General features: G+C 64.9%; 45 protein-coding genes (1 of these 45 cut by a window edge). 16 read left to right on the forward strand and 29 right to left on the reverse strand.

Translation table 11 applies throughout. The features are described from left to right. The 14 genes from dhaK to P9236_RS14285 all read right to left on the reverse strand — a co-directional run. Nucleotides 1–804, reverse strand: the 5' portion of a protein-coding gene (dhaK, locus tag P9236_RS14220) for a dihydroxyacetone kinase subunit DhaK (RefSeq protein WP_278075252.1). 183 nt of this gene lie to the left of the window's left edge; 804 of the gene's 987 nt are visible here — the first part of the coding sequence; it begins with the start codon at nt 802–804; the stop codon falls past the left edge of the window. A 79-nt stretch (nt 805–883) separates the two neighbouring features. After that, nucleotides 884–1,315 (reverse strand): hypothetical protein, encoded by a 432-nt coding sequence (locus P9236_RS14225; protein ID WP_278075253.1) that lies wholly within the window; start codon nt 1,313–1,315, stop codon nt 884–886. A gap of 7 nt (nt 1,316–1,322) precedes the next feature. Continuing rightward, a complete protein-coding gene (gene ptsP, locus P9236_RS14230; RefSeq protein WP_278075254.1) occupies nt 1,323–2,897 on the reverse strand; it encodes a phosphoenolpyruvate--protein phosphotransferase in 1,575 nt (524 codons plus the stop codon). A 41-nt stretch (nt 2,898–2,938) separates the two neighbouring features. Next, nucleotides 2,939–3,241: an HPr family phosphocarrier protein gene (locus tag P9236_RS14235; RefSeq protein ID WP_278075255.1), complete on the reverse strand. Its 303-nt coding sequence runs from the start codon at nt 3,239–3,241 to the stop codon at nt 2,939–2,941. Between the two features lie 19 nt (nt 3,242–3,260). Beyond that, the gene (gene dhaM, locus P9236_RS14240) at nt 3,261–3,650 is read right to left on the reverse strand and encodes a dihydroxyacetone kinase phosphoryl donor subunit DhaM (RefSeq protein WP_278075256.1); all 390 of its coding nucleotides are present in this window, start codon (nt 3,648–3,650) and stop codon (nt 3,261–3,263) included. Then, nucleotides 3,650–4,249 (reverse strand): dihydroxyacetone kinase subunit DhaL, encoded by a 600-nt coding sequence (dhaL, locus tag P9236_RS14245; RefSeq protein WP_278075257.1) that lies wholly within the window; start codon nt 4,247–4,249, stop codon nt 3,650–3,652. The genes dhaM and dhaL overlap by 1 nt, the downstream gene beginning before the upstream one ends. A gap of 10 nt (nt 4,250–4,259) precedes the next feature. Continuing rightward, nucleotides 4,260–5,900, reverse strand: coding sequence for a dihydroxyacetone kinase subunit DhaK (locus P9236_RS14250; RefSeq protein ID WP_278075258.1), 1,641 nt, complete (start codon nt 5,898–5,900; stop codon nt 4,260–4,262). A 50-nt stretch (nt 5,901–5,950) separates the two neighbouring features. After that, a complete protein-coding gene (locus P9236_RS14255) occupies nt 5,951–6,964 on the reverse strand; it encodes an ABC transporter ATP-binding protein (protein ID WP_278075259.1) in 1,014 nt (337 codons plus the stop codon). After that, nucleotides 6,957–8,063, reverse strand: coding sequence for an ABC transporter ATP-binding protein (locus P9236_RS14260; RefSeq protein ID WP_278075260.1), 1,107 nt, complete (start codon nt 8,061–8,063; stop codon nt 6,957–6,959). The genes P9236_RS14255 and P9236_RS14260 overlap by 8 nt, the downstream gene beginning before the upstream one ends. 2 nt (nt 8,064–8,065) lie before the next feature. Next, nucleotides 8,066–8,269 carry a hypothetical protein gene (locus P9236_RS14265; RefSeq protein ID WP_278075261.1) on the reverse strand — a complete coding sequence of 68 codons (204 nt, stop codon included), beginning with the start codon at nt 8,267–8,269 and terminating at the stop codon, nt 8,066–8,068. Between the two features lie 217 nt (nt 8,270–8,486). Beyond that, entirely contained in the window at nt 8,487–9,437 is a 951-nt protein-coding gene (locus P9236_RS14270; RefSeq protein ID WP_278075262.1) for a carbohydrate ABC transporter permease, read from the reverse strand. Beyond that, nucleotides 9,434–10,381, reverse strand: a complete 948-nt coding sequence (locus tag P9236_RS14275) for a sugar ABC transporter permease (RefSeq protein WP_278075263.1) — start codon at nt 10,379–10,381, stop codon at nt 9,434–9,436. Before P9236_RS14275 ends, P9236_RS14270 begins: the two co-directional genes overlap by 4 nt. Nucleotides 10,382–10,488: 107 nt before the next feature. Next, a complete protein-coding gene (locus tag P9236_RS14280) occupies nt 10,489–11,820 on the reverse strand; it encodes an ABC transporter substrate-binding protein (protein ID WP_278075264.1) in 1,332 nt (443 codons plus the stop codon). A gap of 241 nt (nt 11,821–12,061) precedes the next feature. Further along, nucleotides 12,062–12,751 carry a PIG-L deacetylase family protein gene (locus P9236_RS14285; protein WP_278075265.1) on the reverse strand — a complete coding sequence of 230 codons (690 nt, stop codon included), beginning with the start codon at nt 12,749–12,751 and terminating at the stop codon, nt 12,062–12,064. Nucleotides 12,752–12,774: 23 nt separating this feature from the next. Here P9236_RS14285 and P9236_RS14290 point away from each other — a divergent pair, with 23 nt between their 5' ends. The 5 genes from P9236_RS14290 (at nt 12,775) to nhaA (ending at nt 19,784) form a co-directional block, all read left to right on the forward strand. Further along, complete coding sequence (locus P9236_RS14290; protein WP_278075266.1) at nt 12,775–13,665, forward strand: DMT family transporter; 891 nt, start codon at nt 12,775–12,777, stop codon at nt 13,663–13,665. A 56-nt stretch (nt 13,666–13,721) separates the two neighbouring features. After that, nucleotides 13,722–16,184 (forward strand): ATP-dependent helicase HrpB, encoded by a 2,463-nt coding sequence (gene hrpB / locus P9236_RS14295; protein WP_278075267.1) that lies wholly within the window; start codon nt 13,722–13,724, stop codon nt 16,182–16,184. 50 nt (nt 16,185–16,234) lie between these two features. Continuing rightward, nucleotides 16,235–17,560, forward strand: coding sequence for an ActS/PrrB/RegB family redox-sensitive histidine kinase (locus P9236_RS14300; protein ID WP_278075307.1), 1,326 nt, complete (start codon nt 16,235–16,237; stop codon nt 17,558–17,560). Nucleotides 17,561–17,665: 105 nt separating this feature from the next. Beyond that, nucleotides 17,666–18,229, forward strand: a complete 564-nt coding sequence (locus P9236_RS14305) for an ActR/PrrA/RegA family redox response regulator transcription factor (protein WP_278075268.1) — start codon at nt 17,666–17,668, stop codon at nt 18,227–18,229. 358 nt (nt 18,230–18,587) lie between these two features. Continuing rightward, nucleotides 18,588–19,784 (forward strand): Na+/H+ antiporter NhaA, encoded by a 1,197-nt coding sequence (gene nhaA, locus P9236_RS14310; RefSeq protein ID WP_278075269.1) that lies wholly within the window; start codon nt 18,588–18,590, stop codon nt 19,782–19,784. A gap of 137 nt (nt 19,785–19,921) precedes the next feature. Here the strand turns inward: nhaA and P9236_RS14315 are convergent, their stop codons facing one another. Both P9236_RS14315 and P9236_RS14320 read right to left on the reverse strand, forming a co-directional pair. Then, entirely contained in the window at nt 19,922–20,422 is a 501-nt protein-coding gene (locus P9236_RS14315; RefSeq protein WP_278075270.1) for an MmcB family DNA repair protein, read from the reverse strand. Between the two features lie 64 nt (nt 20,423–20,486). Continuing rightward, nucleotides 20,487–21,242 carry an outer membrane beta-barrel protein gene (locus tag P9236_RS14320; protein WP_278075271.1) on the reverse strand — a complete coding sequence of 252 codons (756 nt, stop codon included), beginning with the start codon at nt 21,240–21,242 and terminating at the stop codon, nt 20,487–20,489. Between the two features lie 472 nt (nt 21,243–21,714). Between P9236_RS14320 and P9236_RS14325 the strand changes: the two genes are divergently transcribed. Continuing rightward, nucleotides 21,715–22,473, forward strand: coding sequence for a helix-turn-helix transcriptional regulator (locus P9236_RS14325; protein WP_347405189.1), 759 nt, complete (start codon nt 21,715–21,717; stop codon nt 22,471–22,473). Between the two features lie 18 nt (nt 22,474–22,491). Here P9236_RS14325 and cueR read toward each other — a convergent pair whose 3' ends face one another. Continuing rightward, complete coding sequence (gene cueR / locus P9236_RS14330) at nt 22,492–22,896, reverse strand: Cu(I)-responsive transcriptional regulator (RefSeq protein ID WP_278075272.1); 405 nt, start codon at nt 22,894–22,896, stop codon at nt 22,492–22,494. Between the two features lie 226 nt (nt 22,897–23,122). Here cueR and P9236_RS14335 point away from each other — a divergent pair, with 226 nt between their 5' ends. Continuing rightward, nucleotides 23,123–23,740: a L,D-transpeptidase gene (locus P9236_RS14335; protein WP_278075273.1), complete on the forward strand. Its 618-nt coding sequence runs from the start codon at nt 23,123–23,125 to the stop codon at nt 23,738–23,740. 137 nt (nt 23,741–23,877) lie between these two features. Here P9236_RS14335 and P9236_RS14340 read toward each other — a convergent pair whose 3' ends face one another. The 4 genes from P9236_RS14340 to trpS form a co-directional block, all read right to left on the reverse strand. Further along, nucleotides 23,878–24,447 carry a NifU family protein gene (locus P9236_RS14340; protein ID WP_278075274.1) on the reverse strand — a complete coding sequence of 190 codons (570 nt, stop codon included), beginning with the start codon at nt 24,445–24,447 and terminating at the stop codon, nt 23,878–23,880. 145 nt (nt 24,448–24,592) lie between these two features. After that, nucleotides 24,593–26,761 carry a glycogen debranching N-terminal domain-containing protein gene (locus P9236_RS14345; RefSeq protein ID WP_278075275.1) on the reverse strand — a complete coding sequence of 723 codons (2,169 nt, stop codon included), beginning with the start codon at nt 26,759–26,761 and terminating at the stop codon, nt 24,593–24,595. 309 nt (nt 26,762–27,070) lie between these two features. Further along, nucleotides 27,071–27,562 carry a universal stress protein gene (locus tag P9236_RS14350; RefSeq protein WP_126096486.1) on the reverse strand — a complete coding sequence of 164 codons (492 nt, stop codon included), beginning with the start codon at nt 27,560–27,562 and terminating at the stop codon, nt 27,071–27,073. 101 nt (nt 27,563–27,663) lie between these two features. Next, the gene (trpS, locus tag P9236_RS14355) at nt 27,664–28,731 is read right to left on the reverse strand and encodes a tryptophan--tRNA ligase (RefSeq protein WP_278075276.1); all 1,068 of its coding nucleotides are present in this window, start codon (nt 28,729–28,731) and stop codon (nt 27,664–27,666) included. 228 nt (nt 28,732–28,959) lie between these two features. On the opposite strand from trpS, the gene P9236_RS14360 reads away from it, so the two are divergent. From P9236_RS14360 to P9236_RS14370, 3 genes are all read left to right on the forward strand, one after another. Then, nucleotides 28,960–29,586, forward strand: coding sequence for a LysE family transporter (locus tag P9236_RS14360; protein ID WP_278075277.1), 627 nt, complete (start codon nt 28,960–28,962; stop codon nt 29,584–29,586). Nucleotides 29,587–29,672: 86 nt separating this feature from the next. Then, nucleotides 29,673–29,918 carry a type II toxin-antitoxin system VapB family antitoxin gene (locus tag P9236_RS14365; protein ID WP_278075278.1) on the forward strand — a complete coding sequence of 82 codons (246 nt, stop codon included), beginning with the start codon at nt 29,673–29,675 and terminating at the stop codon, nt 29,916–29,918. Continuing rightward, entirely contained in the window at nt 29,918–30,322 is a 405-nt protein-coding gene (locus tag P9236_RS14370; RefSeq protein ID WP_278075279.1) for a type II toxin-antitoxin system VapC family toxin, read from the forward strand. The genes P9236_RS14365 and P9236_RS14370 overlap by 1 nt, the downstream gene beginning before the upstream one ends. Here the strand turns inward: P9236_RS14370 and murJ are convergent. Next, nucleotides 30,297–31,901 (reverse strand): murein biosynthesis integral membrane protein MurJ, encoded by a 1,605-nt coding sequence (gene murJ, locus P9236_RS14375; protein WP_278075280.1) that lies wholly within the window; start codon nt 31,899–31,901, stop codon nt 30,297–30,299. The genes P9236_RS14370 and murJ overlap by 26 nt on opposite strands. Before the next feature lie 39 nt (nt 31,902–31,940). Continuing rightward, nucleotides 31,941–34,742 carry a [protein-PII] uridylyltransferase gene (locus tag P9236_RS14380; RefSeq protein ID WP_278075281.1) on the reverse strand — a complete coding sequence of 934 codons (2,802 nt, stop codon included), beginning with the start codon at nt 34,740–34,742 and terminating at the stop codon, nt 31,941–31,943. 189 nt (nt 34,743–34,931) lie between these two features. Between P9236_RS14380 and P9236_RS14385 the strand changes: the two genes are divergently transcribed. From P9236_RS14385 to P9236_RS14400, 4 genes are all read left to right on the forward strand, one after another. Continuing rightward, nucleotides 34,932–37,442 carry a heavy metal translocating P-type ATPase gene (locus P9236_RS14385; protein WP_278075282.1) on the forward strand — a complete coding sequence of 837 codons (2,511 nt, stop codon included), beginning with the start codon at nt 34,932–34,934 and terminating at the stop codon, nt 37,440–37,442. 44 nt (nt 37,443–37,486) lie between these two features. After that, nucleotides 37,487–37,876, forward strand: coding sequence for a DUF305 domain-containing protein (locus tag P9236_RS14390; RefSeq protein ID WP_278075283.1), 390 nt, complete (start codon nt 37,487–37,489; stop codon nt 37,874–37,876). A gap of 91 nt (nt 37,877–37,967) precedes the next feature. After that, on the forward strand, nt 37,968–38,813 hold the full coding sequence (locus tag P9236_RS14395; protein ID WP_278075284.1) for an aldo/keto reductase: 846 nt from the start codon (nt 37,968–37,970) through the stop codon (nt 38,811–38,813). A gap of 94 nt (nt 38,814–38,907) precedes the next feature. Next, a complete protein-coding gene (locus P9236_RS14400; RefSeq protein WP_278075285.1) occupies nt 38,908–39,666 on the forward strand; it encodes an MBL fold metallo-hydrolase in 759 nt (252 codons plus the stop codon). Between the two features lie 9 nt (nt 39,667–39,675). Here the strand turns inward: P9236_RS14400 and P9236_RS14405 are convergent, their stop codons facing one another. The 3 genes from P9236_RS14405 to mutS form a co-directional block, all read right to left on the reverse strand. Continuing rightward, nucleotides 39,676–40,245 carry a TetR/AcrR family transcriptional regulator gene (locus P9236_RS14405; protein ID WP_278075286.1) on the reverse strand — a complete coding sequence of 190 codons (570 nt, stop codon included), beginning with the start codon at nt 40,243–40,245 and terminating at the stop codon, nt 39,676–39,678. Between the two features lie 65 nt (nt 40,246–40,310). Next, nucleotides 40,311–40,775 (reverse strand): nuclear transport factor 2 family protein, encoded by a 465-nt coding sequence (locus tag P9236_RS14410; protein WP_278075287.1) that lies wholly within the window; start codon nt 40,773–40,775, stop codon nt 40,311–40,313. Nucleotides 40,776–40,847: 72 nt separating this feature from the next. Continuing rightward, nucleotides 40,848–43,571, reverse strand: a complete 2,724-nt coding sequence (mutS, locus tag P9236_RS14415; RefSeq protein WP_278075288.1) for a DNA mismatch repair protein MutS — start codon at nt 43,569–43,571, stop codon at nt 40,848–40,850. 253 nt (nt 43,572–43,824) lie between these two features. On the opposite strand from mutS, the gene P9236_RS14420 reads away from it, so the two are divergent. Further along, the gene (locus P9236_RS14420; protein ID WP_278075289.1) at nt 43,825–46,104 is read left to right on the forward strand and encodes an NADP-dependent malic enzyme; all 2,280 of its coding nucleotides are present in this window, start codon (nt 43,825–43,827) and stop codon (nt 46,102–46,104) included. 72 nt (nt 46,105–46,176) lie between these two features. Here the strand turns inward: P9236_RS14420 and P9236_RS14425 are convergent, their stop codons facing one another. The 3 genes from P9236_RS14425 to P9236_RS14435 form a co-directional block, all read right to left on the reverse strand. After that, entirely contained in the window at nt 46,177–47,337 is a 1,161-nt protein-coding gene (locus P9236_RS14425) for a porin (RefSeq protein ID WP_278075290.1), read from the reverse strand. Nucleotides 47,338–47,717: 380 nt separating this feature from the next. Beyond that, nucleotides 47,718–48,377: a hypothetical protein gene (locus tag P9236_RS14430; RefSeq protein ID WP_347405190.1), complete on the reverse strand. Its 660-nt coding sequence runs from the start codon at nt 48,375–48,377 to the stop codon at nt 47,718–47,720. Between the two features lie 297 nt (nt 48,378–48,674). Further along, nucleotides 48,675–49,667 carry an adenosine kinase gene (locus P9236_RS14435; protein ID WP_278075292.1) on the reverse strand — a complete coding sequence of 331 codons (993 nt, stop codon included), beginning with the start codon at nt 49,665–49,667 and terminating at the stop codon, nt 48,675–48,677. A 278-nt stretch (nt 49,668–49,945) separates the two neighbouring features. Between P9236_RS14435 and P9236_RS14440 the strand changes: the two genes are divergently transcribed. Beyond that, nucleotides 49,946–50,848 (forward strand): EamA family transporter, encoded by a 903-nt coding sequence (locus P9236_RS14440; protein WP_278075293.1) that lies wholly within the window; start codon nt 49,946–49,948, stop codon nt 50,846–50,848. Nucleotides 50,849–50,997 lie beyond the last annotated feature (149 nt).

Here is a 50,997-nt window from a genome sequence, read left to right on the forward strand (position 1 = left end):
CATCAGATAAAGCTCCATCGACGGCGTGGCGCCAAAGCCGTTGACGAACAGCAGCGCCGGTCCTTTGGCGCGGTCGCCGAGATCACCGACGATCGCCGCGCAAACCTCCTCGGCGATGGCGTCGGCGCTCTTCAGCGCATCGCGCCGCCTGCCGGGCTCGCCATGGATGCCGACGCCGAATTCCATTTCGTTGTCGCCGATCTCGAAGGTCGGCTTGCCCGCCGCAGGCACCGTGCAACTGGTGAGCGCCACGCCCATCGAGCGCGTCGCGCCATTGATGCGATGGCCCAGCGCCTTGAGCTCGGGCAGCGCTACGCCTTGCTCGGCCGCGGCGCCGACGATCTTCTCCACCACCAGCGTGCCGGCGACGCCGCGCCGTCCGGTGGTGTAGGACGAATTCTCGACCGCGACGTCGTCATTGGTCACCACCTGCAGCACGCCTTCCGACATTTCGGCGGCCATGTCGAAGTTCATAACGTCGCCTTCGTAGTTCTTGACGATGAACAGGCAGCCGGCGCCGGTGTCGACCGCCTGCACTGCCGCCAGCATCTGGTCCGGTGTCGGCGAGGTGAAGACCTGGCCAGGGCAGGCGGCGTCCAGCATGCCGTGGCCGACCAGCCCGCCATGCAGCGGCTCATGGCCGGAGCCGCCGCCGGAGATCAGCGCCACCTTGCCCGGTTTGAGCTCCTTGCGGCGGACGAATTTGTGGTCGTCGCCGAGCACGAGAATGTCCGAATGCGCGGCGACGAAGCCGTCCAGGCTTTCGGTGAGCACCGTGTCCACCGAATTGAGAAACTTCTTCATGGCCGTCCTCCCGAATAGCCTTGGACCCGATATACACAATCCCAGGAAACCGCCACGCACCGTTCCTGGAATTGCCTTCTCAGCCGCCACCTTTGCCGGCGATGCTGGTGATCTTCTGGATGAATTCGTTGATCGCCCGGTCGAGCGCGGCATTCTGTTTGTCGTCGCCGAAATCGGGCACGATGAGCGAGACGTGGCGTGTTTTGCGCGGGCCTGAGGCTGCCGGCACCTTGCCGGGATGCGCCTGGTGATAGGCGACCAGAAACTGGTCGCGCTCGGCCGGACTGAAATGGCAGACGGTGAAGATAGCCGGCAAATGCTTCGAGGGAATGGGGATCGAATAGGCCGGGCTCGAGATCTGCGTGACGAAGCTGCGGTGCTTGCCGAGCGCATCGGCAAGCCGCTGGCGCATGCCGGAAGGCCGCTGGTCGATGACCTGCGACAGGATCGTCTTGTAAGCGCGGATCGCGTCTTCCGAGCCGGCTTCCTGTATCTTGGCTGCCTTGGCCATGCCGCGCTTACACCGAAACCCCAGCGATCGCCGCCTTGGCCATCGCGAGTTGCGCCGGAACCACCGAAAGATCGCGCAGGCCGGCCTCGAGCAGGGCCGGGATGGCGGCGGGATCGCCGCCGACGTCGCCGCAGAGGCTGACCGGAATACCTTTCTCCCGTCCGAAATGGGTCACCGACTCGATCAGCCGCAGCACCGCCGGATGGCGGACCGAATTCAGATGCGCGACGGCGGCATTGTCGCGTGCCGCCGCCATCACATATTGCGTGAGATCATTGGAGCCGATCGAGAAGAAGGCGACATCGGCGAACGCCTCCGGCGCTATCGCGACCGACGGCACCTCGACCATGATGCCGAGCGGCGGCAGCTTATGTGCAACGCCGCGCGCGGCAAGCGCCGCCTGCTCTTCGGCGAACAGCGCCGCGGCTTGGGCATATTCTTCGGCGGTGGCGATCATCGGGAACATGACCTTCAGATTGCCGTGTATGGCGGCGCGCAGCAATGCCCGGATTTGCGCCCGGAAGATGTCGCGCCGCGCCAGCGACAGCCTGATGCCGCGCAAACCCAGAAACGGGTTGGTCTCCTCGACGGTGAAGTCGGGGATCGGCTTGTCGCCGCCGGCATCGACGGTGCGGATGGTCACCGGTTTTTCGCCCGCCCATTCCAGCACCTTGCGGTAGGCAAGGTATTGCGTTTCCTCGTCCGGCAGCGACTTGCCGAACAGGAATTCCGTCCGCATCAGGCCGACGCCGTCACATGTCTCGATACCGATGCTGTCGACATCGGAAGGATAGGCGATGTTCACCTGCACCCGCACGGGCGTGCCGGTTTTGGTCGCCGCCGGCTGGGCGAGAAAACTCTGCGCCTTGCCTTGTCGTGCCGCGAAGGAGGAGGATGACCGCCGGAACGCCTCGATCTCCGCCGGCGACGGCGAGATCACAATGCCGCCATGCTCGGCATCGAGCAGCGCGTTCCCGGCTGGCCTGTCCGCCAAAGCGCCAAGTCCTACCACCATCGGCACGCCGCGCGAGCGCGCCAGCATGGCGACATGGCTGGCCGTGCTGCCGCCCTCGAGCGCAATGCCGCCGCCGCGGCTCCAATCCGTTTCCAGGAAGCGCGTCGGCGCGATATCGGTGCCATAAAGGATCGCGCCTTGCGGTGCGACGGCTTCCCAATCCTCGCTCAGCGCCCGCAGCACCTGGTCGCGGATGTCGCGCAAATCGGCGGCACGCGCGCGGAAATAGTCCTGGTCGGACGCCTCGTAGCCGGCGATCTCGGCATCCAGCGCCTGTCGCCAGGCAAGATCGGCCGGCTCTCCGGACCCGATCTCAGCGAAAGCCGGACCGCTCAGCGCATCGTCCTCCAGCATTGCGATGTGAAATTCGAGAATGCCGGCGGCCTCGCCGTCGGCGGTTTCGATCAGCGCGGTCAGCCGGCTCACCGCCTTGCCGATCGCCTCCTTCAGCGCTGCCTTCTCTTCTGCGGCACTCGCCTTGGATTTGTAGCCGGCGGGCGGCCGGTCGAGGTCGAACAGCGGCCCTTCGGCATAACCTGGAGAGGCTGGAATGCCCTCAAGCCGCATGACCCTCGTTCCTTGCGGCCGGGGAACTGGGCTGGCTTGCGTCAAGCGGAGCGGGCATGGTCCGCATCCTCGTCGAAATCGCGCTGCACCAGCTCGACCAGCGCGCCGACCGCTTCCTGAGCGCCGTCACCTCTTGCCCGTATGTGCAGCACGGTTCCCTTCGGCGCCTTGGCCGCCATGACCTTGACGATGCTCTTGGCGTCGAACCACGGGCCGTTGGCGGCCACCGCCACTTCCACCTCGGCCGCGAACGACTTGGCGAGCTTGGTGAACTTCACCGAAGGACGCGCGTGCAGCCCCACTTCGTGGGTGATCAGGACCGTGGCTTCGGCGGATGCGGACATTCAGTCGGTTCCCGTTCACTCACGACGGCGACAATTCATGCGCCGTCGCCACCACTTCCTTGAGCGAGGCGCCGCCGGAGGATTCCGTCGCCGCCATCACCGCGCCCTCGACGATCGGCGCGTTGCAGACGACGATCTTGTGCGAGCGTGGCTCGCCGATCATCTCGACCGCCATCTCGCTGTTGGTCTCGGCCCCGCCGAGATCGACCAGGATGGCGACGCCGGCTTCCGACCAGGCCTTGTCGATCGCGCCCATGATCGCCTCGACGCTGGTGCCGAGCCCGCCATGGCCGTTTCCGCCGCACCATGCAAGCGGCACTTCGTCGCCTACCATCTGGCGCACCATGTCGGCCGTGCCCTCGGCGACCAGCGGCGAATGCGATACGATGACGATGCCGACCTTGCTCATCAAGAACCCTCGATCGCTTCCGCGACTGCGCGCACCAGCAGCGCGCTTGAGCGCGCGCCGGCGTCCATATGCCCGATCGAGCGCTCTCCCAGAAAAGAGGCGCGCCCGCGCAGGGCCTTCATCGGCACGGTGGCTTCGGCCGCCTGATCGGCGGCGTCGGCGATTTCGCTGGCCGTCTTGCCTTGCGCCAGCGCCTCATACACCGGTTGCAGCACGTCGAGCATGGTTTTTTGCCCCGGCTGCGATTTGCCGCGCGCCGAAACCGCCTCGATCGCCTTGCCGAGCGCCGCCGTTAGCGCGGCACGGTCCGGTGCCGGGGGCAACTCCTTTCCGAGCGCCATGAACAGCGTGCCGAACAGGGGCCCGGAGGCGCCGCCGACCGTCATCACCAGCTTGGTGCCGACCGCCTTCAGCGCGTCCGGCAGCGGTTTCGCCGTGATTGCTTGGGCCTCGGCGCGCACGGCTTCGAAGCCGCGCTTCATGTTCAGCCCATGGTCGCCGTCGCCGATCGCCTGGTCGAGCGCGGTCAACTCGTCGGCATGCGCCGCGATCGTATCCGCCGCCGCCGCGATCAATCGAGAGAATTCGGATGCGGGCATTCTCTGTCCTTCATGCCGGGGCGAACATGGCCGCCACGGCCGCGAACGCCTCGGCCACCGCAAAGGCGCCCGGATCCGCTGTGTCAAGCTGCCGGCCGATATAGGCGGAGCGGCCGGCCTTCGCCTTCTGCATCGCGGCGGTCGTCTCCGCGCCGTGCCGGGCGGCCTGGGCCGCAGCTTCCAGCCCGCTCGCGTCGAGCGCCTTCAACGCCGGCTCCAGCGCGTCGACCATGGTGCGGTCGCCGACCTTGGCGCTGCCGTAGAAGGTCATCCGGTCGAGGCCGGCGAGCAGCGCCTTGCTGAGCGACGCGCCGCCATTGAGCGCCTGCGCCGCGGCGGTGAAGAAGATCGACAAAAGCACGCCGCTCGAGCCGCCCATCGAGGTGCCCAGCGTGTCGCCGATTGCGGCAAGCGTTGCCGCCCGATCGGCAAGCGGCAGCGTGTCGAGGCGGTCGAGCACGCTGCGCGCGCCGGTCGCCACCGTCGATCCGGTGTCGCCGTCGCCGGCTTTGGCGTCGAGAGTGTTGAGAGGCTCTTCGAGCGCAATCAGCCTTCTGCAAATCGCGGCGATCAGCCGTTCGGAGCCGGCGTCGCGGCTGGCCGCCTTGGCGGCGCCACCAATGGCGGCCTTGGCCGCTGCGATAACGACCGGGCGGCGAACCGGTTTCGCCGGCAGCCACGCGTGCGGGCCGACCGGCGCCAGCAGCGCGGCTTCGCGTTCCGCGTCGAGCTTGATCAGCGACAGCGAAAACCCGTTCATGTTGAGCGCGGTCATCAGGTGCCCGGGGCCGACGGTCAGCGTCACCGCCTTTGCCAGCGGCGAGGACAATACGGCATTGGCGATGAGCGACATCTCCAGCGGCGGCACCGACCCCAGATTGTTGATCAGCATCGCATAATGGCTGCCGACGTCGAGCCGCGCGGCGAGGCGTTCGGCCATGACGGCGACCAGCTTGCCGGCGCTTTGCAGCGCGATGCGCTCGGCGCCCGGCTCGCCGTGGATGCCGAGGCCGAGTTCGCCATCATCCGCGCCGAAGCGGTCCTCATGCGCCTGGCCAGGGATCGAACAGGAGGAGAGCGAGATGCCCAGCGAAACGATGTCTTTCGCCGCCGCGCGCGCTGCGGCAGCGATCGTAGCCAGGTCATGGCCGCTTTCCGACAGATGCCCGGCGATCTTATGCACGAACAGCGTGCCGGCGACGCCGCGCGGCTGCGCGATGTCGGGCAGCGCGATATCGTCGGCGACGATCGCCATTTCGACCGCAAAACCCTCCGCACGCGCCTTTTCGGCGGCGAGACCGAAGTTGAGCCGGTCGCCGGTGTAGTTCTTGACGATCAGCAGGCAACCTGCCGGCCCGGTCGTCGCGCGGATCGCCGCCAGCACCGCCTCGACGCTCGGCGAAGCAAAGATCTCCCCGGAGACGGCCGCCGTCAGCATGCCGGCGCCGACGAAGCCGGCATGCGAGGGCTCATGCCCGGCGCCGCCGCCGGAGATGATGCTGACCTTCGTTTTCTCCCAGTCGGTGCGCAGCACGACCTTGATTTCGGGATAGCCGTCGAGGCGCGCCAGCGTGCCTGAGCCTGCCGTGGCCAAGAAGCCATCCAGCGCTTCGGTGACGATCGAGTCCTTGCGGTTGAAAAAGTGCTTCATGGATTTCGTCCAGTCCGTATCTGCTGTCGTCAAAGATGTGCATGAGCCCGCTACATCAGCCTTTGCCCGTTCGAGCCGAAATAAAGCGGCGAGCGGTAGCGGATCGTCACTCTGTCCCCCTTTTCGAGCGGCGTGTCGGGATCGGTCAGCGTCACCAGCTTCTTTGCGCCTACAGTGACATGCAGATGGTTCTGGTCGCCGAGATGCTCGACCCAGTCGACGACACCGTCGGCACGGCCGTTGGCCGCCTTCTCGATCGATAGATGCTCGGTGCGCGCGCCGATCGTCGTCGTGCCGTTCGGCGCACCGCCATCGGGCAGCAGCCCGGCCGGCAACAGGTTGATCGCCGGCTGGCCGAGCCGGGCGGCGACATGAAGGTTTGCCGGCTCCGAATAGATCGCGCGCGGCGTGCCGATCTGCACCAGCACGCCGTCGGCCAGTATGCCGATGCGGTCGGCCATGGTCATCGCCTCGATCTGGTCGTGCGTGACATAGAGCATGGTGGCGCCGAGCTCCGACTGGATGCGTTTCAGCTCGAGCCTGAGATCGGCGCGCAGCTTGGCGTCAAGCGACGACAGCGGCTCGTCCATCAGATAGATTGCGGGCTTCCGCACCAGAGCGCGGCCGATGGCGACGCGCTGCATCTCGCCGCCCGACAATCTGGTCGAGCGATTTTCGAGCTTATGGTCGATGCGCACCATCCGCGCCACTTCCTCGACACGGCGGCGGATCGCCTCTTCCGGAAAGCGCCGTGCCGGCGAGCGCAGCGGGAAGGCGAGGTTGTCGTAGACCGACAGATGCGGATAGAGCGAATATTGCTGGAACACGAAAGCGGTGTCGCGCTCGGCCGGCGAAAGTGCCGTGGCGTCGTGACCGCCAATGCGGATCGTGCCGCTGTCCGGCCGCTCCAGCCCGGCGATCAGCCTCAGCGTCGTCGTCTTGCCGGCGCCGGTCGGGCCGAGCAGCACGACGAATTCGCCGTCCTTGATCTGCAGGTCGAGATCGCTGACGGCGACGGTCTCGCCAAAGCTCTTGGTTACCCCATGAACATGGACGTCAGCCATGGCGCGCCTCCGCTGCCTGATCATGCATGGCGGTTCTGACCGCGCGTCCCGTGCCTTTCTCGAATAGCGAAAGCCTGGCGCTGCTCAGCATCAGCCCGACCCGTTCGCCCGGATTCAGATGGATGCCGGCCGGCACCCGCGCCTTGATGATGCCATCCGCCGTCTCCACCGCTACGATCTGCGTCGTGCCGAGATATTCGGTGCCGTAGATCGCGCCGCGCAGCTTCGAGGCGTCGTCGAAGCGGATGTGCTCGGGCCGGATGCCGAGCGCCATGTCAGCGGGCGCGATATCTTCGCGCACTTCCGGCACCGCCACCTGGGTGCCTTGCACGACGATCTCCTTCGCGCCTTTGGCAAGCCCGCCGCCGAAGCGCAGAAAGTTCATCGGCGGCGAGCCGATGAAGTCGGCGACGAACATCGTCGCCGGCCGGTCGTAGATCTCGCGCGGGCTGCCGAATTGCTCGATGACGCCGTGATTCATCACCGCGATCTTGTCGGCCATCGACATCGCTTCCATCTGGTCGTGCGTGACATAGACGGTGGTGGCGTGGATTCGGTTGTGCAGCTCGCGCAGCTCATGCACCATCAGATCGCGGAATTCGGTGTCGAGGGTCCCAAGCGGCTCGTCCATCAGGAAGCATTTCGGCCGCCGCACGATGGCGCGGCCGAGCGCGACGCGCTGGCGGTCGCCGCCGGCCAGGCCGGAGACGGACTTGTCGAGCAGGTGATCGATGCGGAGCAGCTTCGCCGTTTCCTCCACCCGCTGCCGGATCTCGGCCGAGGCCATGCCCTGCGCCAAAAGCGGAAAGCCGATGTTCTTGCGCACATTCATGTGCGGATAGAGCGCGAAGAGCTGGAAAACGAAGGCGATGTCGCGCTCACGCGCCCGGCGCATGGTGACGTCCTCGCCGCCGAGCAGGATCTTGCCGCCGGTGGGCAGCTCGAGGCCGGCGATCATCCTCAGCGTCGTCGTCTTGCCGCAACCCGATGGTCCAAGCATGACGAAGAACTCGCCGTCCTCGACGACGAAATTGGAATCCTGCACGGCGACGAACTCGCCGAACGCTTTCCTCAGATTCTGAACGCGGATCTCGGCCATGGCTATTCCGGGAATTTCGAGACGATGATGAACATTGCCGTGCCGGCGAGCATGGTGACGAAGGAATAGCTGTAGAGCGCCAGCGCGAAGGACTGGAACAGCATCAGGAAGCCGATGGCGATGATCGCGGTGGCGATGTTCTCCATCAGGCCGCGCCTTGCCCAGCGGGGCCAAGAGGAGCGCTTGGAGACAACAGTGCGGCTCATGCGTTCCTCCGGTCCATCTCCCCGTTTAGGGGGAGAGATGGTTGCCAGGTGGTTCCCCCACTCCGTCGCTGCTTTGCAGCGCCACCTCTCCCCCCTCCGGAGGGAGAGGAAAGGAGCCTGGCTGAATGAAGTTCGCGCCCTTCCTCTCCCCCGTCGATCGGGGGAGAGGTGTCGAGCGAAGCTCGACGGAGTGGGGGTCGACTTATTCCCACATCAATCATTTGCGCACCGCGCCGAAGGTGATGCCGCGCAGCAGTTGCTTGCGGAGCAGGATGGTGAAGACGAGGATCGGCACCAGGAAGATCGTCGTGCCCGCCGCCACCGCCGGCCAGTCCTGGCCGCCTTCGCCGATGATGGTCGGGATGAAGGGCGGCGCGGTCTGCGCCGTGCCGGAGGTCAAGAGTGCTGCGAACGCATATTCGTTCCAGGCAAAGATCAGGCAGAAGATGGCGGTCGCGGCAATGCCGGTCGTGGCCTGCGGCAACACGGTGCGCCAGAAGGCCTGCAGCCTCGTATAGCCGTCGATCATCGCCGCTTCTTCATACTCGCGCGGAATCTCGTCGATGAAGCCCTTGAGCAGCCAGACGGCCAAAGAGACGTTGACCGCAGTGTAGAGCAGGATCATGCCGAGCGCAGTGTCGGAGAGGCCGAGCTCGCGGTACATCAGATAGATCGGGATCGCCACCGCGATCGGCGGCATCATGCGCGTCGACAGGATGAAGAACAGAAGGTCGTCGGCGAGAGGCACCTTGAAGCGCGAGAAGCCATAGGCGGAGAGCGTGCCGAGGAACACCGCGCAGAAGGTCGAGCCGAAGGCGATGATCAGCGAATTGACGAAGCGCGGCAGGAAGTTCGACGGCCCGGCGATCACCATGTTGCGCTTGCGCACCGTCTCGTCGCAGAAGCCGGTCGCCGGTCCGAGCGAGTTGATATATTCCGGCGTCTGCCTTGTGCGGGTGGTGAACAGGTTGCAATAGCCCTCGATGCTGGGCTGGAAGACGATCTTCGGCGGATAGGCGATCGAATCCGGCGGCGTCTTGAAGCTGGTGGCGAAGATCCAAAGCAGCGGCACGATCGAGACCAGCGCGTAGCCGACGACGATCGCGCCGGCGATCCGCTTCGAATTCGCCGAAGGCGCGACGACGGAATGGGCGGTGGTCAGGCTCATCTCTGCTTCACCTTGTTGAGCGCCTTGACGTAGATGTTGGCCAGCCCGAACACCGCGACGAACAGGATGATGGCGAAGGCCGAGGAATAGCCGGTGCGCCAGCTCTCGAAGGCCTGCCGCTTCAGCGTGATCGAGGCGACCTCAGTGGTCGAGCCCGGCCCGCCGCCGGTCAGGAGATTGACCATGTCGAACATCTTGAAGTTCTCGATGCCGCGGAACAGCACCGCCAGCATGATGAAGGGCAGCGCCATCGGCAGCGTGATCGACCAGAACTGTCGCCAGTTGGAGGCGCGGTCGACTTCGGCCGCCTCATAAATGTATTCGGGGATGGAGCGCAGGCCGGCGAGGCAGATCAGCATCACGTAAGGCGTCCACATCCAGGTGTCGACGATGATGATCGCCCACGGCGCCAGCTCGACATTGGACAGCATCTGCACATTGGTCGGCGGAATGCCGGTGAGGAACGAGACCGCGTAGGCGAACAGCCCGATCTGCGGCTCGTAGAGGAAGCGCCAGAAATTGCCGACCACCGCTGGCGACAGCATCATCGGCACCAGGATGATCGTCGTCCAGAAGGCATGGCCGCGGAACTTGCGGTCGATCAGCCAGGCCAGCGTGAAGCCGATCACCGTCTGCAGGAGGATCGTCCAGAACACGAAATGCGCCGTCGTCTGCATGGCGATCCAGATGTCCTGATCGCCGAGGATGCGCCGGTAGTTGGCGAGGCCGAGGTTCTTCACCACCTCGTTGGGGCGGTTGGCGCGGTAATTGGTGAAAGACAGATAGATCGCCCAGAACAGCGGGAAGATGTTGATGGCCAAAAGCAACAGGATCGTCGGCGAGATGAACAGCCAGGCGAGGCCCTTGTCGCTGATGCCCCGGATCCTCCTGGCCAACGGCTCCGGTGTCGCCCGGGCAACATTGTCCGCGGTCCGATTGAGCATGGTTAGTCCTGCATCGGTCACTGGTCAGTCTCGGCGATGGAATTTATCTGAACTGCGTCCCGTGCCAAGGGCGGCACGGGACGCCTCGATCAAGCTCGGGAGGAGCCTTACATCTTGCCGTCGTCCTGGAAGATCTGCGTCCAGTCCTTGACCAGTCCGTCGAGCGCGTCCTTGGCCGAGCCCTGGCCGGCGACGACATAGTCATGGAAGCGCTTCTGCGAGGCCTGTAAGAGCGGCGCGTAGCTCGGTTCGGCCCAGAAGTCCTTCACGATGGCCATGGAGTCGAGGAAGGCCTGCGCATAGGGCTGGCTGGACGGGAACTTCGGGTCCTTGACGACGGAGTTCAGGCAGGAATAGCCGCCGAGCGACCACCATTTCGCCTGCACGTCCTTGTTGGCGAACCACTTGATGTATTTCAGCGCCGATTCCTGCTTGTCGGAATAGGAAACCACCGAGATACCCTGACCGCCGAGCTGGGCGAACTGGTCGCCGTCGGGACCTTTCGGGTTGACGAAGTAACCGATCTTGTCGCCGCCGACATTCTCGTCCTTCTGCAGACCCGGCCAAGTGAAGGCGAAGTTCATATGCATCGCCACCTGTCCGGATTTGAAGGCGTCGACGCCTTCGCCCATGTAGGCATTGGAGGAACCAGGAGGCGTGCAGCAGTCATAGAGCGCCTTGTAGAATTCCAGCCCCTTCACCGATTTCTCGGAGTTGACGAAACCTTCCATTTCGTAGGGCTTCTTCGGGTTCTCGTACTGGAAGCCGTAGCTGTAGAGCACGTCCATGGCGCCCATGGTGATGCCTTCCGAGCCGCGCTCGGTATAGATCGAGGCGCCGTAGACCGTCTTGCCGTCGATCTGCCGCTTCTGGAAGAATTCGGCGATCTGCTTCAGCTGGTCGAAGGTGGTCGGCGGGGCGAGGTCCCAGCCATATTTCTCTTTGAACTCCTTCTGCAGCTCGGGCCGCGAGAACCAGTCCTTGCGATAGGTCCAGCCGACGACGTCGCCCATGGCTGGCAGCGCCCAGTAGTTCGGCGTGTTCTTCGGCCATTCCGAATAGCCGACCACGGTCGCCGGCACGAAATCGTCCATGCTGATCTTCTCCTTATCGAAGAAGTCGTTCAGTTTGACGTAGTGGCCGTTCTCGGCCGCGCCACCGATCCACTGGCTGTCGCCGATGATCAGGTCGCAGAGCTTGCCGTGCGAGTTGAGCTCGTTGAGGAAGCGGTCGGCATAGTTGGTCCACGGCACGAACTCGAATTTCATGCCGATGCCAGTTTCCTTGGTGAAGTCCTTGGACAGTTCCACGAGCGCGTTGGCCGGATCCCAGGCCGCCCAGCAAAGCGTCAGGTCTTCCGCATGCGCGACGTTCGAGACGGCGGTCGACGCGGTGATCGCCGAGGCCAGTCCCAACGCCAGTTTCCAGGTCGATTTCATGCCTTACCTCCCATTTGCGAAACACGTCCGGATGACGGTTTCAAAAGCCCTCGACCCTCGCTCCTCCGAGGGCCCAAACATGACGCGCGATGCGTCCCCATGTTTAGTAATTTGTTTAGTGATGCGCTTTTTACTAAACAACGCAAGTGAATTCGTTGCTGCGCCGCAGCATGGCGAAAGCAATGCTTGAAATCGTTGAGAAATAACTGCCGGTCGCTCCGACCGGTCGTTCGTCAGCCGGCTACTTGGCGCTCTTCGTGCTGACCGTCACCGGCCGGATCGGCGGCGCCGGCGGCAGCAGTTCGCGTATGTCGGCAAAGGGGAAGACCGGCTCGAAGCGGAAGGCCTCAGCCAGCGCGCCCGGCGCGCCATTGCATTGGCCGGCGCGGAATTCGTTCTGCGTGCGTGCGCCGGCGACGAAACGCTCGGGATCCTGCGAGCGATGCGCGCGGATCGCTTGCGCCTTGATGTCCCAATGGGTGGAAATGTCGACGTAATGCGTCGGCGAGAAGCCGGTGCCGCCGAGCGTGTCGGCATGCAATACCGGCACCGCGAAGGACGCCGCGATGCGCACGCCGTCGGACAGCGCGCGATGGTCGCCATGATAATCGTTGGACGCATGGGTGATGGCAAGGTCGGGCTTCACTTCGGTAATCAGCGCCTTCAGCGCCGCAATGAGCGCGGCATCGGCAACCAGTGCCCCGTCGGGGAACTCGAGGAACCGCGGCGTGACGCCGAGCAGGCCGGCCGCCATGGTCGCCTCTTCGCGGCGTGCGCGGACAAGTGCCACGGGGTCGCCCTTGCCGCCCTTGGCGCCGTCCGTGGCTATCGCAAAAGTCAGTTCTGCGCCTAGCGCCGCATAGGCGGCCAGCGTACCGAACATGAATATCTCGATATCGTCGGGATGGGCGCCCAGCGCCAATATCTTCACTTGCTTCTCCCGGAAATCGAAACGTGCCGAACGGAATTCTGCTCGCCCTGATCGCCTATGCAAGCTATTCGTGCAGCGATGCCGTCATCAAGAGCCTGGGCGGGCAGTTCACCGTCTTCGAGATAGGCTTCTTCGTAACCTTGTTTGCCGGCTGTTTCCTGTTCTTCACCCGTCCGGCCGATGAGCGATGGCGCGACTTCTGGCGCACCAAACGCCCATGGGCCGTGCAGGCCCGTGCCTTGGCCGGCATCGCGTCGGGTGTGCTCAGCGTCTATGCCTTCACCACCATCCCGCTGGCCGAAGTCTATGCGCTGATCTTCCTGGCGCCGTTGCTGGTCACCATCCTCTCGACCGTCATCCTGAAAGAGCGCGTCGGCCCCTGGCGGTGGCTTGCCGTCGTCGCCGGTTTCGCCGGCGTCATGCTGGTGGTGCGGCCGGGCTTTCGCGAACTCCATCTCGGCCATCTCGCCGCCTTCGCGAATGCCTTCCTCGCCGCCACCGGCGTCATCCTGATGCGTTCGCTTGCCCAGCAGGAAAAGCGTACCACGATCCTCGGCGCGCTGGTCGGCTATGGCCTGCTGTTCAACGGGGCCGGCACGGCCGCGACGTCGTTCTCGCTTCCCAATCTAGGCCAACTGGTCTGGCTGATCCTGGCCGGCGTCTTCACCGCCGGCGGACAATTGCTGCAGCTGCTTGCCGTCAAATACGCGCCGGCCAACCGGATCGCGCCCACGCATTATTCGCAGATCGTCTGGGCGGTTATCCTTGGCGCGCTGTTCTTCAAGGAATACCCCGACTGGCTGTCATTGGTTGGTCTGGCGGTGGTCGGCGGCTCCGGCCTGCTGACGATGGTGCGGGAGGAAGTGCGGCTCGGCACCGTGCGCTGGAACCCGTTTTCGCGAACAAGGCTTTGACCGGTCGCTTGTCTCACACGTTGCGCGGCGACTGCGACGGCTGATATGCGGGCGCGATGACGATGAAACCCTTGCCGGAACTCCCGGTCACAGCCGTGCTGCCAGCGCTCGGGCAAACACTTGCCGCGCGTAACAGCGCCGTGCTGGTGGCGCCGCCCGGCGCCGGCAAGACGACGCTGGTGCCGCTGGCGCTGCTCGACGCGCCCTGGCTCGGGGCGGGCCGGATCGTGCTGCTCGAGCCACGCCGGCTCGCCGCCCGCGCCGCCGCGCGCCGCATGGCCGAGCTGCTCGGCGAGGAGCCCGGCGGCACCGTCGGCTATGCGATGCGCATGGAGAACCGCAGCTCGGCGCGGACAAAGATCCTCGTCGTCACCGAAGGCGTGCTGTCACGCATGATCCTCGACGATCCGGAACTGCCCGGCGTTTCGGCGGTGATCTTCGACGAATTCCACGAGCGCTCTCTCGACGGTGATTTTGGGCTGGCGCTGGCGCTCGACGTGCAGGGGGCGTTGCGGCCGGACCTGCGCCTGCTGGTCATGTCGGCGACGCTCGACGGCGCGCGCGTCGCGAGGCTTCTTTCCGGAGCGCCGGTGATCGAGAGCGAGGGCCGAGCCTTCCCTGTCGACATCCGCTATGACGAGCGGCCGGCCGGCATGGCCGTCGAGGACGCCATGGCCAAGGCGGTCCGTTTCGCTCTGGGCACGGAGCAGGGCAGCGTGCTCGCTTTCCTGCCGGGACAGCGCGAGATCGAGCGCACGGCCGAACGGCTCCAAGGCAATGTTGCGGCCGATACCGACATCGTCCCGCTCTACGGCCAGCTCGACAACCGGGCGCAGGACGCGGCGATCAAGCCGGCGCCGCCCGGCCGCCGCAAGGTGGTGCTGGCGACGTCGATTGCCGAGACCTCCATCACCATCGACGGCGTGCGCGTCGTCATCGATTCCGGCCTGTCGCGGCTGCCGCGCTATGAGCCGGCGAGCGGCCTGACGCGGCTTGAGACGGTGCGCGTCAGCAAGGCCTCCGCCGACCAGCGTGCCGGCCGCGCCGGGCGAACGCAGCCAGGCGTCGCCATCCGGCTGTGGCGCGCCGAGCAGACGGCAGCACTCCCCGCCTTCACGCCGCCGGAAATCCTCGAGGCCGACCTTTCCGGCCTGTTGCTCGACTGCGCCACTTTCGGCGTCGCCGACCCTTCGAGCCTGTCCTTCCTCGACCCGCCGCCGGCGCCGGCGCTCAACGAGGCGCGGCTGCTGCTCCAGGCGCTGCACGCCATCGATGACGCCGGCCGCCTGACGGAGGCCGGCGCTGCGATGCGCAAGCTGGCGCTGCCGGTGCGGCTCGCGCATATGATGGCGGAAGCGGCAAAGACGGGCCAGGCGCTGGAAGCGGCGACGCTTGCCGTGCTGCTCACCGAGCGCGGGCTTGGCGGCGACAGCGCCGACCTCGAACGTCGATTGATGCGCTTTCGCACCGAAAAATCGCCGCGCGCCAATGCCGCCCGGCAGCTTGCCGAGCGCCTGGCCAGGCAGGCTGGCGGCCGAAAGGCTGACACGCCGGCCGCGGCCGGTGCGTTGCTGATCCATGCCTGGCCGGATCGCGTCGCCAGGGCGCGCGGCGAACGCGGCCGCTTCGTGCTCGCCAACGGTTCCGGCGCGATGGTCGAGGCCGCCGATCCGCTCGCCGGCGAGACCTGGCTGGTCGTCGCCGACCTTCAGGGCAAGGCGCAGAACGCCCGCATCACCGCCGCCGCGCCCGTCGACGAGGCCGATATCCGCGCGGCCCTTGCCGACCGCATCGAGACCAAGCGCGAAACCAGCTTCGACCGCGAGCGGCGCGCCGTGCGTGTGCGCGAGACGGCGCGGCTCGGCGCCATCACGTTTTCGGAACGCATGCTGCCGGCGCCTTCGGGCGCCGATGCGGATCGGGCCATCCTCGATGCGTTGCGTGAGCACGGCCTGTCGCTGCTCGACTGGGGCAAGGAGGCGGAGACGCTGCGCCAGCGGCTCGGTTGGCTCCATCGCGGCCTCGGCGCGTCCTGGCCGGACGTCTCGGACCAGGTGCTTATCGACCGGCTCGACGACTGGCTGTTGCCTTTCCTTGCCGGCGAGGCCTCTTTCGCGGCGATCAAGCCGGCCACGCTCGCGGCCGGGTTGATGTCGCTGGTCCCGCACGAGCTGCAGCGCAAGGTCGATGCGTTGGCGCCGACCCATTTCGGCGCGCCCTCGGGCAGCCATGTGCCGATCCGATATGACGGCGAATGGCCGGTGCTCGCGATTCGCGTGCAGGAGTTGTTCGGCCTCGACAAACATCCGGCGATCGCCGGCGGCACGGTGCCGCTGATGCTCGAGCTGTTGTCGCCGGCGCACCGCCCGATCCAGACGACGCGCGATCTGCCCGGCTTCTGGCGCGGCTCCTGGGCGGACGTGCGCGCCGACATGCGCGGTCGCTATCCCAAGCATGTCTGGCCGGAAAACCCGCTGCTTGCCGCCGCCACCAGCCGCGCAAAGCCGCGCGGGACCTGAGAGAAGCCAATGCCCTATCGTTTCCGCGCCAGCGGCTGTAATTCTTGGCGATGATCAACATTCTGCGCGCACCCGATTCCCAACAGAGCCAGCGGCTGCGGCTCAACACGCTGATCCGTCTGCGCTGGCTGGCCATTGTCGGCCAGAGCCTCACGGTTCTCGTGGTGGCCTACGGGCTGGAATTCCCGCTGCCGGTCTCGATGTGCTTTGCGCTCATCGCCTGCTCGGCCTGGATGAACCTCTGGCTGACCTTCCGCTATCCGGCAGCACATCGGCTGACCCCGCTCTCGGCCTTTGCCATCCTCACCATCGACAGCCTGCAGCTCGCCGGCCTGCTCTACATGACCGGCGGCCTGACCAATCCGTTCTCGGTCCTGCTCTCGGTGCCTGTCGTCATCTCCGCCGCTTCGCTGCCGCTGCGCCTCACCGCCGTGCTCGGCGCGTTGGTCATCGCGGCGGCGACGCTGCTTGTCTTCTTCCACCTGCCGCTGCCCTGGTACGGGGGTGCGCCGCTGCCGATGCCCTTCATCTATGTCGCCGGCATGTGGATGGCGGTGTTCGCCTCGATCGCCTTCACCGCGATCTATGCCTTCCGCGTCGCGGCGGAAGCGCGGCTGCTCGCCAACGCGCTCGCTGCAACCGAGCTGGTGCTGCAGCGCGAGCAGCATCTCTCCGCGCTCGACGGGCTCGCGGCGGCAGCCGCGCATGAGCTCGGCACGCCTTTGGCCACCATCACCGTCGTGGCCAAGGAAATGGAAAAGGCGCTCGGCCAGGATGCGAAATTCGGCGAGGACGTGAAGCTGCTGCGTTCGCAGAGCGAGCGTTGCCGCGAGATCCTGAAGCGGCTGACCAGCCTGTCTTCGGAGGGCGAGGCGCATCTTTCGCGCCTGCCGCTGACTTCCCTGGTCGAGGAGGTGACAGCCCCGCATCGCGATTTCGGCATCACGATCCGGCTGCGTCCCGGCGAGCGTATCGGCCCGGAGCCGGTCGGGCAGCGCAGTCCCGGCGTGATCTACGGGCTCGGCAACCTGGTAGAGAACGCCGTCGACTTTGCCAAGAAGACCGTTACCGTCAGCTGGAACTGGGATAACGAGGAGGTCTCTTTCTCCATCACGGACGACGGACCGGGCTTCCCGCCGGAAATCATCGACCGCATCGGCGAGCCCTATATGTCGACGCGCCAGGGTACGGAGGCCGGCGGCGGCCTCGGCCTCGGGCTTTTCATCGCCAAGACCCTGCTGGAGCGCTCGGGCGCTACGATCGATTTCCGCAATTCGAGCGGGCTCGGCGAAGGTGCGGTGGTGCAGATCACCTGGCCCAGAAGCGTCTTCCTCAATCAGGAGCAAGTGTCCGCCTCCATCTTCGACAATGCCTGAGCCTTGTGCCTGCTGCATGGCAGGTCTGTTGCCGGCTGTAAAAATTGGACATTGCTGTTGCGGAATTGTATCTGCGTAAAAGTAAGGCAGTAGGATGCTGATGAAATGAGCGCGGACGAAACCACTGGCGCAATGGTTGAGGGCGAGGACACCTCGCTGCTGATCGTCGACGACGACAAGCCGTTCCTCACCCGGCTTGCCCGCGCCATGGAAACCAGGGGGTTCCTGGTCGAGACGGCGGAGAGCGTGGAAGAGGCTGTCGCCAAGGCTCGCGCCCATCCGCCAGCCTATGCGGTGGTCGACATGCGGTTGGGCGACGGCAACGGCCTCGACGTGGTCGCCGCCATCCGCGAGAAGCGCGACGATGCCCGCACCATCATCCTGACCGGCTACGGCAATATCGCCACAGCGGTAACGGCGGTGAAGCTCGGCGCCATCGACTATCTGTCGAAGCCCGCCGATGCCGACGACGTTTTCGCGGCGCTCACCCGCACCGCCGGCGAGCGCGCGGCGCCGCCCGAAAACCCGATGTCGGCCGACCGCGTGCGCTGGGAGCATATCCAGCGCGTCTACGAAATGTGCGACCGCAACGTCTCCGAGACCGCGCGCCGGCTCAACATGCATCGCCGCACCTTGCAGCGCATACTAGCCAAACGCGCGCCACGCTGACGGGGTATCGGCGAAGGGAGCCGTCGCAAGCGCTCACAATTGGCGAAAGCCTCCCAACGTCGTCATCCCAGGGCGAAGCAGGAGCGAAGCTCCGTCGCGGAGACCCTGGGATCCATGCCGTTACCTCAACCGAGGAATGCGAACGGAGCAGAATACTGCACCGCAGCAGCGCTCTGAGGTCATGGCATGGATCCTAGGGTCTGCGCCGCGTCGCTTCGCTCCTTGCTTCGCCCCAGGATGACGAAGCGAAGGGCGTCCCGGTCAATCTCCAAGCTTAACAGGTGCGCCTTGCGTCATCAGCGACGCTTGCGCATCATCATGAATGACGCCGGCCGACAGTCGGCATGAGGGAACTGACATGCAGGACCAGAAGCAGCGGCCGAAATCGATCCTGCGCGAATTCCTCGATGGCGAGGCGGCCGGCGGCATCGTCCTGATGGCGGCGGCGGCGTTGGCGCTCATCGTCGCCAATTCGCCGCTCGCCGGCACTTATTTTGCCGTTCTCCACGCCTATCTCGGGCCGCTCAGCGTCTCGCACTGGATCAATGACGGGCTGATGGCGGTGTTCTTCCTGCTGGTCGGCCTGGAGATCAAGCGCGAGATGCTGGACGGCCAGCTCTCGACGTGGCCGCGCCGCGTGCTGCCGGGCATCGCCGCCGCCGGCGGCATGCTGGTCCCGGCGCTGGTCTATGTCGCCGTCAACCGCGACAACCAGGCGGCACTGTCCGGCTGGGCGATCCCCACAGCCACCGACATCGCCTTCGCGCTGGGCGTCTTGTCGCTGCTCGGCAGCCGCGTGCCGGCCTCGCTGAAAGTGTTCCTCACCGCCTTGGCCATCATCGACGATCTCGGCGCCGTCATCATCATCGCGCTGTTCTACACCAGCGGCCTGTCGCTCGCCTATCTGGCGGCGGCAGTCGCGGCCATCGCCGTGTTGGTCGCGCTCAACCGCATGCGGGTGATGAACCTCTTGCCCTATCTCGTGATAGGCGTTGTGCTGTGGGTGCTGGTGCTGAAATCGGGCGTGCATGCAACGCTTGCCGGCGTGGCGCTGGCGCTCACCATTCCGCTCGAGCGTTCGCCCGGCATCGGCCACGATGTCGAGCATTCGCCGCTGCACCGGCTGGAACACGGCCTGCACAAGCTCGTGCCGTTCATCGTCATTCCGATCTTCGGCTTCGCCAATGCCGGCGTCTCGCTCGGCGGCCTGAGCGTCTCCGCCTTGGTCGAGCCGCTGACATTGGGTGTTGCGGCGGGCCTGGTGCTCGGCAAGCTGGTCGGCGTGTTCGGCTCCTCGGCCATCGCCATTCGGCTCGGCCTCGCCGACCTTCCGGTCAATGCCGGGTGGCTGCACATGTTCGGCATTTCGCTTCTGTGCGGCATCGGCTTCACCATGAGCCTGTTCATAGGCCTGCTCGCCTTCGCCAACGACACAGCGCTTCAGGACGCGGTGAAGGTCGGCATCCTCGCCGGCTCGCTGGTGGCCGCGCTGCTTGGCGCGGCGGTCCTGCTCACCGCTCCGGCGGCGGCCGAAGCTGAAGAGGACGTGGGATAGGCTGCTTCGCTCCCTCATCCGGCCGCTGCGCGGCCACCTTCTCCCCGTCGGGGAGAAGAGATTGGCGCCGGCGCCGACCGTCTCCTCTTCCTCGGGGAGAGGTCGCCTGAGCGTAGCGGAGGGCGGGTGAGGGGCTGCTACTCGCTCTCGCCGTCAAGCGCCGGCACCGCCACGCCGGCGAGCTCCGCCGCCAAGAGCCGCGCCGCGCCGGCTCGCGCGATCCTCAGCATCAGCGCCTTGCGCGTCGCGGCCGCCATGCGATGCTCCGGCGCCTCGCGCAGGATCTCGGCGCCATAGCCGTCGGAAAGGATGAAGCCGCATTCCTCGGGAAAAATCTCCTGCGGCACGCCGGGATGCGTGGCGAAGAAGAAGCGGTCGGAGTGGAGCCGGTAGTCCGGCCATTTGCGGTCGACGCGAAAATCCTCGATCGATGATTTTATCTCGATGATCCAGATGTCGCCTTGCCGGGTCAGCGCGACGAGGTCGGCGCGGCGCCCGGTGGCCAAGGACAGCTCCGGCAGCACATGCGCGCCCATTTCAGTGAGCAGCCGCTGTACGCCGCGCCGCACCAGCATGGCGCGCTCGGACTGGCGGCCGTCGATCAGGGGGTTGATGGGAATCGGAGAAACGAGTGGCATGGCAGACACCATGCCAGATTTTGTTCACGGTTTGAACCCGCCTTTCCGAGAAACGCCGATGGGGCTAGTGCAACTCAACGCCTCCAGCCCGGTCCGCATTGAAGCGATAGACGAGCGACACCGAGAGGGTCTGGACTGTGGGCTTGAAGGAGATGGCGTTGTCCGGGGCACCGGTGGCGGCGATATACATCTGCGCGGTTTCGCGACCGTAATCGGCAAAACGGTATTCGGTCTTCATGAACCAGCCCGGGGAAGCGACGCCGGTGAAGTCGAGTGAGTTTTCGATGCCGCCGCCGACGAACCAGCCGTCGTGATGATGTTCGGCAACGCTGAGCGGGACCAGCGGCGTCGGATCCAGGCCTGACCCGCTGAAGTCGGCATGGGTATAGCCACCGTTGATATAGATCAGTGCGTTCGGCGCCGCGAGCACGCCGAGACGGAGGCCGGCGGCGTAGTTTAGCCGGTTATTCGTGGTGCCCGAATACTCCTCGAAGGGCGCTCGGATCGTGCCCCTGATGTCGCCGAACTGGACGTCGGCGAAGGCGCCGGCCACCCAAGAGGGAGCGAACTGCCAGTCGAAGCCACCACCCAAGGTACCGAACCCTCCGCTGCCGGTGGTATGCGCGGATGGCTCGGAGGGATTGCCGCCAAAATCCGTGTGTTGGTCGGCGCTCCACCATCCAGCCCCGCCGCCGGCCGACAGGTAGAATCCGCTCCAGCCGGGAACGGACGCCGGCGCGGCCGCGCCCAGGTCTGCCGCCAATGCGGTCAGCGGCACCAGGCTCGCGATCGCGATGCCGCCCACAAACAAAGGTCTCATGCAAAATCCTCGAGTTTATCGGTCGCATGCAGCCATTGCCGATTTCGCGGTCGTCGTCTTGGATGCACGGGCCTCGGTTTTGGACTAACGGGCTCGGCGGGAAATCGGCTCGGGATGTGGCGCCGCTGCAACGAATGGCCGCACAGATGAATGCGGCTTGGACCGAGTGGCTCTGAGGTTGGACGGTGGGGCTTTACCGTTTGTTTTGGCCAGTTCCCGTGTGCGATGGCCGTGATAGTGTGGGATCGGTCAACTGATTTTGCCAATGCAGAAGATCGATTTTTCGTCGGACAGCCTGCCAGCCCATCTGAGCGACAGGGATCGCTTTCGCCTATGGCGCGACATGTGGATGGAGCAGTTGGGCGCGGCAGAGATCAGGCATGCCGAGGACAAGCCGTTCGCCACGGCCACGAAGATGCGCTTTCTTGGCGATCTGCGCGTCGGCCTATTCGAGACGACGACCGAATATTACGTGCGCACGCGCAAGCACGTCGCCAATGACCGCGACGAAATCTTCGTGGGGTTTTATCGCAGCCCCAAGCCGCAGCTGTGGTCCGTCGCCGATTGCGATCTTTCGCTGCAGCGGGGCAACGCGATCGCCTACAACATAGCGCAGCCCTGCAGCAGCTTTACCGACGGCGTCACCTCCTGGGTTTTGGCCTCTGTTCCCAGAACATGGCTGCTCCAGCAGGTGCCGCATGCCGACGATCGCCCGGCGACGCGGCTCGACCCGACAAATTCCGCCGTGCGGCATCTGGAACGCACGATCGACTTCCTGATCCACTCCGACGAGGTGGACCAGCAGCAGGCGCTCTCGCGACAAGCCGGGACGGCGCTCGCTGATTTGATCGTGCTGGCACTTGGAGGCAATGGCGAGGTTGCGGAAATCGCGGCCTCGCGCGGGTTGCGCGCGGCGCGCCTGCGCGAGGCCATAGCGGTGATCGAGGCTCGCTTCGCCGATCCGACCCTGTCGACGCACATGGTGGCACGCGCGGTTGGCCTGTCGCGCCGCTACCTGAACACGCTTCTTCTGGAAAGCGGCCGCACCTTCGCCGAGCGCGTCCTGGAACTGAGGCTGCAAAAGGCGTGCGCCATGCTGTCCGACATCCGCAACGACGCGATGAAGATAAGCGACATCGCGCTCGCCGCCGGCTTCAACGACGTGTCCTATTTCAATCGGCGATTCCGGGCTCGTTTCGGCGCATCGCCCACGCAACATCGCGGCGGATAGGGTGGGCCGCCGATCCTGTCAGGCGGACACCTTATCGACCGCTCCCGCCATGTCATCCAAGATCGGACACTCCGGCCGGTCGTCGCCGTGGCAGGCGTGGATCAGCTTCTGCAACGTCGCGCGCATCGACTGCAACTCGCGCACCTTTTCCTCGATCGCCCTGACATGGGCGCTGGCGATTTCGCGGACGTCGTGGCTGGCGCGGTCGCGGTCCTGATAGAGCGCCATCAGCTGCCTGCAATCGTCGATTGAAAAGCCGAGGTTGCGCGCTCGGCGCAGGAACGCCAGCCGGTGGACGTCGTCGCGCGAGTAATCGCGATAGCCGTTGTCGGCCCGCGCCGGCCGGATCAGGCCGATCTCCTCATAGTAGCGGATGGTCTTGGCCGGCAGGCCGGAACGTTCGGCGGCATCACCGACATTCATGGCGCTCTCCTCGGTCTCCGGCAGCCCTTCCGGCTGCCCCATTGATTTTGCTTCACAATCCTGTAAGCCCTGTTGCCGAAATGCCGCAGTTCGGCACTTACCGGCAGGGAAGGTCTTGCATATAGGCAGTGCGCGCTTGGCAAGCAAAAGAAATGCCAGCATGAATGATGGCGACAAGGCGGCCGACTCGCGCCGCTGATATAAAGGCAGGGCGTCGGACCTATTCATGCGCTTGAAGTCGTTTGCAATCGTCGCCGCCCTTGCGCTGTCGACCGCGGTCAGCGGCTGCAGCACCATCGGCGGGCAATTGTTCACCAACAACTATGGCGCGATGACCGATGCCGGCTATCATCTGCCGCGCATCCCGATCGAGAAGGTTCCGGCCCGCTACCACCGTCAGGAAGTGCGCTACGATACTTCGGAGAAGCCGGGCACCATCATCGTCGACACCCAGAACAAGTTCCTCTACTTCGTCGAGGGCGACGGCATGGCGATACGCTACGGCATCGGCGTCGGTCGCGAAGGCTTCGAGTGGCACGGCACCGCTCATATCGCGCTGAAGCGCGAATGGCCGACCTGGACGCCGCCGGCGCCGATGATCAAGCGCCAGCCCGAACTCGCCAAATTCGCCGGCGGCATGGACCCCGGCCTGATGAACCCGCTCGGCGCGCGCGCCATGTATCTGTTCAACAAGGGCGGCGACATGGGCTACCGCCTACATGGCAGCCCGGAATGGTTTTCCATCGGCAAGGCGATGTCGTCGGGCTGCATCCGCCTGATGAACCAGGACATTATCGATCTCTACGACCGCACCTCGGTCGGTGCCAAGGTCATCGTGATGTGATCGCGATGACCGCGGACAAAAGCTTTCCTGCGCGGACCGTCTAGGCAACAACAGACGTCCACAGACAGAAAACCGGGCTGTTGGGGCCCGGTTTTTTGTTTTTGGCGATTTACACGCAGCAGACGCTGCGAAAATGATCAGGCGACCTGCTCGACCTGCTGCACTTCCGGAACGAAGTGCCGCAAAAGGTTCTGGATGCCGTGCTTCAGCGTCGCCGTCGACGACGGGCAGCCGGCGCAGGCGCCCTTCATGTGCAGGAACACGGTGCCGTTCTCGAAGCCGCGGAAGGTGATGTCGCCGCCGTCCTGCGCGACCGCCGGGCGAACCCTGGTGTCGAGCAGCTCCTTGATGGTCAGCACCAGCTCCTCGTCGGCCTTGTCGTAGAACTCGCCGGTCTGGCCGGCCCCGCCCGAAGGAGCGGCCGAAGCCATGACCGGGGCGCCGGACATGAAATGCTCCATGATGGCGCCGAGGATCGCCGGCTTCAGGTGCTGCCAGTCGGGGCCGTCCTTGGTCACGGTGATGAAGTCGTAGCCGAAGAAGACGCCGGTGACGCCGGGAATTTCGAACAGCCGGCCAGCCAGCGGCGAGGCCTCCGCGGCGGTATCGGCGTCGCGGAAATCGGCGGTGCCTTCGCGCAGCACTTCCTTGCCGGGCAGGAACTTCAACGTCGCCGGGTTCGGCGTCGATTCGGTCTGGATGAACATGGGTATCTCCAGGCCCTTCCCGGGCCGATAGTTTGGAATAGTTCTAAATAGGCTCTATCGGCTGGACATTCAAGCGAAACGCGTCGCCGTATGGCTGGCTGGCGGAATGTTTTTGCCGCAGCGGAGCGCCTCGATCACGGCAGGCTCATCCTCCGACTTCCACGCTGAGTTGTCCACTCGTCCTCTGGATGTTCACCTCGGCTCCGTCGGCCGCCCGCCAGAATTCGAGGTCGGTGCTTGCCTCCCCGACGCGCAGCCCGCGAAGCGCGATGCGATTGACGAAATCGGGCAACCGCGGCCGCACGATCCGAAGCTTGCCGGCGAAGGCATCGGGTTCTAGGCCGAGGCAGGTGGTCACCAGGAACGGCACCGCTGCCGCTGCCCAGGCTTGCGGGTGGCACGCCACCGGATAGTGCACCGGCACCTGAAAGTCGCTGCGCGGAAAACCCGCCATTGCCTCGGGCAGCCGATGATGGCGAAAGTGCATCGCCGCCTCGGTGATGGCGGTAAAGATCCGCAGCGCGGCGTCGTCCTCGCCATACCGTCGGCAGCCGGCTGCCAGCAGCGCGTTGTCGTGCGGCCAGACGGTTCCGAGATGGTAGCCAACGGGATTGTAGCGCCGCTCCGCGGTCGAAAGCGTGCGCACGCCCCAGCCGCCGAACATATCGTCCTGCATCAGCCGACGCACGGTTCGGCGGCCCTTGCCCTGGTCCGCAATGCCGGTCCACAGCGCATGCCCCGGATTTGAGGAAACGACCCCGAGCCGACGCCTCCGTGCTTCGAGCGCCAGGGCAAACATGCCCTGGTCCTCGCACCAGAAGTCGCGGTTGAACCGTGTCCGAAGCCTTTCGGCCTCGCCGCGAAGCTCCCTGGCGCGATCGCGTCTCCCGATACGCTCGTAAAGGTCGGCGATCGCGTGTTTGGCGGCAAAGACGTAGCCCTGCACCTCGACAAGCGCGATCGGCGGCTTGGCGATGGCGCCATCGGTCCTGACGATCGCATCGGCCGAGTCTTTCCATCCCTGATTGATCAGGCCGCTCTCCGAGGTGCTCCGGTACTTGAGATAGCCTTCGCCATGGTCGTCTCCGGCCCTGGCGATCCAGCCCAGCGCTCTTTCCACGGGTTCCTGCAGCTCGCGAAACAGCCCGAGGTCACCCGTCCATGCTGCATGGCGGCCGAGAAGCAGCAGGAAGAGCGGGGTCGCGTCCACCGTGCCGTAGAACCTGGCATGCGGGACATTGCCCGCCCCGGCGAGCTCGCCGAAGCGCAGCTCATGCAGGATCTTGCCGGGCTGCTCCTCCCGCCATCGATCCGTTCGACGTCCCTGATAGCTGGCGAGAAGACGCAGCGTCTGGGCGGCGACCTCCGGCTGAAAGGCGAGCATTTCGAGCGCGACGATCAGGCTGTCGCGCCCGAACAGGGCGACGAACCACGGCACGCCGGCGGCAAAATACTCCCTGTTGCCGAGATCGGATCTGAGCATCGCCAGGTCGCGCAGCGAGCGCTCCACGATGCCGTTGAGCAGTAGGCTGTCGCTGCAGAACTTCGTGTGCCGCTCCAGCCATTCCTCGGAACCGGCCTGAAGGTGTCCCGCAAGATTGTCGAGCGCGACCGTCGGCTGCTGATTCAAGTGATTGGCTTCGGCCTCTTCCGAGCATTCGTTCAGCTCTATGGTGACGGCGATTGTCCGCGTTTCGCCTGCCGGCACATCGATCCGGAACTCGGCCGTTGTTTCATGCGTGGCATCGGGTTGAGGCGAGAAGGCGATCATCGCCGTCCTGCGCAGCCGGTCGGCGCCGTGATGGACAAAATGCAGCCTGCCCTCCCGCCAGGAGGCCCGCTGAGGCTTGCCGAGGTCCTGCCGCACCAGCCCGCGCACGTTGAAGATATCCTCGAACCCGGCGCGGAAGTGCAAGGTCAGCGGAAAACCATGCGCCTGGTGTCCGAAATTCTGGATGGTCATGACCTCTCGCACGCATGTCTGCTTCGCATCGAGCATGCGTTCCCAGCGGATGCCGAGCTCATCCTTGGGAATCGATTGTCCCTGCTCCACCTCGAGGTCCGGATTGGTCAGCTCAAAAAGCGCCGCGTAGCCCTTTTGCGCGGTCGAGGCCAGCACGATCGGCTCCAGGCCGGCCAACGCCATCCGATAGCCGCCGAGGAAGCGGCAGTCGTGGAAATAAAGTCCGAAGCCGTGCTCGCCTTTCAGGGGGATCTGCGCGTCGGACGCGACGACGTAGTAGAGATCGAGGCTCTTGACGGTCACCGCGCCGGCGATGCTGTCGACCATGGCCGGATGGCGCTTGGCGAGCACACGATGCCTGCGCCCTTGCCGCGCATGAGGCACCTGCCGGGCTTCTTGCTGGGTCCGCGCAGGCTGCAAGCTGGACCGAGCCGCCGATTTGGCGGCAGTCTCCTGCGGTTTCGATGTACCGCTCCGGCTCGTCTTCCGGCTTGATTCGTCCATCAGCGCTCCATTTGGAATTGTCGCTGCCGTGACGATTCCAAATGGCGCGCTGCCGGCACAGGCCAAGGGTCGGTGTCGGCTACGGGCTGGTTGATAACATCGATGTGTATTTGCGGCCCCGCGGGCCTCAAATCGGACAGGAAGGCCTTCGCAAAATCAGGCCAAGCTCTCGATCTCCTCGTCGGAGAGGTTCTGCGGCACCACGGTGACCGGGATGGGGAAGGCGGCGCCCCGGCCGGCCACGGCGCTCACCAGTGGTCCCGGGCCTTCCTTGCCGGCGCCAGCCGCCAGCACCAAGATGGCGATGTCCTGGTCTTCCTCGATCAGCTTGTGGATCTCTTCGGTCGGCTTGCCCTCGCGCACCACCAGCTCGGGCTCGATACCGACCTTCTGGCGCACCTTGTTGGCGTAGCTGTCGAGCGCCGCGCGCGCGGTCGCGTTCGCCTCCTCGCGCATGATCTTTTCGACCCCCAGCCAGTGCTGGAAATCGTCCGGCTCGATCACATAGAGCAGCACCAGCACGCCGCTGGTGCTTTGCGCCCGCTTCGAGGCGTAGGCGACGGCGCGCTCGCATTCCGGTGTGTCGTCGATGATCGCCAGAAACTTGCGGCGATGGCCGGCTTCGCGGCTGAGGCGTTTGGAGACCATGTCTATCTGCTCGGTATCAATTCGGCCGCAATCTGCCACCGCCTTGGACCGGCGGCAAGCCGCCGGCCGGCATGGCGCCGGAGTCAATCAGGTAGGATCGATCAGTCCTGCAGCAAGCCGATGATGTCGCGTACCGTCTTCATCGTGCCCTCGGCGATCGCGCGGGCGCGGTCGCCGCCATCCTTGAGCACGGCGTCGACGTAAGCGCGGTCGCCCTCGATGCGGCGCATCTCGGAGGCGATCGGCGCGAGCTTTTCCACCGCAAGGTCGGCCAGTGCCGGCTTGAACACGGAAAACTGCTGGCCGCCATAGTCCTTCAGCACGTCGGCCTTGGAGATTTCGGCGAGGCCGGCATAGATGCCGACCAGGTTTTCCGCTTCCGGCCGGCTTTCCAGCCCGTCGAGCTCGCTCGGCAAGGGCTCCGGATCGGTCTTGGCCTTGCGGATCTTTTTCGAGATGGTGTCGGCGTCGTCGGTCAGGTTGATGCGCGACAGGTCCGACGGATCCGATTTCGACATTTTCTTCGAACCGTCGCGCAGGCTCATGATGCGCGCCGCTGGCCCCCCGATCACCGGCTCGGTGATCGGAAAATAGCCGTTCACGGTCTCCTCGCCGACCTGCATCTCGACACCGACGCCGAGAGCCGCGATGCGCTCGGAGAAGTCGTTGTTGAATTTTTGCGCGATGTCGCGGGTCAGTTCCAGATGCTGCTTCTGGTCCTCGCCCACCGGCACATGCGTGGCCCGGTAAAGCAGGATGTCGGCCGCCATCAGGCTCGGATAGGCGAGCAGGCCGAGCGAGGCGTTCTCGCGGTCCTTGCCGGCTTTGTCCTTGAACTGGGTCATGCGGTACATCCAGCCGATGCGCGCCACGCAGTTGAAGATCCAGGCAAGCTCGGCATGCTGGATGACCCGCGACTGGTTGAAGACGATGTGCTTCTTGGGGTCGATGCCGGAGGCGAGGAACGCCGCCGTGATCGAACGCGTCTGGTCGCCGAGATCCTGATAGACGAGCTGCGCCGTCAGCGAATGCAGGTCGACGACGCAATAGATGCAGTCGGACTGTTCCTGGAGAGCGACGAATTTCTTGATGGCGCCGAGGTAATTGCCGAGATGCAGATTGCCGGTCGGCTGGACGCCCGAAAAGACGAGTGGCTTGAAGGCGGACATGAGTTCCTCAGGGCTTGTGGAGGGCCGTATAAGCATGATTCCAAAAAGTTGCAGACTTTTTGGAGCCAATCATGCGGCTGGAAACCGCGCGCGGCGAAAGTCTTGCGACGGCGCGCTTATGGACGAAGGCGGTCGCGCGATCAAGAGCCCCGATCCATGACTTCGGTTGGCTCTAGCCAGTCGGAATTGAAGTGGCCTAGCATTGTCGTGTCGTTTGGGGTTCTCATCATGCTTTCGCATCTGCTTGCCGTGGCGTCCGTCTGGCTGGTCGCGGCGGTTTCGCCCGGGCCGAACTTTTTGATGACGGCGCGGATCGCGGTGGCGCGCTCGCGCAGCGCCGGCCTCGCCGCCGTCTGCGGCATCGGCATCGCCACTGCCGTCTGGGGCGTCTGCGGGCTTGCCGGCATCAAGGCGCTTTTCCTCGCCGCACCCTGGGCCTATGCGGCGTTGAAGCTCGCCGGCGCCGGCTATCTCATCTATTCGGGCATGAGGCTGATCGTGCTTGCCGAAAAGCGCAGCACGGCGGATGCCGCGCTGGCTGTCGACGGCAAGGGATTCTCGACCGGGTGCGCCTTCTGGATCGGTCTTGCGACCAGCCTTGCCAATCCGCGTTCGGCGCTTTCGGTGGCAAGCATCTTCGCCGTCGCCCTGCCGGCGCAGCCCTCGCTTTGGCTGAACCTCGCGTCGGTCGCGCTTATGGTGGCGATCTCGGTCGGCTGGTATGCCTGCGTGGTCTGGCTGTTCGCGGCCGAAGTCGTTTCGAACGGCTACCGGCGTCTGCGCCGCGCCATCGATCGCTTTGCCGGCGGCCTGCTCATCCTGTTCGGGGCAAAGCTGGCGCTGGAGCGCGGGTAAAGTCCGGGCCGAACCGGCCCGCCACATGTTGATTTCTTTTTGTAGCCTGCTACATTAAGCAAGCTACACAAATGCGGGCGCTCGCGATGACCATCAACATCAGTAACAAAGAAGCGGATAGTCTGACGCGCGCTTTCGCCAGGGTCGAAGGCGTCGGCATTACCGAGGCTATCGTGATCGCCATGCGCGAAGCCCTGGAGCGGCGCCGCAATCGCGAGACGCCGCTGGAAACGGCGGCAAGGCTGCGCGCCGAATTCGGGATCAAGCTCAGCGAGCGGGCGCGCAACCCGCTGCCGCGCTCGGTCTATGACGAGCTTTCCGGCGAGGACTGATGTTCGTCGACGCCGCCGCCATCGTCGCGATGCTGAGCAACGAAGCCGAGGCCGAGCGCTGTGCGCGGGCGGTCGTTGATACGTCGACCCCGTTCACTTCGGCGATCGCCGTGTGGGAAGCCGCGATGGCGCTCGCGCGGCCGGAAAAGCTCGCCATACCTGTTGCGAGGAGCGCGGAGATCGTGAGCCGCTTCCTTGAAGAACGGGCTATTGCCTTGCGCGAGCTTCCGCCTGCGCCCGAGGCAGCATCGCTGTCCGTCGAGGCCGCGTCGCGGTATCGCAACAACGCCATCCGTCTGAATATGGCCGACTGCTTCCACTACGCTTGCGCGCGCTACTACGCCGTTCCGATGCTCTCCACGGCCGACGAATTCAGGCTCACGGATCTGGAGACTGTTCCGTGACCGGCGGCACCGCCTTCGAGCCGCGCCTGACGTTGCGGCGGATCATGCCGAAATCGGCCCCGCCGGTGCCGAAGGCGGTGATGAAGTAGAGTGCCGCCCCGCCGCCGACGAGCGCGAACAGCGTCGTCGCCTTGACCACCAGCGGTGAGCCCGGTCCGAGCTTTGCCGCGAAATAGTGCTCGGCGAAGTAGAGCGCCGCAGCCATCACCACCGCCGAAAGCACCAGCCGCGGAATGCGCTTCAACAGCGGTATGTCGCGGCCCCAATGGCCGCGCCGGATCAGCATGCCGAGCAGCATCAGCGCGTTGACCCAGCCGGCTATCGCCGAAGCGACCGCGATGCCCGGCGCGCCCATGAACGGGAAAAGTGTCAGCGCGGTGGCGACGTTCACGCCGACCGAGATGGCGGCGAAGACCATCGGCGTGCGCGTGTCCTCGCGCGCGAAATAGCCGGGCGTGAAGGCCTTGATCAGCACGAAAGCCGGCAAGCCGAGGCCGAAGATCGCCAGGATCGAGGCGACTATCGGCGTCGAGTGGTTGGCGGCGAAAGCGCCGCGCTCATAGACCAGCCGCACGATCGGTTCCGACATCACCCAGAGCGCCGCGGCGGCCGGCAAGGTCATGAACAGCGTGAATTCGACAGACCGGTTCTGCAGATTGGCGGCCTCGATCAGATTGCCCGATTTCAGCGCCCGTGACAGTTCCGGCAACAGCACGATCGCCACCGCCACGCCGACGACCCCGAGCGGCAGCTGGTAGATACGGTCGGCATAGGCGAGCGACGACACGGCGCTGTTCTGCCCCGAGGCGATCGCCGTGCCGATGAGTTGGTTGATCTGGGTGATACCGCCGGTGATCGCCGCCGGCAGCGCCAGGATCAGGAGCCGCTTGACGTTCGGCGTCATCTTCGGCCGGCGGAAGCCGATCGAGATGCCGGCATGACGCACCGCCACCCAGACGATGGCGAGCTGCACGATGCCCGCCGCCAGCACGCCCCAGGAAAGCCCGAAGCCGACGTCATGCGCATTCAGCCCGTGATACCAGGCATAGCCGAGTACGCCGATCAGGATGATGTTGAGGAAAGCGGGTGCGATTGCCGCCGCGAAATAGCGGCGCAGCGAATTCAGCATGCCCGCCATCATGGCGCCTAGCGACATGCAGATGAGATACGGGAACATGATCGTCGCAAGCCGGACGGTCGTCTCGAACTTGCCCGGAATGTCGGCGAAGCCCGGCGCTACCAGGTAGCGCACGATCAGCGGCATCGCCAGTTCCATGGCGATGGTGAGCGCGAGCAGCGCCGAGAACAGCACGCCGAACACTTCCTCCGAAAAGCGCTTGGCGCCGTCGGTGCCGTGCGTCTCGATCTCCTTGGCGAAGAGCGGCACGAAGGCGGCGTTGAAGGCGCCCTCGGCGAACAGCCGGCGGAAGGTGTTGGGAAACTGGAAGGCGGCGTTGAAGGCGTCGGCGACCGGCCCGGTGCCGAGAGCGGCCGCCATCAGCATCTCGCGGCCGAAACCCAGCGCCCGGCTCATCAGCGTGCCGGAAGCGACGGTGGCGAATTTCTTGACAAGGCTCATGCGGAGGATGACTGCCTGCGGAATTGCGTCAAATGGATGTCACTCGGCCGCTGCCTTGGTTTTGCCGTTGCGTTCGGGCGCGTTGCCTTCGAGCGTATCGATCAGCCGCTTGTGGATGGTGGCCGTGCGCGTCGGGCTGTCGATCTTCTGGCCGGTGAGGTCGGTGACGTAGAAGGTGTCGATGACCTTCTCGCCGAAGGTGGTGATGTGCGCGGAGGCAATGTCGAGCGACAGGTCGGAGAGCGTCCCGGTGATTTCTGACAGCAGGCCAGGCCGGTCCAGTCCCTCGACCTCGATCACGGAAAAGCGGTTCGACAGCGTGTTGCGGATCTCGGCGCGCGGCGGAATGCGGAAGGCCTTGGCGCCGCGTTTCGGCTTGGTGCGCTTCTCGATCATCTCCGGCAGCCAGCTCTTGCCTGACAGCACGTCCTCGATCAGCTTGCCGACACGCTCGGCACGCCGCCGCTCGTCCTCGTCGCGGTCGAATTCCCGGCTGATCAAAATGGTGTCCAGCGCGCGCCCATCGGAGGTGGTGAAGATCTGCGCATCGACGATGTTGCCGCCGGCCGCGGCACACGCGCCGGCAATCACCGAAAGCAGGCGCGGATGGTCGGGCGCCAGAACCGTCACCTCGGTCACCGCCTCGAACTCATGCGTCTTCACCACGGTGGCGAGCTTCTTGCCGGCCGCATCCGCCTCGCGGACGAATTCGGCGTGCCGCAACTGGTCGGGCAGGTCGACGGTGAGCAGATAATTTTCGTAATGCAGCGCGACATAGCGCTTGCGCTCTTTCGCCGGCCAGGCCGCCAGCGCCTCGGCCAGCCGCTCGCGCGCCGCCGCGGTGCGCTCGGCCCGCGATACCTCGGAGAAGCCGCCGGTCAAAAGCAGCTCGGTCTCGAAATAGAGCGTGCGCAGCAACTGCCCCTTCCAGCCGTTCCAGACGCCCGGTCCGACACCCCTGATGTCGCAGACGGTGAGCACCAAAAGCAGTTTCAGCCGCTCGACGGACTGCACGATCGAAGCAAAGTCCTCGATCGTCTTGCGGTCGTTGAGGTCGCGCGTCTGCGCCGTCATCGACATGACGAGATGGTTCTCGACCAGCCAGGCGACGGTCTCGGTGTCGGCGGCCGACAGTCCCATATGCGGGCAGATGCGCCGCGCGATCCTGGCGCCGGCTTCCGAATGGTCCTCCGGCCGGCCCTTGGCGATGTCGTGCAAGAGCACGGCGACGTAGAGCGCCTCGCGGCTCTTCTTCAGCCCCGGCATCAGCGAGTGGGCCAGCGGATGCACCTTGGCGCCGTCGCCGCGCTCGATCTCGGCCAGCACGCCGATGCAGCGGATGAGATGCTCGTCCACCGTGTAATGATGGTACATCGAGAACTGCATCATGGCGACGATCTTGCCGAAGTCGGGGATCAGCTTGCCGAGCAGTCCCGCCTCGTTCATGCGCCTGAGGTTGAGCTCTGCGTTGCGGTCCGAGGTCAGGATGTCGAGGAACAGCCGGTTGGCCTCCTCGTCGCGCCTGAGCGACTTGTTGACCAGGCCGAGCGAGCGGGTGAGCAGTTTCAGCGCGTCGGGATGGAACTCCAGCCCATGCTTGTCGGCGAACCAGAACAGGCGGAGCAGGTTGACCGGATCGCGCTCGAACACCATGTCGTCGGCGATGTTGATGCGGTGGTTGTCGACGATGAAGTCGGACGTGCCGGCGAGCTTGCGCTTGCGCCGCGAGAAGGTGAGGAAGATGCGGTTGAAGCCCGGCACGTGCTTGGCCTGCTCTTCCTCGAGCGCCGCGCAGAAGATACGGGTGAGATCCCCGACATCCTTGGCCACCAGGAAGTAGTGCTTCATGAAGCGCTCGACCGCCGACAGGCCGGGATGGGTCGTGTAGCCGAGCCGCTCGGCGATCTCGCGCTGGATATCGAAATGCAGTCGTTCTTCCGCCTTGCCGGTGAGGAAGTGCATGTGGCAGCGCACCGCCCAGAGAAAATCCTCGGCCTTCTGGAATTCGCGATATTCGGCCTCGGTGAAGACGCCTTTCTCGACCAGCTCCTCGCCGGTGCGCACGCGGTAGAAATATTTGCCGATCCAGAACAATGTCTGCAGATCGCGCAACCCGCCCTTGCCATCCTTGACGTTGGGTTCGACCAGATAGCGGCTCTCGCCCGCCTTGGCGTGGCGCTCGTCGCGTTCTGCGAGCTTGGCCTGCACATATTCCGGCCCGGTGGTGCGCACCACTTCGTGGTCGAAGCGGGTGAGCAATTCCTCGTACAGCTTGTGCTCGCCCCACAGGAAGCGCGCTTCCAGGATCGAAGTGCGGATGGTGATGTCGGTGCGCGACAGCCTCAGGCATTCCTCTATGTTGCGGGTGGCGTGGCCCACCTTCAGCCCCATGTCCCACAGCATGTAGAGCATGTATTCGACGATCTGCTCGCCCCACGGCGTCTGCTTGTAGGGAAGCAGGAACAACAGGTCGATGTCGGAGCCCGGCGCCAGTGTGCCGCGGCCGTAGCCGCCGACCGCGACGACCGCCATGCGCTCGGCCGCGGAACGGTTCTTGACCCGGTAGACATGCGTGGCGGCGAAATCGTAGAGCGCCCGGATCAGCTCGTCCATCAGATGCGACAGCCGCTCGGCGCAGGCATTGCCGCCGCCATCCTCTTTCAGCATCGACTCGGCGATCTTTCGTCCCTCGCCAAGTCTGCCCTTGAGCAGTTGCAGGACGGCCGTGCGCGTGGTCTTGCTTGAGCCGTCGCCGGCGCTAGCCGCCGTCAGCACGGTCAGGTCGCGCCGCAAGGCGTCGCCGTCGATGATTTCGTCGAGTTTCAGGGAGATCTTTGCCATTCGGCGGCGTCTATAGCGCGTTTTCCCGGCGCTGTGTATGGGGGCGTCGCCGCGTTTCCAAAGGCTTACATTTGATGCAGCGCAAGGCCGGGCGGCCGGAATTTCGAAAAATCGAAACCGACCCTTGACCTTCCAGTTACTGGAAGGACTACCTCCACCTCAATTTCGAGACTTCCGAGGTATTTGCTCATGACCCATTCCGACCATCACCACCATCATGCGCACGGTGCATCCTGCTGTTCCGCAAAGGATACCGCGCCTGCCGCCGAAGCGGTGATTCGCGATCCGGTCTGCGGCATGACGGTCGATCCGGCCGCCGGCAAGCCGGCGGCCGAGCATGGCGGCCGGACCTTTCATTTCTGCAGCGAGCGCTGCCGCACGAAGTTTGAGGCCGAGCCGGACAAATACTTGACGGCAATCGATCCCGTTTGCGGCATGAATGTCGACCGCGCGAGCGCCAGGCATTTCGTCCGCCACGAAGGGCAGGGCTTCTATTTCTGTTCAGGCAGTTGCAAGGGCAAGTTCGAGGCCGAGCCGACCAAATATCTTGCCGGCCGGCCGGAACCGCAGCCCATGCCGAAGGGCACGCAATACACCTGCCCGATGCATCCCGAGATCATCCGAGACAAGCCCGGCTCCTGCCCGATCTGCGGCATGGCGCTGGAGCCGATGGGCGTGCCGACCGGCGATGAGGGTCCGAACCCGGAGCTGGTGGATTTCACGCGGCGCTTTTGGATAAGCGCGGTGTTGTCCGTGCCTTTGCTGGTCTTCGCCATGGCACCGATGCTGGGTGTCAGTTTCGAAAGCTTCATCGATGGCCGGACGAAGACGTGGGCGGAACTGGCGCTGGCAAGCCCGGTGGTGCTGTGGGCGGCGTTTCCGTTCTTCCATCGCGGCTGGGACTCGATCCTGAACCGCAGCCCCAACATGTGGACGCTGATCTCGCTCGGCGTCGGCGCCGCCTATCTCTACAGCGTGGTCGCCGTGCTGTTCCCCGACATCTTTCCGCATCAGTTCCGCGGCCATGATGGCACAGTGCCGGTCTATTTCGAAGCCGCCGCCGTCATCGTCGCGCTGGTGTTCCTTGGCCAGGTGCTGGAATTGCGCGCCCGCGAGCGCACGGGATCGGCCATCCGCGCCCTGCTTGACCTCGCTCCGAAAACGGCGCGCCTGATCGGCGCCGACGGGTCCGAAAAGGACGTGCCGCTGGACAGCGTCAACACCGGCGACAAGCTCCGCATCCGCCCTGGTGACGCCGTCCCGGTCGATGGCATTGTGCTGGAAGGACGCTCGGCGATCGACGAATCGATGATCACCGGCGAGCCGCTTCCGGTGGAAAAAACCGAAGGCGATTCTCTGACCGGCGGCACGCTCAACAAGAACGGCTCGCTGGTCATGCGCGCCGAAAAGGTCGGCGCCGAGACCACGCTGTCGCGCATCGTCGAGATGGTCGCCAAGGCGCAGCGTTCGCGCGCGCCGATCCAGGGGCTGGCCGACCGCGTGTCCTTCTATTTCGTCCCGGCCGTGGTGCTGGTGGCCGTCGTTGCCTTCATCGCCTGGGCGGTCTATGGGCCCGAGCCCAGCCTGATCTTCGCCATCGTCTCGGCGGTGTCGGTGCTGATCATCGCCTGCCCCTGCGCGTTGGGGCTTGCCACGCCGATGTCCATCATGACAGCGACCGGGCGTGGCGCGCATGCCGGCGTGCTGATCAAGGAAGCTGCGGCGCTGGAGCGTTTCGCTGCGGTCGACACGCTGATCGTCGACAAGACCGGCACCTTGACCGAGGGCAGGCCGCGTCTGACGGACGTCGTCGCGGCCGAGGGCATCGATGAGGATGATCTGCTGTCGCTTGCCGCCACCCTCGAAAAAGGCTCTGAACACCCGCTCGCCGAGGCGATCGTCGAGGGTGCCGCCGAACGCGGCGTCAAGCTTGCCGATGCCGAAAACTTCGAGGCAACCACCGGCAAGGGCGTTGCCGGCACGGTATCCGGCAAAAAGGTCGCGCTCGGCAATGCGGCGATGATGGCCGACCTTGGCATCGACACCGCTCCCGTATCCGCCAAGGCGGAAACGCTGCAGGCCGAAGGAAAGACGGCGATGTTCGTTGCCGCCGACGGCAAGCTCGCCGGCCTCGTCGCCGTCGCCGATCCGGTCAAGGCCACCACGGCCGAAGCGATCAAGGCGCTGCACGACAAGGGCCTGAGGATCATCATGGCGACCGGCGACAACGAGCGCACGGCAAAAGCGATCGCCGGCAGGCTCGGCATCGACGAGGTGCGTGCCGGCCTGCTGCCCGACGAGAAGGGCGCGCTCGTCGACGAGCTGCGCGCTCGCGGCGCCGGCGTTGCCATGGCCGGCGACGGCGTCAATGACGCCCCGGCGTTGGCCGGCGCCGATGTCGGCATCGCCATGGGCACCGGCGCCGACGTCGCGGTCGAAAGCGCCGGCATCACGCTGGTCAAGGGCGACCTCAACGGCATCGTCAGGGCTCGCACGCTGGCCCAGGCGACGATCCGCAACATCCGCCAGAACCTGTTCTTCGCCTTCCTTTACAACGTGCTCGGCGTGCCGGTCGCCGCTGGCGTGCTCTATCCGCTCACCGGCACGCTGCTCTCGCCGATGATCGCGGCGGCGGCGATGAGCCTGTCGTCCGTCTCCGTCATTTCCAACGCCTTGCGGCTGAGAACATTGAAACTCTGAGCGAAGCTCCCAGATACGAAAATCCAATCGCAAAGGAGACCTGAATGACCCTGGCCAAGAAGATCGTGCTGCTGCTGATGGCGGCGGGAATGCTGCTCGCGGTGTTCCTCGAAAGCGTTCCGGCGCGGACCGAGGAGATGAAGCACGACATGTCGGGCATGGCGATGGGCACGGATAGCCCCGCCACCGCCGGCTACAAGGCGGCGATGGACAAGATGCACGGCGACATGATGATCGAGTACACCGGCAATGCCGATGTCGACTTCGTGCGCGGCATGATCCCGCATCATCAGGGTGCGATCGACATGGCCAAGGTGGTGATCGCCAATGGCGAAGACCCGGAGATACGCAAGCTCGCCGAAGGTGTCGTCAAGGCGCAGGAAGCCGAAATCAAAGAGATGCAGGACTGGCTTGCCAAGCATCCCGTGAAGTGATCGCTCCGCGCCGGTATCGGACGAAGCGAGGACTTCGGTCTGGATTTCTGGCTGTGGCTGTGCTGCGATCAGGTGTCACGCGGAGCAGGCCATGTCGTCCACGATCAGAACCACTATCTTGCCGTCCGGCGAGGCCGTTCCGGTGCTCGGTCAAGGCACATGGAAGATGGGTGAGGATCGGCGCCGCCGCGCCGATGAGGTCGCGGCGCTGAAGCTCGGGCTGGACCTCGGCATCACGCTCGTCGATACGGCGGAGATGTATGCCGGCGGCGGTGCCGAGGAGGTGGTGGCGGAGGCCATCGCCGGGCGTCGCGACGAGACTTTTCTGGTGTCCAAGGTGCTGCCGACCAATGCCTCGCGTGCCGGCGTGAAGCGGGCCTGCGAGAACAGTCTGAGGCGACTGGCGACCGACCGCATCGATCTCTATCTGCTGCATTGGCCGGGCAGCGTGCCGCTGTCGGAAACGATCGAGGCCTTCGAGGCCTTGAAGGTGGCCGGCAAGATCCGCCACTGGGGCGTCAGCAATTTCGACACCGACGAGATGGAGGAACTGGTGGGCCTGCCCTCGGGCGCCAACGTTGAGACCAACCAGATCCTCTACAACCTCTCGCGACGCGGCCCGGAATTCGACTTGGCGCCCTGGAGTCTCAAGCGCGGCATCCCGCTGATGGCCTATTCGCCGGTCGAGCAGGGCGCGCTGGCGCGCAATGCCAGGCTTGATGCCGTGGCCGCTCGCCACAACGCCACGGCGGCGCAGATCGCGCTTGCCTGGGTGACGGCGCAGAAAGGCGTCATCGCTATCCCGAAGGCCAGCCGCCAGGACCACGTTCGCCAGAATGCCGCCGCGCTCGACATCGTCCTGACGGCGGAGGACCTTGCCGAGCTCGACCGCGCCTTCCCGCCGCCGACACGCAAGCGCGGCCTGGAGATGATCTAACGAAACCGCACTTCGGGTTTTGCGACTGAACCGAGAATACGCATTGGAACGAATTTCAGCCGGACCTCGTCACACAGCCTATAAAATCGGCGACATGACCGTCACGTCGCTGCGCGACGGCCATGTCGACATGCCAGTCCGGCGACTGCGCCAGCCGGGAGACAAGCCTTTCGGCGGCGATCTCCCGCCGCAGGTGGCGCTCATCGACGGCGCGCTGAGACTGTCGGTCAATGCCTTTGCCGTCGACGACAGTAGCGAAATCATGCTGATCGATACGGGATCCTCGAACGCCTGGCATCCGACGATGGGCTTTCTACCGCAGGCGCTGAGCGAGGCGAGGATCGCCGTCGATCGGATACACACGGTTGCCTTTACCCACACGCATCTCGACCATATCCACGGGCTTATCCTTGCCGATGGTCGGGACGGCTTCCCGCAGCTCTCCCGGTTGCTTGTTCCTCGGCCTGAACTCGACATGTTTCGGTCGGTAGCGAGGTTGAGCCGCTTCCATGATCGGGCCGAACCTTTGGACCCTGGCCAGCGCCTGAGCGCGAATATCGAGGCGATCGCCGCTCCCGGCCATGAAATCGGCCATACCTGCTTTCGCGTCACGAGCGGCGGCGAAACATTGTTGGTCTGGGGCGACCTCGTGCATGTGCCGTCGCTTCAGTTCGATCGGCCGGAGGTCGCATGGGAGTTCGACGCCGACCAGGACCAGGCGCGGATAACCCGGCTGCAAATATTGGCCCTTGCCGCCGACAACGGCTATTGCGTTGCAGGAGCGCATCTCGATTCAGCGGGCGTCGGCCGGATTTCCCGAACCGCAACAGGCTTCCGCTTCGAACCGGTGTAGGAACCGGGGCTATGTCTTGGCCGGTAGCCCAAGCCGCACCCGCAGCCGCCGCAAGGTCCTTGAGAATACATTGAGGTCATTGGCGGCCCGGGCAAGCGTGAGTGCGCCCTGGATGGCGGCGACGGCTTCCTCGGCAAGCTCGCTAGCCTCGCCCGGTCGGAGCCCGGATCGCGCGAGCGCTTCGGCGAGACGCGCGACCCAGCGGCCGAAATAGTCCCTTATTTGGTCGGCGAAAAGGTCGCGCGATTCATCCAGCGCGAAGGCACCGATAAGGCAAACGCGCCGTCCCGAGCGGAAATAGCTGTCCGTCGCTTCGAGCATGTGCCCGATCCCGGCCCGCGGATCGGCACTTTCGCGCAACGGCGCAAAGACATTCTCCTCGAACCAGCCATTGATATGGGCAATGGCGGCCCTCGCCATCTCCTCCTTGCCGCCGGGAAAGAAGTGATAGAGGCTTCCCTTGCCCAGCCCCGTTGCCTCGCCGATCAAGGCCAGGCTGGCGCCCTCATAGCCATGCTCACGGAAAACCTCGGCAACGATTCCCAGCAACTGCTCGCGATCTGGAGCGATGCGCCGCATGCTTAGCGTTCTTGTTTGAGCATGATCTTTTCCAAGAACCGCTACACACTTTTTGGGATCATGCTCTAAAGCCCGAGCTCCGAAAGACCGGGATGGTCGTCCGGCCGGCGGCCGAGCGGCCAATGGTATTTACGCTCGCTCTCGGTGATCGGCAGGTCGTTGATGCTCGCCACGCGACGACGCATCAGCCCGGCCTCGTCGAATTCCCAGTTCTCGTTGCCGTAGGAGCGGAACCAGTGGCCGCTGTCGTCGCGCCATTCATAGGCGAAGCGCACGGCGATGCGGTTTTCGTTCCAGGTCCACACCTCCTTGATCAGGCGATAGTCCAGCTCGCGCGCCCATTTGCGCTTGAGGAAGCCGACGATCTCGCCGCGGCCTGAGATGAACTCGGCCCGGTTCCGCCAGACGCTGTCCTCAGTATAGGCGAGCGAAACCCGTTCCGGGTCGCGGCTGTTCCAGGCATCCTCCGCGAGCCGCGCCTTTTGCGCGGCAGTTTCGGCCGTGAAGGGCGGCAATGGCGGACGGCTCATCTTGATCTCTTGGCCTCGTTCGCTTGGTCCGACATTGTACCGAATGGTACAATGAGTCAACAGAGGCAGGTGCTATTGCTTTGTCGCCAGACCTTTCAGCCGATAGAGCGCCTCCAGCGCCTCGCGCGGCGTCATCTCGTCCGGATTGATCGCGCCGAGCGCGTCGCCCAGCGCATCGTTTTTCGCCGGCTTAGGCGCTTCGCGCTTCACCGCCACGGAAAACAGCGGCAGGTCGTCGACCAGCCGGTTGGCCTTGCCCGAGACCTCGCCTTCCTCGAGCTGGTGCAGCACTTGCCTAGCGCGCGCCACCACCGCTTCCGGCAGGCCGGCGAGCCGCGCCACCTGCACACCGTAGGAGCGGTCGGCAGCACCTTTGCCGACCTCATGCAGGAAGACGACGTCGCCTTCCCATTCCTTGACCCGCATGGTGACGTTGGAGAGCCGGGGCAATTTGCCGGCCAGCGCAGTCATCTCGTGGAAATGCGTGGCGAAGATCGCCCGGCAGCGGTTCTTCTCGTGCAGGTATTCGACCGCCGCCCAGGCGATCGACAAGCCGTCGAAGGTCGCAGTGCCGCGGCCGATCTCGTCGAGGATGACCAGCGCCCGCTCGCCCGCCTGGTTGAGGATCGCCGCCGTTTCGACCATCTCGACCATGAAGGTCGAGCGGCCGCGCGCCAGGTCGTCCGAAGCGCCGACGCGCGAGAACAGCCGGTCGACGACGCCGATATGGGCGCTCTCGGCCGGCACGAAGGAGCCGGTCTGGGCAAGGATGGCGATCAGCGCGTTTTGCCTGAGGAACGTCGACTTGCCGCCCATGTTCGGACCGGTGAGCAGCCAGATGGCGCCCGCCTTCGCGCCGCCTTCCGGCGAGAGGTCGCAGTCATTGGCGACGAACGGCCCCTCGCCGGAACGCCTGAGCGCCTGTTCGACCACCGGATGCCGCCCGCCGGCAATCTCGAAGGCGAGGCTGGCATCGACCGCCGGTCGGCACCAGCCTTCGCTCTCGGAAAGCAGCGCCAGCGCCGACGACACGTCGAGCACGGCGAGCGCCTCGGCGCCGGCGCGGATGCTGTCCGCCTCGCCGACCACCTCCGTCGTCAGTCGGTCGAACGCGGCAAGCTCGATGCCGAGCGCCCGGTCGGCGGCATTGGCGATCTTCGATTCCAGCTCGGCCAGTTCCGTCGTCGTGAAGCGCATGGCGTTGGCCATGGTCTGGCGATGGATGAAGCGCGCCTTGGCCGCATCGCTGCCGGTCATGATCGAGTGATGGTTGGCCGTCACCTCGATATAGTAGCCGAGCACGTTGTTGTGCCGGATTTTCAGCGAGCGGATGCCTGTCTCCTCGATCAGCGAGCGCTCCAGCCCGGCGATCACTTTTCGCGACTCGTCGCGCAGCGCCCGCATCTCGTCCAGTTCGGCATGATAACCGGAGCGCACGAAGCCGCCGTCGCGCTTGATGAGCGGCAGCTCGTCGTCGAGTGCTTCGCTGAGATGGCGGGCCAGCGCCTCGGGCAAGGCCTTGATCGCCGCGAGCGCCGCAGCGAGCTCTGCGGGCAGGTCCGTCGCCGCGAACAGCCCGGCAATCGCCGCCGCCGCCTCGAAGCCGGCGCGCAGCGCGCCGAGGTCGCGGGGGCCACCGCGGTTGAGCGCCAGCCGGGATAGCGCTCGCGGCATGTCGGCGACGCTTTTCAGGTTCGCACGCAAGCCTTGGCAAAGCTGCGTCTCGGCCCGGAAGAACGAGACCGAATCCAGTCTTGCCGCGATCGCCGCCGGATCGGTCAGCGGCGCCATCAGCCGGTCGGCAAGCAGCCTTGCGCCGCCGCCGGTCACCGTGCGGTCGATCGCCTTGAACAGCGAGCCGTCGCGGCTGCCGGACAGCGTGCGCAGGAGTTCCAGATTGGCGCGTGTCGCCGGATCGATGAACAGCGTCGAGCCGCTCTCCTCGCGCTCGGGGCGCGACAGCGGCGGCCGCTCGGCCTTTTGCGTCTTCTCGACATAGGCAATGGCGCCCGAGATCGCCGACAGCTCGGCGCGCGAGAAGGTGCCGAAACTGTCCGGTGTCGCCACATCGAAGAAGCGGGCGATGCGGCCCGTGGCCGACGCCGAATCGAACAGCGACGGCGGCTGCGGGTTGGCGACCCGGCCGAGCACGTCGAAGACCGGCCGCAGCTCCGGGTCGTGGAACACCGGCTCGGCGACGATCAGCTCGCGCGGATCGACGCGGAAGATGTCGGCAAGCAGCCGCTCCGCCGTCGTCTCGGCGACGCGGAAAGCGCCGGTCGAGATGTCGATCCAGGCCAGCGCGAAACTGCCCTGGCTGGCCGCATTGCCTTTCACCCGCCCCAGCGCCATCAGAAAGCTCGATTCCGAGGGCGCGAGCAGCTTGTCCTCGGTGATGGTGCCGGGCGTGACCAGCCGCACCACGTCGCGGCGCACCACCGATTTCGAGCCGCGTTTCTTGGCTTCGGCCGGATCCTCGATCTGTTCGCACACCGCAACGCGAAAACCTTGCGCGATCAGCTTCTGCAGATAGTCATCCGCCGCATGCACCGGCACGCCGCACATCGGAATGTCGTGGCCCTGGTGCTTGCCGCGCCGGGTCAAAACGATGCCGAGCGCCTGGCTCGCCTTCTCGGCGTCGTCGAAGAACAGTTCGTAGAAATCGCCCATGCGGTAGAAGAGCAGCGAATCCGGGTTCGCCGCCTTGATCTCGATATACTGCTCCATCATCGGCGTGACGGTGCCCATGGCGGGCGCCGGCGTCGTCGTTTCCTGCGCGTCGGGGTCGGTCGGCATGTGCATGTTCATGCCGGAACGCTAGCAGATGTGACAACGCGGTTTAATGCCAGGCGCTCGAAAAGCAGGGGAAACCGCGAGCCTGCTGCCAGCCGGCTGCCAATTGAGCTCGGCAATGTCTGGGTCTGTGCGCCTTGAAGCAGCTTCGCCGGGCTTGTCGGTTTACAGCGGCCGCGTGTAGCCTTAATTCGGGAATCCATAAGAACGCACCCGTCCCAAGCGGTGCCGCACAGGCGAGGAAATCAAGAGCATCATGGCCAGGAAAACCGAAAACAGCGGGCCCTCCGTCAGCGTGCAGGAGGCGCTCGAATTCCACGCCATGGGGCGGCCAGGCAAGCTGGAGATCGTCGCCACCAAGCCGATGGCCACCCAGCGCGACCTCAGCCTCGCCTATTCGCCGGGCGTCGCCGTTCCGGTGCGCGCCATCGCGGAGGACCCGAGCCGGGCCTTCGATTATACCGCGCGCGGCAACATGGTCGCCGTCATCTCCAACGGCACCGCCATTCTCGGCCTAGGCAATCTCGGCGCGCTGGCCTCGAAGCCGGTGATGGAAGGCAAGGCGGTGCTGTTCAAGCGCTTCGCCGATGTCGATTCCATCGACCTCGAAGTGGCGACCGAGGATGCCGAGGAGTTCATCAACTGCGTACGCTTCCTCGGGCCTTCCTTCGGCGGCATCAATCTCGAGGACATCAAGGCGCCGGAATGCTTCATCATCGAGCAGCGCCTGCGCGAGCTGATGGACATCCCGGTCTTCCATGACGACCAGCACGGCACCGCCATCATCTCTTCCGCCGGGCTGATCAACGCGCTGGAGATCACCGGCCGCGACATGAAGACCACGAAGATGGTCTGCAACGGCGCAGGCGCCGCCGGCATCGCCTGCATCGAATTGATGAAGGCGATGGGCTTTTCGCCGGAAAACATCATCCTGTGCGACACCAAGGGCGTGGTCTTCCAGGGCCGCACCGAAGGCATGAACCAGTGGAAGTCGGCGCACGCGGTCAAGACCGAGGCGCGCAGCCTGGCCGAGGCGCTGGACGGCGCCGACGTTTTCCTCGGCCTTTCCGCCAAGGGCACGCTGACACCCGCCATGGTGCAATCCATGGCCAAGAACCCGATCATCTTCGCCATGGCCAATCCCGACCCGGAGATCACGCCCGAGGAAGTGGGCGAGATCCGCACCGACGCCATCATGGCGACCGGCCGCTCGGATTACCCGAACCAGGTCAACAATGTCTTGGGCTTCCCCTATATCTTCCGTGGCGCGCTGGATGTCCGGGCCACCACCATCAACGACGAGATGAAGATCGCCGCCGCACGCGCGCTGGCCGAGCTTGCGCGCCAGGATGTGCCGGACGACGTGGCGGCGGCCTATCAAGGCAACCGGCCGAAATTCGGTCCCAACTACATCATTCCCGTGCCGTTCGATCCGCGCCTGATCTCGGCGATCCCGCTGGCGGTTGCCAAGGCCGCAATGGACTCGGGTGTTGCCCGCAAGCCGATCCTCGACCTCGACCGTTATGCGCAGGAGCTGTCTGCCCGCCGCGATCCGATCGCCTCGACGCTTCAGCGCATCTACGACCGCGTCCGCCGCCAGCCCAAGCGCATCGTCTTCGCCGAGGGCGAGGAAGAGCAGGTGATGCGCGCCGCCGTCTCCTATGCGAACCAGAAGCTCGGCACCGCGATCCTGCTCGGCCGCGACGACGTCATCAAGGAGAACGCCCGCAACGCCGGCATCGACCTCAACAAGCAGGGCCTCGAGATCATCAATGCCAGGCTGTCGCGCCGCAACGGCATCTACACCGACTATCTCTACGAGCGCATGCAGCGGAAAGGCTTCCTGTTCCGCGACTGTCAGCGCCTGATCAACAACGACCGCAACCATTTCGCCGCCTGCATGGTGGCGCTGGGCGACGCCGACGGCATCGTCACCGGCGTGACGCGCAACTATTCCACCGCGCTCGACGACGTGCGCCGCGTCATCGACGCCAAGCCCGGCCATCGCGTCATCGGCGCCTCGATCGTGCTCGCGCGCGGCCGCACCGTGATGATCGCCGACACCGCCGTGCACGACATGCCGAATGCCGAGCAGATCGCCGACATCGCCGAGGAGGCCGCGGGCTTTGCCCGCCGCATGGGCTATGAGCCCAGGCTCGCCATGCTCGCCTATTCCACCTTCGGCCACCCGCAGGGCGAGCGCTCGGAGCGGATACAGGAGGCGGTGCGCATCCTCGACAAGCGCCGCGTCGATTTCGAATATGACGGCGAGATGGCCGCCGACGTGGCGCTGAACCCTCGCGCCATGGCACAGTATCCATTCATCAGGCTCACTGGTCCGGCCAACGTGCTGGTGATGCCGGCCTTCCACTCGGCCTCGATCTCGACCAAGATGCTGCAGGAGCTCGGCGGCTCGACCGTCATCGGCCCGCTGCTGGTCGGCTTGAACAAGCCGGTGCAGATCGTCTCGCTCAACGCCAAGGATAGTGACATCGTCAACATGGCGGCGATCGCGGCCTATACGGCGGGGAATTGAACCTTCAGCCCAGACAACAAAAAGGCCCACGGCAATGCCGCGGGCCTTCCTTGTCGAGGTAGCAAGGTTCGATCAGAACGAACGCTGGAAGCGGAGGATGCCGCCGACGCTGTTCTTCTTGTCGGCCTTGGTGAAGTTGCCATAGATGGTTGGGCTGTCGAAGTTGCCGTAGTGGTCGTAGTCCACTTCGGCCGTGACCGTGAAGCCCGGAACCATGGTGTAGGCGACGTTTGCAGCCACACCGTAGTTCTTGTCGTCGTCACCCGACACCTGGAGGTTGAAAGAGGTCTTCTTGTCGAACTTGTAGGTACCGCCGGCCCACCAGGCCCAGTTGCCGCCCCACTGCTTGTAGAAGCCGCGGCCATGAGCGTCGATGACATTGGTCGCGTCGTCGTTGAGCTTGCCGTCGTTGCCGTAGCCGAACATGCCGAACAGCGAGATCTGGTCGTTGACGTTGACGTCCAAGCGGACCTTGCCAGTCACTTGCTCGTAGTTGCTGTCGTACGCGACGACGCCGGCGATCGCACCCCAATCCTGCTTGTACTTCACGCCGCCGACGACATGCGGAACATAGCTGTCGATCGTGCCGACGGTGCCTTGGCCTTCTTCAAGCGAGACCACGGCCGAGAAGCCGCTGCCGGCGTCGAAGTAGTACTGGACGACGTTGGTGTCGAAATCGCCGTAGGGAACGATCGTGTCCTGGATGACGTTGCCGGCATAGCCGACAAACGTGTCGAAGGCCGATTCGTCCTTACCGACGCGAAGACCACCGAGCTGGATCCAGGCGAATTTCACCGAGACGTTCTTGTTGCCCGCCGGATTGTCGACGGCGTCACCAACACTGTTCACGCCAGCGCCATTGCCGAAATTGAAGCGCATTTCAGTGTAGGTCTTCAAGGTGCCGAGCTCGGTTTCCTGGCCAGTCCAGGTCTTGAAGGTGAAGCGGGCATTCTTCTTCCAGGTTTTGTTGTCGCCGCCGTCCTGATGATCGATCGCCTTGGCACCATCGAACGAGCCGACGTCGCCGAGGCCGATGTCGTAACGGACATAGCCGCCGATGCGCAGGCAGGTTTCCGTGCCCGGGATATAGAAGTAGCCCGCACCGTAAACGTCGCAGATCTTGACGTATTCGGCCGGTTCCGGCTCGGCGACGGTCACCGCGTCGGCGGCGCGGGCGCCCGAAACTGCGATCAATGCCGCAGCGGAGCCGAGAAGAAGGCTCTTGATGTTCATTTTCTTGAATCTCCAGTCAAAGGTTCAAGACAGGCCTGGACTGCCATTCGGCTTTGCCACCCCCGTCCCCATCGTTGAAAAAGTCGCGCACCGGCGCCGCTTCTTCGCCCTCGACATGACCTAATTGGCGGCTGCATACAACAGAGATTGTGGCTGGAAAGCGGCTTTTCCGGCTCTTAGAAAAGTCTTGTTGCGCAAATATCACGTCACATATTTGAAAGAATGGGACATATTGCACAACATATACGTAAGGCACGTAATTTAAGCTGATAAATGTGCTAAATGTGCCATTTGTTACGGTTTCATGACGGAAAGATAATCGGCTAATATTTTGGCGCAGCGACCGCCAAAACACGGAGGCCATGTTGGAAAGACAGCGATCAGGACAAGGTGCGCGCGATGCGAACCACATCCTCGATCATGTCCTCACACAGCATTTCGATGGGGATGCGACCGCCCAGTTCGGCGGACGGGCGAGTGAGCCAGAACCAGGCCAGCCTCGGATTGGTGATCGCCGCCAATACCTCGCTTATGCCGGGAGCCGGCCTGCCGTCGACGAACTGGGCGATGGGGAAGACATGCTTGCGGCCGCCCTTGCGAAGCGCGACGACCTCGCCGCGCCTCTGCCAGCGATGCAGCGTCGAACGGGGTATGCGCAATCTCTCTTCCAGATAGGTCGACCCGGCAACCTCGCCGGCCCAGTCTTCGATGAGCATCGACTGAAGCTCGGAGGCTCGCTCGGCCAAGGGCCGGGAGGCATGTTTGCGGGGCCCTGCCGTCGGGCTTCCATCCAGACTTTCGCCGCCTGCCTGGCCGCCGCTCGCGATCTTGTCCGCCGTGGTGCGGAAAAACTCGGACGTCAGCTCGGTCCAGCCACCTTTCAAGGAGATGATCGCAAGCCGCTGCGCCTGCGGCAGGAAGGGAAGGGCGGCGGCAACCGCGCCAGCCATCGCGCTGGCCGAAACCAGGGCCTGCGCGTCCAGCAGGACCCCATGCTGCGTCAAAGCCTGTTGCACGGCCTCGGCCACCAGGCCTGCCAAGGCATCTTGCGAAATTCCCTCACGTGGATTCTGAAATCTGGTCATGCGTCTGTCTCGCGCGCCGCGCTCTCCTCCCCAGCCGCGACGGTTCTTGAACGGCTATAACGGAAAGCGGCGATCGCAACGGCGACAGGCGCAGCGACCGTAAAGGTTGCTGTCTCGCATGCGGCACCCCAACTGCTGCAGACGTCCCGAAATGTCAGTCACGGAAACGTCCAAAGCGCCTGTAAGAGAGCTATATGACAGCCGCGCGACAGGTGGCCTTGTTCGGTGCCTGTCCGTGGTGACGCAGCGGAACTAAAGCAGCCCAGCCTGTTCCGCCTCGCGGCGCAGATTCTGGCGTGGCCGCGGGCCGATCTGCTGGATCACCAGCCCGGCCGCCAGCGAGCCGAGATCGCCGCAATCCTTCAGGCTGCGGCCGCTCGTATAGCCATAGAGGAAGCCGGCGGCGTAGAGGTCACCCGCGCCGGTCGTGTCGACCAGTTCCTTGATCTTCGTCGCCTCGATGGTCACGGTCTGGTCGCCGCGCACAATCACCGAACCCTTTTCCGAGCGGGTGACGGCGGCGACCTTGCAGTCCTTGCGTATCGCCGCCAGCGCGTCCTCGAACGAAGAGGTCTGGTAGAGCGATTTGATCTCGTGGCTGTTGGCGAAGACGATATCGACCGTGCCCGACCGCATCAGTTCGAGGAACTCGTCGCGGTAGCGGTCGACGCAGAAGGAATCCGACAGCGTCATCGACACTTCGCGCCCGGCCGCATGCGCCAGCCTCGCGGTCTGCCGGATCGCTTCCTTGGCGCGCGGCGGATCCCACAGATAACCCTCGAAATAGGTTACCTTGGCGCCCGCGGCCTTGTCGGCCTCGACGTCTTCCGGTCCGAGCTCGACACAGGCGCCGAGATAGGTGTTCATCGAGCGCTCGCCGTCGGGCGTGACGAAGATCATCGAGCGCGCCGTCGGCGGCTCGCCCTTGAGCGGCTTGGTGTCGAAGGCCACGCCTTGGGCGTGGATATCGTGGGTGTAGATGTCGCCGAGCGCATCGTTCGACACCTTGCCGAAGAAGGCGGCGCGGCCGCCGAAGCTCGCCACGCCCGCCGCCGTGTTGCCGGCGCTGCCGCCCGAAGCCTCGATCGCCGGTCCCATGCGGGCATAGAGCAGCTCGGCGCGCCTGGTGTCGATGAGGTTCATCGCGCCCTTGATGATGCCGTTGGTTTCGAGAAAGGCCTCGTCGCACTGCGCGATGATGTCGACAATGGCATTGCCGATGCAAAGCACGTCATATTTCGGCATCAATGTCTCCGCCAACGACCCACCGGCTTTCTGCCATGCCGGCCGGGCGCGGGTCTAGCGACTTGCAGCCACTTTGCCTACCCCGAAAATCGGCGTCGCTTTGCACCGTGCCGACCTTGGCCGCGATTGTTCGTCGGCTGCGGCAGCGATAGCGTCGATCTGGCCCATAACAGTTGCGTTGCTCACGACTATGGTTTCGCCATCATCGAAACATCTCCGCCGCGCCGTGGGCTAGAAGCGGTCGTTTCCGGCAACAGGCTGAAGGCAAGAACCACAAAATGTCCGAAAAGACCGGGATGACCACCGAACTGGCGCTGCTGGCCGTGCTGGCGGTATTGTGGGGTGCCTCCTACACCTTCATCAAGATCGGCGTCGAGACGATCCCGCCGGTGACCTTCATCGCCGGCCGCACGTTGATCGCGGGCGCCATTCTGCTTGGCCTCATCCGCTGGCGCGGCCTCGCCATGCCGCGGGACGCGGTGAACTGGCGCCGCTTCATGTTCCAGGCCTGCCTCAACAGCGTCATTCCTTTCACGCTGATCGCCGCTGCCGAACGCTCGATCGACGCCGGCCTTGCCACCATCCTCAATGCCACGTCGCCGATCTTCACCTTTCTGTTGACCGCGCTGCTCACCCGCCACGAGCCGGTGACGCTGCGCAAGCTGGTCGGCGTCGGCGCCGGCATCGCCGGCATCTGCCTCATCGTCGGCACCGAGGCTCTTGGCGGTCTCGGCCATCAGCTCTGGGCGCAGCTTGCCGTCGTCGCCGCCACCATCTGCTATGCGGGCGCGGCGATCTTCGGGCGCAATTTCAGGGGGCTCGACCCGATGGTGCCGGCCGCCGGCTCGATGATCTGCGGCGCCGCGATCCTGATTCCCTTGAGCCTCGTCTTCGACCGGCCCTGGGCATTGACGCCATCGACGGCGTCGATCCTGGCGCTGTTCGGGCTTTCGATCTTCTCGACCGCGCTCGCCTTCTCGATCTTCTTCCGGCTCATCCACACGCTGGGCTCGGTCGGCACCACCTCGCAGGCCTATCTGCGCGTGCCGATCGGCGTCGGCATCGGCGCCGTCTTCCTCGGCGAAAGCCTCGGGCCAACGGCCTGGCTTGGCATGGCCTTTGTCGTCGTCGGCGTCGCCGCCATGACCATTCCGGCGAGGCAAGCCAGGCTTGCGCGGTAGTTGCGCTGGGCGACAACCCCGCCTATCTCGGCAACGTCGTTCCTCGATAAGGGCCTGGACCTACCGTGATCCTAGAGCGGGATGATTTTAGGTTGAACAGTATCCTGCGTTTTCGAAGTAGTTGTTGCATTCGGTTGCGGTGAGGCCAT

It is taken from the genome of Mesorhizobium sp. WSM4884, assembly GCF_029625675.1.
Taxonomy (GTDB): domain Bacteria; phylum Pseudomonadota; class Alphaproteobacteria; order Rhizobiales; family Rhizobiaceae; genus Mesorhizobium.

Excerpts from the sequence above, each read along its gene's own strand:
- P9236_RS14225 (WP_278075253.1), bottom strand. The coding sequence starts at position 1,315 with ATGGCCAAGGCAGCCAAGATACAGGAAGCCGGCTCGGAAGACGCGATC.
- ptsP (WP_278075254.1), bottom strand. The coding sequence starts at position 2,897 with ATGCGGCTTGAGGGCATTCCAGCCTCTCCAGGTTATGCCGAAGGGCCG.
- P9236_RS14235 (WP_278075255.1), bottom strand. The coding sequence starts at position 3,241 with ATGTCCGCATCCGCCGAAGCCACGGTCCTGATCACCCACGAAGTGGGG.
- dhaM (WP_278075256.1), bottom strand. The coding sequence starts at position 3,650 with ATGAGCAAGGTCGGCATCGTCATCGTATCGCATTCGCCGCTGGTCGCC.
- dhaL (WP_278075257.1), bottom strand. The coding sequence starts at position 4,249 with ATGCCCGCATCCGAATTCTCTCGATTGATCGCGGCGGCGGCGGATACG.
- P9236_RS14250 (WP_278075258.1), bottom strand. The coding sequence starts at position 5,900 with ATGAAGCACTTTTTCAACCGCAAGGACTCGATCGTCACCGAAGCGCTG.
- P9236_RS14255 (WP_278075259.1), bottom strand. The coding sequence starts at position 6,964 with ATGGCTGACGTCCATGTTCATGGGGTAACCAAGAGCTTTGGCGAGACC.
- P9236_RS14260 (WP_278075260.1), bottom strand. The coding sequence starts at position 8,063 with ATGGCCGAGATCCGCGTTCAGAATCTGAGGAAAGCGTTCGGCGAGTTC.
- P9236_RS14265 (WP_278075261.1), bottom strand. The coding sequence starts at position 8,269 with ATGAGCCGCACTGTTGTCTCCAAGCGCTCCTCTTGGCCCCGCTGGGCA.
- P9236_RS14270 (WP_278075262.1), bottom strand. The coding sequence starts at position 9,437 with ATGAGCCTGACCACCGCCCATTCCGTCGTCGCGCCTTCGGCGAATTCG.
- P9236_RS14275 (WP_278075263.1), bottom strand. The coding sequence starts at position 10,381 with ATGCTCAATCGGACCGCGGACAATGTTGCCCGGGCGACACCGGAGCCG.
- P9236_RS14280 (WP_278075264.1), bottom strand. The coding sequence starts at position 11,820 with ATGAAATCGACCTGGAAACTGGCGTTGGGACTGGCCTCGGCGATCACC.
- hrpB (WP_278075267.1), top strand. The coding sequence starts at position 13,722 with ATGACGATGAAACCCTTGCCGGAACTCCCGGTCACAGCCGTGCTGCCA.
- P9236_RS14300 (WP_278075307.1), top strand. The coding sequence starts at position 16,235 with ATGATCAACATTCTGCGCGCACCCGATTCCCAACAGAGCCAGCGGCTG.
- P9236_RS14305 (WP_278075268.1), top strand. The coding sequence starts at position 17,666 with ATGAGCGCGGACGAAACCACTGGCGCAATGGTTGAGGGCGAGGACACC.
- nhaA (WP_278075269.1), top strand. The coding sequence starts at position 18,588 with ATGCAGGACCAGAAGCAGCGGCCGAAATCGATCCTGCGCGAATTCCTC.
- P9236_RS14315 (WP_278075270.1), bottom strand. The coding sequence starts at position 20,422 with ATGCCACTCGTTTCTCCGATTCCCATCAACCCCCTGATCGACGGCCGC.
- P9236_RS14320 (WP_278075271.1), bottom strand. The coding sequence starts at position 21,242 with ATGAGACCTTTGTTTGTGGGCGGCATCGCGATCGCGAGCCTGGTGCCG.
- cueR (WP_278075272.1), bottom strand. The coding sequence starts at position 22,896 with ATGAATGTCGGTGATGCCGCCGAACGTTCCGGCCTGCCGGCCAAGACC.
- P9236_RS14335 (WP_278075273.1), top strand. The coding sequence starts at position 23,123 with ATGCGCTTGAAGTCGTTTGCAATCGTCGCCGCCCTTGCGCTGTCGACC.
- P9236_RS14340 (WP_278075274.1), bottom strand. The coding sequence starts at position 24,447 with ATGTTCATCCAGACCGAATCGACGCCGAACCCGGCGACGTTGAAGTTC.
- P9236_RS14350 (WP_126096486.1), bottom strand. The coding sequence starts at position 27,562 with ATGGTCTCCAAACGCCTCAGCCGCGAAGCCGGCCATCGCCGCAAGTTT.
- trpS (WP_278075276.1), bottom strand. The coding sequence starts at position 28,731 with ATGTCCGCCTTCAAGCCACTCGTCTTTTCGGGCGTCCAGCCGACCGGC.
- P9236_RS14360 (WP_278075277.1), top strand. The coding sequence starts at position 28,960 with ATGCTTTCGCATCTGCTTGCCGTGGCGTCCGTCTGGCTGGTCGCGGCG.
- P9236_RS14365 (WP_278075278.1), top strand. The coding sequence starts at position 29,673 with ATGACCATCAACATCAGTAACAAAGAAGCGGATAGTCTGACGCGCGCT.
- P9236_RS14370 (WP_278075279.1), top strand. The coding sequence starts at position 29,918 with ATGTTCGTCGACGCCGCCGCCATCGTCGCGATGCTGAGCAACGAAGCC.
- murJ (WP_278075280.1), bottom strand. The coding sequence starts at position 31,901 with ATGAGCCTTGTCAAGAAATTCGCCACCGTCGCTTCCGGCACGCTGATG.
- P9236_RS14380 (WP_278075281.1), bottom strand. The coding sequence starts at position 34,742 with ATGGCAAAGATCTCCCTGAAACTCGACGAAATCATCGACGGCGACGCC.
- P9236_RS14385 (WP_278075282.1), top strand. The coding sequence starts at position 34,932 with ATGACCCATTCCGACCATCACCACCATCATGCGCACGGTGCATCCTGC.
- P9236_RS14390 (WP_278075283.1), top strand. The coding sequence starts at position 37,487 with ATGACCCTGGCCAAGAAGATCGTGCTGCTGCTGATGGCGGCGGGAATG.
- P9236_RS14395 (WP_278075284.1), top strand. The coding sequence starts at position 37,968 with ATGTCGTCCACGATCAGAACCACTATCTTGCCGTCCGGCGAGGCCGTT.
- P9236_RS14400 (WP_278075285.1), top strand. The coding sequence starts at position 38,908 with ATGACCGTCACGTCGCTGCGCGACGGCCATGTCGACATGCCAGTCCGG.
- P9236_RS14405 (WP_278075286.1), bottom strand. The coding sequence starts at position 40,245 with ATGCGGCGCATCGCTCCAGATCGCGAGCAGTTGCTGGGAATCGTTGCC.
- P9236_RS14410 (WP_278075287.1), bottom strand. The coding sequence starts at position 40,775 with ATGAGCCGTCCGCCATTGCCGCCCTTCACGGCCGAAACTGCCGCGCAA.
- mutS (WP_278075288.1), bottom strand. The coding sequence starts at position 43,571 with ATGCCGACCGACCCCGACGCGCAGGAAACGACGACGCCGGCGCCCGCC.
- P9236_RS14420 (WP_278075289.1), top strand. The coding sequence starts at position 43,825 with ATGGCCAGGAAAACCGAAAACAGCGGGCCCTCCGTCAGCGTGCAGGAG.
- P9236_RS14425 (WP_278075290.1), bottom strand. The coding sequence starts at position 47,337 with ATGAACATCAAGAGCCTTCTTCTCGGCTCCGCTGCGGCATTGATCGCA.
- P9236_RS14435 (WP_278075292.1), bottom strand. The coding sequence starts at position 49,667 with ATGCCGAAATATGACGTGCTTTGCATCGGCAATGCCATTGTCGACATC.
- P9236_RS14440 (WP_278075293.1), top strand. The coding sequence starts at position 49,946 with ATGTCCGAAAAGACCGGGATGACCACCGAACTGGCGCTGCTGGCCGTG.